Source organism: Streptomyces lonarensis, from assembly GCF_012033735.1.
Classification (GTDB): domain Bacteria; phylum Actinomycetota; class Actinomycetes; order Streptomycetales; family Streptomycetaceae; genus Streptomyces; species Streptomyces lonarensis.
The window spans coordinates 1-41,519 of the sequence record NZ_JAAVJD010000021.1 but is presented as its reverse complement, the minus strand read 5'-3'; the positions used below and the strand labels follow the sequence as shown (position 1 = coordinate 41,519).

39 protein-coding genes and 1 tRNA gene are annotated in these 41,519 nt (G+C 72.8%); 33 read left to right on the top strand and 7 right to left on the bottom strand.

Translation table 11 applies throughout. The features are described 5' to 3' along the window. From HCN56_RS05240 to HCN56_RS05210, 7 genes are all read left to right on the top strand, one after another. A partial coding sequence (locus tag HCN56_RS05240; protein ID WP_167968293.1) for a hypothetical protein occupies window positions 1-197 on the top strand: 197 nt, incomplete at its 5' end. Window positions 198-241: 44 nt separating this feature from the next. Beyond that, the gene (locus HCN56_RS05235) at window positions 242-1,762 is read left to right on the top strand and encodes a coproporphyrinogen-III oxidase family protein (protein ID WP_167968292.1); all 1,521 of its coding nucleotides are present in this window, start codon (window positions 242-244) and stop codon (window positions 1,760-1,762) included. After that, complete coding sequence (locus HCN56_RS05230; RefSeq protein ID WP_245245924.1) at window positions 1,752-2,498, top strand: class I SAM-dependent methyltransferase; 747 nt, start codon at window positions 1,752-1,754, stop codon at window positions 2,496-2,498. Before HCN56_RS05235 ends, HCN56_RS05230 begins: the two co-directional genes overlap by 11 nt. 112 nt (window positions 2,499-2,610) lie before the next feature. Beyond that, complete coding sequence (locus tag HCN56_RS05225) at window positions 2,611-3,543, top strand: carbon-nitrogen hydrolase family protein (protein ID WP_167968291.1); 933 nt, start codon at window positions 2,611-2,613, stop codon at window positions 3,541-3,543. A 49-nt stretch (window positions 3,544-3,592) separates the two neighbouring features. After that, window positions 3,593-4,234: a class I SAM-dependent methyltransferase gene (locus HCN56_RS05220; RefSeq protein ID WP_167968290.1), complete on the top strand. Its 642-nt coding sequence runs from the start codon at window positions 3,593-3,595 to the stop codon at window positions 4,232-4,234. Then, window positions 4,231-6,663 carry an MFS transporter gene (locus tag HCN56_RS05215; RefSeq protein WP_167968289.1) on the top strand — a complete coding sequence of 811 codons (2,433 nt, stop codon included), beginning with the start codon at window positions 4,231-4,233 and terminating at the stop codon, window positions 6,661-6,663. The genes HCN56_RS05220 and HCN56_RS05215 overlap by 4 nt, the downstream gene beginning before the upstream one ends. Window positions 6,664-6,817: 154 nt before the next feature. Further along, on the top strand, window positions 6,818-7,423 hold the full coding sequence (locus tag HCN56_RS05210; RefSeq protein WP_167968288.1) for a GyrI-like domain-containing protein: 606 nt from the start codon (window positions 6,818-6,820) through the stop codon (window positions 7,421-7,423). Between the two features lie 94 nt (window positions 7,424-7,517). Here the strand turns inward: HCN56_RS05210 and HCN56_RS05205 are convergent, their stop codons facing one another. From HCN56_RS05205 to HCN56_RS05190, 4 genes are all read right to left on the bottom strand, one after another. Then, on the bottom strand, window positions 7,518-8,363 hold the full coding sequence (locus HCN56_RS05205) for a helix-turn-helix domain-containing protein (protein WP_167968287.1): 846 nt from the start codon (window positions 8,361-8,363) through the stop codon (window positions 7,518-7,520). A gap of 330 nt (window positions 8,364-8,693) precedes the next feature. After that, complete coding sequence (locus HCN56_RS05200; RefSeq protein ID WP_167968286.1) at window positions 8,694-9,254, bottom strand: PIN domain-containing protein; 561 nt, start codon at window positions 9,252-9,254, stop codon at window positions 8,694-8,696. Between the two features lie 3 nt (window positions 9,255-9,257). Further along, entirely contained in the window at window positions 9,258-9,719 is a 462-nt protein-coding gene (locus HCN56_RS05195; RefSeq protein WP_167968285.1) for a helix-turn-helix domain-containing protein, read from the bottom strand. A gap of 516 nt (window positions 9,720-10,235) precedes the next feature. Beyond that, a tRNA-Arg gene (locus tag HCN56_RS05190) sits at window positions 10,236-10,307 on the bottom strand. A 126-nt stretch (window positions 10,308-10,433) separates the two neighbouring features. Here HCN56_RS05190 and HCN56_RS26175 point away from each other — a divergent pair. The 24 genes from HCN56_RS26175 to HCN56_RS05070 all read left to right on the top strand — a co-directional run bounded on the left by HCN56_RS26175 (window position 10,434) and on the right by HCN56_RS05070 (window position 35,669). Continuing rightward, a complete protein-coding gene (locus HCN56_RS26175; protein WP_167968284.1) occupies window positions 10,434-10,841 on the top strand; it encodes a response regulator in 408 nt (135 codons plus the stop codon). A gap of 26 nt (window positions 10,842-10,867) precedes the next feature. Next, window positions 10,868-11,650 (top strand): DALR anticodon-binding domain-containing protein, encoded by a 783-nt coding sequence (locus HCN56_RS05180; protein ID WP_167968283.1) that lies wholly within the window; start codon window positions 10,868-10,870, stop codon window positions 11,648-11,650. Between the two features lie 325 nt (window positions 11,651-11,975). Beyond that, on the top strand, window positions 11,976-13,367 hold the full coding sequence (gene lysA / locus HCN56_RS05175; protein ID WP_167968282.1) for a diaminopimelate decarboxylase: 1,392 nt from the start codon (window positions 11,976-11,978) through the stop codon (window positions 13,365-13,367). Between the two features lie 351 nt (window positions 13,368-13,718). After that, window positions 13,719-15,011, top strand: a complete 1,293-nt coding sequence (locus HCN56_RS05170) for a homoserine dehydrogenase (protein ID WP_167968281.1) — start codon at window positions 13,719-13,721, stop codon at window positions 15,009-15,011. A 98-nt stretch (window positions 15,012-15,109) separates the two neighbouring features. Further along, on the top strand, window positions 15,110-16,204 hold the full coding sequence (gene thrC, locus HCN56_RS05165; RefSeq protein ID WP_167968280.1) for a threonine synthase: 1,095 nt from the start codon (window positions 15,110-15,112) through the stop codon (window positions 16,202-16,204). A gap of 561 nt (window positions 16,205-16,765) precedes the next feature. Then, window positions 16,766-17,704, top strand: coding sequence for a homoserine kinase (gene thrB, locus HCN56_RS05160; RefSeq protein WP_167968279.1), 939 nt, complete (start codon window positions 16,766-16,768; stop codon window positions 17,702-17,704). A 450-nt stretch (window positions 17,705-18,154) separates the two neighbouring features. Then, window positions 18,155-20,140: a transcription termination factor Rho gene (gene rho / locus HCN56_RS05155; protein WP_312871057.1), complete on the top strand. Its 1,986-nt coding sequence runs from the start codon at window positions 18,155-18,157 to the stop codon at window positions 20,138-20,140. A gap of 236 nt (window positions 20,141-20,376) precedes the next feature. Continuing rightward, window positions 20,377-21,480: an LCP family protein gene (locus HCN56_RS05150; RefSeq protein WP_167968297.1), complete on the top strand. Its 1,104-nt coding sequence runs from the start codon at window positions 20,377-20,379 to the stop codon at window positions 21,478-21,480. Between the two features lie 156 nt (window positions 21,481-21,636). Then, entirely contained in the window at window positions 21,637-21,855 is a 219-nt protein-coding gene (rpmE, locus tag HCN56_RS05145) for a 50S ribosomal protein L31 (protein WP_167968278.1), read from the top strand. Between the two features lie 207 nt (window positions 21,856-22,062). Further along, the gene (prfA, locus tag HCN56_RS05140; RefSeq protein ID WP_167968277.1) at window positions 22,063-23,133 is read left to right on the top strand and encodes a peptide chain release factor 1; all 1,071 of its coding nucleotides are present in this window, start codon (window positions 22,063-22,065) and stop codon (window positions 23,131-23,133) included. Window positions 23,134-23,247: 114 nt separating this feature from the next. Continuing rightward, window positions 23,248-24,129 carry a peptide chain release factor N(5)-glutamine methyltransferase gene (gene prmC / locus HCN56_RS05135; RefSeq protein WP_167968276.1) on the top strand — a complete coding sequence of 294 codons (882 nt, stop codon included), beginning with the start codon at window positions 23,248-23,250 and terminating at the stop codon, window positions 24,127-24,129. 29 nt (window positions 24,130-24,158) lie between these two features. Next, complete coding sequence (locus tag HCN56_RS05130; RefSeq protein ID WP_167968275.1) at window positions 24,159-24,806, top strand: L-threonylcarbamoyladenylate synthase; 648 nt, start codon at window positions 24,159-24,161, stop codon at window positions 24,804-24,806. 29 nt (window positions 24,807-24,835) lie between these two features. Then, complete coding sequence (locus HCN56_RS05125) at window positions 24,836-25,471, top strand: arsenate reductase/protein-tyrosine-phosphatase family protein (protein ID WP_167968296.1); 636 nt, start codon at window positions 24,836-24,838, stop codon at window positions 25,469-25,471. 179 nt (window positions 25,472-25,650) lie between these two features. Further along, on the top strand, window positions 25,651-27,090 hold the full coding sequence (locus HCN56_RS05120) for an MraY family glycosyltransferase (protein WP_167968274.1): 1,440 nt from the start codon (window positions 25,651-25,653) through the stop codon (window positions 27,088-27,090). Window positions 27,091-27,320: 230 nt separating this feature from the next. Further along, window positions 27,321-27,764: a Cg1360 family ATP-synthase-associated protein gene (locus HCN56_RS05115; RefSeq protein WP_167968273.1), complete on the top strand. Its 444-nt coding sequence runs from the start codon at window positions 27,321-27,323 to the stop codon at window positions 27,762-27,764. A gap of 255 nt (window positions 27,765-28,019) precedes the next feature. Then, the gene (atpB, locus tag HCN56_RS05110; protein ID WP_167968272.1) at window positions 28,020-28,847 is read left to right on the top strand and encodes a F0F1 ATP synthase subunit A; all 828 of its coding nucleotides are present in this window, start codon (window positions 28,020-28,022) and stop codon (window positions 28,845-28,847) included. Window positions 28,848-28,950: 103 nt separating this feature from the next. Continuing rightward, window positions 28,951-29,187, top strand: a complete 237-nt coding sequence (gene atpE, locus HCN56_RS05105) for an ATP synthase F0 subunit C (protein ID WP_167968271.1) — start codon at window positions 28,951-28,953, stop codon at window positions 29,185-29,187. A 43-nt stretch (window positions 29,188-29,230) separates the two neighbouring features. Continuing rightward, complete coding sequence (locus HCN56_RS05100) at window positions 29,231-29,767, top strand: F0F1 ATP synthase subunit B (protein ID WP_167968295.1); 537 nt, start codon at window positions 29,231-29,233, stop codon at window positions 29,765-29,767. Further along, on the top strand, window positions 29,764-30,591 hold the full coding sequence (locus HCN56_RS05095; protein WP_167968270.1) for a F0F1 ATP synthase subunit delta: 828 nt from the start codon (window positions 29,764-29,766) through the stop codon (window positions 30,589-30,591). Before HCN56_RS05100 ends, HCN56_RS05095 begins: the two co-directional genes overlap by 4 nt. Window positions 30,592-30,723: 132 nt before the next feature. Beyond that, window positions 30,724-32,295, top strand: coding sequence for a F0F1 ATP synthase subunit alpha (gene atpA, locus HCN56_RS05090; protein WP_167968269.1), 1,572 nt, complete (start codon window positions 30,724-30,726; stop codon window positions 32,293-32,295). Window positions 32,296-32,297: 2 nt separating this feature from the next. Continuing rightward, on the top strand, window positions 32,298-33,230 hold the full coding sequence (locus HCN56_RS05085; RefSeq protein WP_167968268.1) for a F0F1 ATP synthase subunit gamma: 933 nt from the start codon (window positions 32,298-32,300) through the stop codon (window positions 33,228-33,230). Window positions 33,231-33,232: 2 nt separating this feature from the next. After that, window positions 33,233-34,669 carry a F0F1 ATP synthase subunit beta gene (gene atpD / locus HCN56_RS05080; protein ID WP_167968267.1) on the top strand — a complete coding sequence of 479 codons (1,437 nt, stop codon included), beginning with the start codon at window positions 33,233-33,235 and terminating at the stop codon, window positions 34,667-34,669. A 124-nt stretch (window positions 34,670-34,793) separates the two neighbouring features. Further along, window positions 34,794-35,177 carry a F0F1 ATP synthase subunit epsilon gene (locus HCN56_RS05075; RefSeq protein WP_167968266.1) on the top strand — a complete coding sequence of 128 codons (384 nt, stop codon included), beginning with the start codon at window positions 34,794-34,796 and terminating at the stop codon, window positions 35,175-35,177. A 45-nt stretch (window positions 35,178-35,222) separates the two neighbouring features. Continuing rightward, window positions 35,223-35,669: a DUF2550 domain-containing protein gene (locus HCN56_RS05070; protein WP_167932491.1), complete on the top strand. Its 447-nt coding sequence runs from the start codon at window positions 35,223-35,225 to the stop codon at window positions 35,667-35,669. A gap of 321 nt (window positions 35,670-35,990) precedes the next feature. On the opposite strand, the gene HCN56_RS05065 is transcribed toward HCN56_RS05070, so the two are convergent. The 3 genes from HCN56_RS05065 to HCN56_RS26925 form a co-directional block, all read right to left on the bottom strand. Then, window positions 35,991-37,670 carry a glycosyl hydrolase family 18 protein gene (locus HCN56_RS05065; protein ID WP_167968294.1) on the bottom strand — a complete coding sequence of 560 codons (1,680 nt, stop codon included), beginning with the start codon at window positions 37,668-37,670 and terminating at the stop codon, window positions 35,991-35,993. A gap of 177 nt (window positions 37,671-37,847) precedes the next feature. Continuing rightward, window positions 37,848-38,567 (bottom strand): response regulator, encoded by a 720-nt coding sequence (locus HCN56_RS05060; protein ID WP_167968265.1) that lies wholly within the window; start codon window positions 38,565-38,567, stop codon window positions 37,848-37,850. Continuing rightward, window positions 38,564-39,862, bottom strand: coding sequence for a sensor histidine kinase (locus HCN56_RS26925; RefSeq protein WP_167968264.1), 1,299 nt, complete (start codon window positions 39,860-39,862; stop codon window positions 38,564-38,566). The genes HCN56_RS05060 and HCN56_RS26925 overlap by 4 nt, the downstream gene beginning before the upstream one ends. A 155-nt stretch (window positions 39,863-40,017) precedes the next feature. Between HCN56_RS26925 and HCN56_RS05050 the strand changes: the two genes are divergently transcribed. Both HCN56_RS05050 and HCN56_RS05045 read left to right on the top strand, forming a co-directional pair. Then, a complete protein-coding gene (locus HCN56_RS05050; RefSeq protein ID WP_167968263.1) occupies window positions 40,018-40,791 on the top strand; it encodes a GIDE domain-containing protein in 774 nt (257 codons plus the stop codon). Between the two features lie 150 nt (window positions 40,792-40,941). Further along, a partial coding sequence (locus HCN56_RS05045; RefSeq protein ID WP_167968262.1) for a hypothetical protein occupies window positions 40,942-41,519 on the top strand: 578 nt, incomplete at its 3' end.

The window sequence follows — 41,519 nt, the reverse complement described above, 5'->3', positions numbered from 1 at the left end:
AACGCGAGCTGCGGCGCGGCACCGCCGGCAGCCTGCGCCGCGCCGCCGACCTCACCGCCCGCCTGCCGGAGCTGCGCGCCGCCACCGCCGCCGAGCTCGGACCCCACCGCGACCGACTCGCCGAACGGACCGCCACCGCGTTCCGCCGGCTGCTGCGCACCGAACACACCCTGGCGCGGGCGCTGTCCCGCGTCTGAACCACGGCGACCCCATCAGCCCCACCCACGAGAAGAGGGCAGCGATGACCGACCAGACCGGCGCCGCCGCGTCGCAGGAGACCATCACCCGCAACTTCCTGGACACGCCCAGCTTCTGGCGCCAGTACCCCGACCGCGACATCGAGTTCGTCCGCTGGTACCCCTGCAACATCGGGCCGCTGACCCCGGACCAGATGTTCGCGACGGTCGAGACCCGCCCGCGGACCGTCTCGTTCTACCTGCACATCCCCTTCTGCAACCAGGTCTGCACCAGCTGCCCCTACAACAAGCTCCACACCCGGAACACCCTGGTCACCGACTACATCGAGGCGCTCAAGGCGGAGGTCCTGCTCTACTCCCGCCTCGGCTACCTCGACGGCGTCACGTTCTCCTCCGGCTACCTCGGCGGCGGCACCCCCACCACGCTCCGCGCCGAGCAGCTGGACGACCTCCTCGGCTTCCTCCGCCGCCACCTGACCTTCACCGACGACTACACCGTCACCATCGAGAGCACCCCCGTCGACATCGACCAGCGCAAGATCGACGCGCTGCTCGCCAACGGCGTCAACCGCGTCAGCATGGGCGTGCAGACCTTCCACGACCCGCTGCTGCGCTACCTCGGCCGGGCCCGCGCCCACACCGGCGAGTCCGCACTGCGCACCATCGAACTGCTCGACCGCAACGGCATGGAGAACATCTGCATCGACTACATGATCGGCATCCCCGGGCAGACCCCCGAGCTGTGGGCCGCCGACATCGAGACCCTCACCAGCATCCCGGTGACCTCGTTCTCCGTGTACAACTACGCGGTCCTCCCCGGCTCGGAGGCCTTCTTCGCGGTGCAGAGCGGCATCACGCCGCCCTGCCCGAGCACCAAGGAGGCCGACGCGATGTACCACTACATGCACGAGGAGCTGCTCTCCCGGAACTACCTCGCGCTGACGTACAACGACTTCGCCGAGCCGATGCGGCCCGAGTGGGAGGCGAAGGGCGCGCAGACCTTCCCGGTCCTGCCCGACGGCTCCAAGCCGTACCGGGGGCTGCGGGCCGAGACCCTCTCGCTCACCGACCACCTCGCGCAGGTCTGGGGGCGCTGCGGCGACATGGTCGCCTTCGGCTCCGGCGCCTACGGCTACCTCAACAACCACCTGTACTGCACCGAACCGGACATCGGCCGCTACATCGAGACCGTCCGCGCCGGCCGCATCCCCGCCGTCATGGGCGCGTACACCGACGAGCACGAACGGCGCTGCCGCAGCCTCGTCCTGGGGCTGAAGCTGCTGCGCGTCAGCCGCTCCGAGTACCGCGCCCGACACGGCGTCGACCCCTACGCGTACTTCACCGAGAAGATCGACGACCTCGTCGCCAAGGGGCTGCTGACCGTCACCGAGGACACCCTGCAGGTGACGTACCCCAAGGGCTGGCACTACATCGACAACATCTCCAAGACGTTCTACTCCGAGGCCAACCACCGGCTGCCCCAGCCGTCGTCGGCCAGCACCGAGATCCTCAACTGGCAGGTCCGGCCTGAGAACGGAAGGCGGTCGCTGAACATTGTCCAGTGAACCCACCCGCATCTTCGACCTCGAACACCGGGTCAGCGGCCCGGACCCGTTCACCGAGGTCGAGAAGTGCCGGGACTTCGACCGCACCATGCGGACCCAGCTGATCATCCCGATGCAGCACCTGATGAAGCTGCTCGCCCCCTATGTCGCGGAGGCCGAGCAGGTCCTGGAGGTCGGCTGCGGCCCGGGCCTGGTCTCGCTGCGGCTGGCCGCCCTCCACAAGCAGGCCGAGTTCACCGCGGTGGACGCCAACGACCGGTTCCTGGAGGTGGCCCGCGAGAACGCGGTCTTCGCCAACCTCGTCAACTACGGCGGCCGCTTCACCTGCGACTGGTCCCACAGCACCCGGCTGCCGTTCGAGGACGACTCCTTCGACGTCGTCTTCAGCTTCTGCGCCGTGCCCCGCTGGTCGCGGCCGGCGATGACCATCGCCGAGTGCGCCCGCGTCTGCCGGCCCGGCGGCACCGTGATCGTCTACGACCTCGCCCGCGACGCCGACGAGGGCATGATCTCCTTCGTCCTCCAGTACTCCGCCGGCGAGGCCGACCAGTTCATGCGGTCGCTGCGCAGCGGCTACACCGTCCCCGAGATGCGGGAACTCCTCGCCGGACTCGGCCTCGACGACTGGTCCGTCGCCCGCGAAGGCATCAACCTCGTCGTCTCCTCCCGCCCGCTCGGCGTCGACTACGCGGTGGGCGACCCCGGCATCTACGAGGACATCTTCACCGAGCGGTGACCCCGACCGGGGCGCCGCCGGGCGGCCCTCCCGCCCCCGCCCGGCGGCGTGCCCGCCACCGACTGCGCACCTGCGCCCGTCCGCCCACGCCGAACCCGACAGGGGAGAACGCATGGAACCGACACGCCGGCCCCGGGTCGCCCTGCTCCAGACCCGCTGGCGCGACGACCCCGAGGCCAACCTCCGGCAGGCCGTCGCGATGCTCGAAGCACTCCCGGACGGCACCCACCTCGCGGTCCTCCCCGAGTTCTTCCTCGGTCCGCCCTTCTACTTCCCCGGACGCCAGCACCTGCGCGGCGTCATCGACCACCCGATCCCCGACCCCGTCTTCGACCTGCTGGGTGACGTCGCCCGCCGCAAGGGCTGCTGGATCATCTGCGGCTCCGTCATCGAGCGCACCCCGGAGGGCACCTACCACAACACCGCGGTGGTGCTCGACGACACCGGCGCCGTCGTCGCCGCGGTCCGCAAGGTCCACCTGTTCTCCGCCGAGTTCGTCGCCCTCGCCCCCGGCGACGAGGCCGTCGTCCTCGACACCCCCTTCGGCCGGCTGGGCATCTGCGTCTGCTCCGACTTCTGGATTCAGGAGATGCCGCGCCTGCTGGCGCTCCAGGGCGCCGAGATCATCGCGGTGCCGGCCGCCGCGCTGCGCGGCAACCTCCCCGCCACCAAGCCGTGCGTGCTGGCCACCGCGGTCTTCAACGCCGCCGCCGTGCTCTACGTCGGCAGCGTCGGCACGGCCTCCGGCGAGCGCGGCGGCCGGACCGTCACCATCGACCTCGCCGGCCACTCCACCGTCGCCACCCCCGACGGCATCCTCGCCGAACTCGACGAGGAGGAAGCCGCCCTCCACGCCGAGGTCGACCTCGACCGGCTCGCGGAACTGCGCCGGATCGACCTCTCCTTCCAGGAGACCGCCTACTTCGGCCTGCACGGCCGCCGCCCCGAGCTGTACACGCCGCTGACCGCACACGCCGAGGGCGTCACCGGCCTCGGCCCGGTCCTCACCGACCACTTCGAGCGGCGGCTCAAGGAGACCTTCTGACGCCCGCCCCGACGCACCCCCGAACCGACCGGACCGTGAGGAGAGAGCCGTGCAGCTGCTCGGCACCACCGGCATCGACTGGAACCGGACCTACGAGACCGGGCAGTACGCCCACTTCTGGGAGATCGCCCACCCCTCCCAGGAACTGGTGGGCTTCCTGACCGCCCGCCCGCCGGGCGACGGCCGGACCGCCGTCGACCTCGGCTGCGGCACCGGCAGCGACGTCGCCGAGCTGGCCCGCCAGGGATACCGGGCCATCGGCTTCGACCTCAGCCCCGCCGCCGTCCGCATCGCCGGGGAACGTGCCCGCGAGGCGGACGTCGAGGCCGAGTACCGCGTCGGCGACGTCCTCGCGCTGCCCCTTCCCGACGGCAGCGTCGACCTCCTCCTGGACCGCGGCTGCTTCCACCACCTCGGCGACGAGGACCGCGGCCGGTACGCGGCCGAGGTCGGCCGGGTGCTGCGCCCCGGCGGTGAACTGCTGCTGCGCGGCGTGCGGTACACGACCTTCCCGTTCAAGGCGGTGACCGCCGAGGCGCTGGCGGCCGTCTTCCCGGCGGCCGGGCTGGTGGTGGACCGCGTCGTCCCGGCGCTGCTCACCACCGACGCCACCTCGCTGGAGAAGAACGTCTGCCTGCTGCACAAGGCCGGGGCCGCCGTCCCCGCAACCGGGCCCGGGAGCGCCGCATGACACCGGGCGGGGCGCCCGGCCCCGCGCCCGCGGACCCGGCGGGGACAGGGGAGACGGCGGAGACGGCGGAGACGAGGGAGGCAGGGGAGGCAGGGGAGGCAGGGGAGCGCAACCCCTGGCCGATCCTCGGGGTGCTCACCATCGGCCTCTTCATGACCCTCCTCGACCTCACCATCGTCAACATCGCCTTCCCCAGCGTCATCACCGACCTGGGGGCGACCCTCGACGAGGGGCTGTGGGTGTTCAGCGCCTACATCCTCGTCTTCGCGACGCTGCTGATCCTCGGCGGCAGACTGGGCGACACCTTCGGACCCCGGCGCGTCTACCTCGTCGGGCTGGTCGTCTTCGTCCTGGCCTCCCTCGCCTGCGGCCTCGCCGACGACGCCGCCGTCCTCATCGCCGCCCGCGCCGTGCAGGGGCTGGGCGGCGCACTGATCGCGCCGCAACTGCTGCCGATCACCGCCGCCGTCTTCCCGCCGTCGAAGTGGGGCGCCGCCTTCGGGCTCTCCGCCGCCCTCTCCGGCCTCGCCATCCTCGCCGGCCCCACCCTCGGCGGCGTCATCGTCAACTACCTCAGCTGGCGCTGGATCTTCCTCATCAACCTGCCCGTCGGCCTGCTGACGCTCGTCCTGGTGCTCCGCGTCGTCCCCGACCTGCGACCCGGCCGACGGCACTCCTTCGGCCTCGGCTCGACCGCGCTCCTCATCGCCGGGCTCGGCGCCTGCTGCTTCGCGCTGATCGAGGGCGAACGCCTGGACTGGTCCCCGCTGGTCTGGACGCTGCTCGCGGCGGGCGCGGCGCTGCTGGCGCTCTTCGGCCTCGTGCAGCACCGCAGCCAGGGCCGCGGCGCGCTGGTCCCCTTCGCACTGTTCCGCAGCCGCAACTTCGCCTCGATGACCGCCGTGCTCGCCGTCACCGGCTTCGGGATGCTCGGCGCCTTCCTGCCGCTGACCATCTACCTCCAGGCGATCCTCCAGATGAGCCCGCTGCGCGCCGGACTCACCATCGCGGCGATGCCGCTCACCTCGACCCTGGTCGCCGGGATCGCCGGGCGGCTGGCCGACCGGTACGGCGGCCGCAGGTTCCTCCTCGCCGGTCTCGGCTCCTTCGTCGCGGGCATCCTCCTGCTGGCCGCGGTCTCCACCCCCGACGCCACCACCTGGCGGCTGGTCGGCCCGCTGGCCCTGATGGGGCTGGGCACCGGGCTGATCTTCGCCCCGCTCTTCGCCGTCGCCTTCACCGACCTCGACCCGGGCCTCTCCGGCGCCGCCTCCGGGGTCATCAACACCGCGCAGGAACTCGGCGGCCTGATCGCGACGGCGGTCGTCGGCGCGATCCTCCAGGCGCGGCTGGTGGCCGGCATGCGCGCCTGGGTCGACGAACAGGCCCTGGCCGTCCCCGAGGCGGGCCGCGAGGAGTTCCGCGCCGCCTTCGACCCCCTCGTCTCCGGCGGCGTCGACCTCACCACCTCCGGCCCGGCCGCCGTGCCGGAGGGGACCGACCCCGAGCAGATGCAGGCCACCATGGCCGCCTTCGCCGAGGCTTTCGTCTCCGCCATGCGCGAGGCGTACGCCGCCCCCGTCGTGGTGCTGCTGGCCGGCATCGCCATCGTCCTGCTCGTCCGCCTCACCCCCGCGGCGGCCGCCGCCCCACCCGCCGGACCGGGCACGCCGCCCGGCACCGGGCCCCGCACCGCGGTACGCCGCGACCAGGAAAGGACAGCCGTGCAGCAGCAGAACGCCTCCGCGACCACCGTCATCGGCCTCTACCAGATCGCACCCGGCAAGGAGGCGGAGATCCTTGCCGCGATCGGCCGCCACTGGCCCGCCCTCGACCGACACGGCCTGGTCACCGGTGCACCCGCGGCCGTCTACACGGGCGACTGGGGCGACGGCCGGTTCGCCCTGGAGATCGCCACCTGGAAGAGCGACGAGGCGCTGCACTCGGCGTTCTCCCAGCCGGAGATCACCGCGATCTGGCAGGAGATCAAGGAACTCACCGTGGACCGCAACGGCAGGGACGGCGTGGAGTACCCCGCCGTCACCGCGCTGCCGGCCTTCGCCGACCTGCCGGACGAGCGCCACGACGGGCCGTACGCCACCGGCGTCGCCGTCCACCAGATCCGCCCCGAGCACGTCGACGCCATGCGGGAGTTGCTGGCGGAGGAGTACCAGGTGCTGCTCGCCGAGGGGTTCGTGCCGCGCCACCGCCCGCAGGCCTACCTCGGCAAGGACAAGCACGGCCCGTTCTCGGTCTCCGTCGTCGACTGGTACGAGCCCACCGGCCCCGGAAAGGCCTTCATGAACGGCAGCGTCAACGCGCTCTGGCGCCGCACCCAGGCGTACACCACGGGCCGCGCCGGACGGCCGGCCAGTGAATACCTCTGGGCCGAGCGCGTCGAATCCGCGGAGAATGCCGCGGGCGACTGAGGCGTGCGGGGCGCGCAAATGTGCCGTACGGAAGCACCGCGCGCCCCACGATCGGATGCACGCCCGGTGGAGTTCACCCCGATCGGGGCAGCCGCCGACAGCCGGTCTGGAATGGTGTGACCGTCACCATTCCGCACCGACGAGGATCAGCGACATGCCCGGTTCCACCAAGAAGATCGACTACAAGCGTGAATTCAAGGAGGTCTACTCCGCACGGAAGAACCCGGCGATCATCGACGTCCCGCCGCTCAGCTATCTCGCTCTCGACGGCGAGGGCGGCCCCTACTCGGAGGCCTACCGCGACGCCGTCTCGGCCCTCTTCGCCATTTCGTACAAGGCGAAGTTCCTCGTCCGCGGCGACACCGGCGTCGACTACGGCGTCATGCCGCTGGAGACGCTCTGGCACACCGACGGCGCCGACACCGGCAAGGGCTCCTGGCGCTGGTCGGCCATGATCATGCAGCCGGAGCCGGTCGACGAGGATGTGCTCGGCCGCGCACGGGACACCGTCCTGGCCAAGGGCGAGCACCCGGCCGCCGGCGGCGCCGCCCGCCGCGAGCTCGCCGAGGGCACCGCGGCCCAGGTGCTGTACGTCGGGCCCTACGAGGAGGAGGACCCCGTCATCGACGCGCTCCACGCCTTCATCCTGGACAGCGGCGCCCGCTCGGCCGGCACCCACCACGAGATCTACCTCAACTCCCCGGACCGCACCGCCCCCGAGCGCCTCCGCACCATCATCCGCCAGCCCGTCCGGCGCTGACCCCGGCCCCGGCCCCGGCCCCGGGCCGCCCCGCGCCGCCTCGGTGCCCGCTCGGCCCGGCCCGGTGCGGTCGCCGAGGCGGAGGGGGGCCCGCTCACCGCAGCGGGATGCCGACCTCGGCGACCAGCCGCGGCCCGTCGGGCGCGGGGCAGCCGTCCGGATAGGCGAAGAACGGCAGCCCCGCGGCCGGCCCCGCGAGGCCGGTCATCACCGCCGCCACCGCGAGATGCATGTAACTGAAGGGAAGGAAGGCGAGCGGGCCGGCGTGCCGCGACAGCAGCAGCCGCTGCTCGCCGACCACCTGCACCCCCACCCCGTTGCCGGGCCGGACCCCCTCCTCCAGCACCAGCCCCAGGTCGCAGCGGACGGGCTCGCCGAGGAACCGCCCCGGGTCGTCGTGGCAGAGCAGCACCGGCCGCCGCTGCGCCGCGGCGTCCCCCGGCCGCCCGGACCAGCGGCCGAGCCGCCGCCACAGGTGGTGGGCGTCGTCGAGCGGCCCGAAGTGCCGGAAGAACGCGATGGTCTGCGGCGGCTGGTGCACGGTCTTCAGCCCGTCGCAGCAGACCCCGGACTCCGGCCAGGGGCTCTCGGCCCGCCGGGAACGGGCGCTGGCCGGACAGCTGCCGTAGCTGTCGCGGAACGCCCGGCTGAACGCCGCCGAAGAGCCGTACCCCGCCGCCAGGGCGATGTCGATGACGGGTTCCTGCGTGAAGACCAGGCGGTAGGCGGCCAGCTGGAGCCGCAACCTGCGCACGAAGCGGAGCAGCGGGTCCCCGGTGGCGTTGCGGAAGATCCGCCGGAAGTGGTGCGGCGCGGTGTTGGTCTCCCGCGCGAGGGCGTCCACGTCGATCTCCGCCCATCCGTCGCGGGCCCAGGCGGACGCCTGCCGCACGGCCCGCATGATGCGTTCGTCATTGCGTGCGACCGTGTCGTGCCGCATGGCATTCCCCCGCCCGTCAACCACCGCCGCGGAATTCGCGATGGGACGGGCCCCACTCACCCGGAAACGCCCGGGATCTCCCGGGCCCGAGGCCCCCACCGGTATCTTCCGTGCTGATTCACGACAGATTCCCCACGGGAGCGTATCCCATCCGCTTCGGCGCGGCGGGGTTTCACGGAATCGTTCTGTTGAACCGGTCAGGGTGGCGCGCGCCGGTGAATTCCGGAATCCTCCGGCGCACCCGCCTGGCAATCACGCCGATTGCACGACGGCGCACGTATGTGGCGCAGGGTGGTGAATTGCGGCGGCGCAGACGGCATACGCCCGGTGTCAGGAGCGGGCGCGCAGCGCTGCTGCCGATGCGACGAGGCCCTCGCGTTCGAGCGCGTCGATCACGTCCGCCACGACCGCGTTGGGCGGTGTCCGCCAGACGTCCGCCATCCGGGTGAGCACCCCGTACACCACCTGGGGTGCGAGGTCGACCTGGGCCTCGATGAAGGCGTCCGGGTGGACAGCCTGGACGTCCCAGGCGGCCAGGGCATCACCGGGGAAGTCCCTCAGGTTGGCCGTGACGATGACCTGCGCCTTCGCCTTGATCGCGGCGGCCAGCACGTGCCGGTCACCGGGGTCGGGAAGGTCGAGTACCTCGATGAGGGGCTCGTACCCCTTGACCAGGACATCCCGGACGGCTCCCGCCATCAGCTCGCGGGTGCGGTCCAGCTTCTTCGCGTCGAGGTCGGGTCGGTTCCGCCCGAGGTTGCGGAAGGTCTCGTCGAGAATCCGGTCGGTCCACTTCGCCTGGACCAGCCCTGCCTGCGCGACGCGGATGAGGACGTCGCGCAGCGTGCTGGGATACAGCACGTTGGCGTCGTAGACGGCGACGAAAGCCATGAACTAGATCGTTCCCATCTCCTGGCCGAGCTCCGTGAGCTCGTCGGCCACAGCGCGCCGGCGGTGATCGTCCCTGCGCTGGTACTCCAGGACGGACGAGGCGGTGATCCTTCGGTGCGAGCCGACGGTTCTGTACTCGATCTCCCCGGCTTCCAGGAGGCCGATGAGGAACGGGCGGGACACGTTGAGCATGTCGGCCGCCTGCTGGGTGGTGAGTTCGGCGTCAGCCGGAACGACGGACACGGCTCGACCGGCGCTGAGGTGGGCCAGGAGCGTTGCGAGCAGTTCGACCGCCTCGCGCGGCAGGGCGAGGGACTCGCGGCCGTCCCCGTCCTCGACCGTGACGGTGACCTGTGAGGCCGTCCGATGGTCGTCGAGGTAGGCCCGGACCTGGGCGAGAGCGTGATTGGCCGACTGCTGCTTGTCGTCCGGAAGTCTCACCGGGCGGGTGTCGATCTTGGTCATGGTGCGCCCCTGGGGTAGTGGGTCGGGCGTCAGGTGGTGTGGTCCTCCACCGCGGCGCCGGTAGGTCGGCACCGGAACCGCCGCTGCGCTCGGGCGGCGTCGGGACGGCGGAGGTGCGGACTGTGACGGTTCCCGGTTGTCGGTCGTTGCTGAGCGATACTCGAAGTATCCGCAATATTCGAAGCAAGTGCAACGCCGACTCCGGGATGGTCCGCGGATGCCGTGACACCGCCGGTGCGGCAGCCGGGTGTCGCCCGTGGGGTCCGGGATTGCGCACCCGAGGCCGTCCGCCGGCGCCGGGGCTGTATCGACGGCCACGAGGCGGTGAACAACCAGAGGCTCGCGCGGACCTGGGACCGGGTTCGGAGTCCGGAGGGGGAGGCACGGGGGGCCACGCGCCACTCACGCGTGAACACCACTGGACAGCGAAAGGGCCGGACTCAGTGAGACTGAGTCCGGCCCTTTTTCGTGGCACTCGCGCTGGTCGGAGGAATCATCCTCGACGCCGTTGCGAAGTGCCCCCGGCAGGATTCGAACCTGCGCACACGGCTCCGGAGGCCGTTGCTCTATCCCCTGAGCTACGGGGGCGTCGTCACCGCTTCTCGCGGCGACGGGAAGAACACTACCAGCTCGCAGGCGGCCTCCCGCACCACGGTTTCACCAGTTGGGGGAAAGCGCGTACAAGGGCCGACCCGCCGCCCTACGCTGAGGGACGTGCCTGGGGCCTGCGGCCGGGTGCTGGTGGTCGACGACAGCCAGGTGATCCGGCAACTCATGAGGGTCGTCCTCGAACTCGACGGGTTCGAGGTCATGACCGCGACCGACGGTGTCGCCTGCCTGGAGAACGTGCGCGGGCTCCGACCCGACCTGATCACCCTCGACGTGGCGATGCCGCGGCTCGACGGCCTGTCCACCGCCGAACGGCTGCGCGAGGACCCCGACACCGGGGACATCCCGCTGATGCTGGTCTCCGCCACCCCGGTCGGCCCCCGCCCGCCCCCCGTGGACGCGGTCGTCCCCAAACCCTTCGACCCGCACGAGCTGCTGCGGCACGCCCGGCGCCTGGCGCGCGGCGCGGCCCGTCCGTCGCCCGTCCGGTGGGCAAGATCCCTCGCCGGCTGAGCCGCGGCGTCTCGTAGGCTGCCCCCATGACCCCGACCCAGCTCGCCGACGCCGTGCTGCGCTCCGTGCGCGCCGCGGTCGCCGACGGCGAGCTGCCCGCCGGGACCGGCGCCGGGGACGCCCTGCTGCGCCGACCGCCGCACGGCGGCGCCGACTGGTCGACCGGTATCGCGCTGCGGCTCGCCGGCCCGGCCGGCAGGCCGCCGCAGGCGGTGGCGGACACGCTGCGGCGGCGGCTGGCGGAGACCCCCGGCATCGCCACGGTGACGGTGGCCGGCCCCGGGTTCCTCGACATCGCCCTGGCCGACGGCGCGGGGGCCGCGCTGCTGGCCGAGCTCCTCGCGCTGCCCGCGCCGCCGGTGCTGCCGGAGGACCCGGCGCGCGACGCCCGGGCCTGGCGGGCAGCCTCCGACGAGCGCCCCCCGGCCGGTCTCGACCTCCTCAGCCAGCGCACCGAGAACCCGCTCTTCCGGGTGCGGTACGCCCACGCCCGCGCCTGCTCCGCCCTGCGCGGCGGGGCGCAGCTCGGGATCGCCCCCGAGGCCGCGGCCGCCGAGGAGCTGCGGCACCCCGCCGAGCGCGCCCTGCTGGCGCTGCTGGGCGAGCGCCACCGCGCCGGCTCGGCCGGCTGGCTGGTCCGGCTCGCCGACGCCCACCTCGACGCGGCGACCGCCGCCCCGGTGCTGCCCCAGGGCCCGGAGAAACCCGGGGCCGTCCACCGCGCGCGGCTGGCCCTCGCCCGGGCCACCGCCACGGTGCTCGCCGACGGCCTGTCCCGCCTGGGCATCGGAGCGCCCGACCACCTCTGAGCCCCGGCCGTCCCATCGCCGGGTGCGCGAACCGCCCCACCGCCGGGCGCACCGAGCACTCCCGCCGCCTTCCGCGCCGCCGACGCCGTCGGCGCGGGAACCGCGCCGCGACGGTGCGCCCCGGGACCGGCGGGCCCCGTCCGACCCGGACCGACGGCCCGGCCGTGACGGCGGACCCCCGGTCCCCGTTCCCCTCCTGACCGCACCGTCCCGAGCGCGGGCACCCTCGTGGGAGTCCGCGCCCCGCACGCACCGCGAACCGTCAACCGCGACCGCGAACCGCCAACCGCGACCGCGAACCAGCAAGAAAGCGACAGCAGCAGCCATGAGTCGTTCCGCGCACCCCGCCGGGCCCCGCCACGCCGATGTCCTCCCCGAGGGCCACCACGGCCCGCCCCCGGCCGATCTCAACGAGCTCGACCCCCGGGTCTGGCCCCGCACCGCCCGCCGCGGGCCCGACGGGGCCCTGACCATCGGCGGCGTCGACGTCCGCGCGCTGGTCGAGGAGTTCGGCACCCCCGCCTACTTCCTGGACGAGGAGGACTTCCGCGCCCGGTGCCGCGCCTGGCGCGACGCCTTCGGGCCGGACGCCGACGTCTTCTACGCGGGCAAGGCGTTCCTGTGCCGTGCCGTGGTGCGGTGGCTCACGGAGGAGGGCCTCAACCTCGACGTCTGCAGCGGCGGCGAGCTGGCCACCGCGCTGGCCGGCGGGATGCCCGCCGACCGCATCGCCCTGCACGGCAACAACAAGTCCGCCGCGGAGATCGAGCGCGCCGTCGAGGCGGGTGTCGGCCGGATCGTGCTGGACTCGCTCCAGGAGATCGAGCGCGTCGCCGCCACCGCGCGGCGGCTCGGCCGGCGCCAGCGGGTGCAGCTGCGGGTCACCGTGGGCGTCGAGGCCCACACCCACGAGTTCATCGCCACCGCCCACGAGGACCAGAAGTTCGGTCTGGCGCTGGCCGGCGGCCAGGCCGCCGACGGCGTGCGGCGCGTCCTCGCCCAGGACAGCCTGGAGCTGGCCGGGGTCCACTCGCACATCGGCTCGCAGATCTTCGACACCGCCGGGTTCGAGGTGGCCGCCCACCGGGTGGTCGGGCTCCTGAAGGCGATCCGCGACGAACACGGCCTGGAACTGCCCGAGATCGACCTCGGCGGCGGCCTCGGCATCGCCTACACCCCGGCCGACGACCCCCGGGAACCACACGAGATCGCGAGGGCGCTGCGGGACATCGTCACCCGTGAGTGTGACGCGGCGGGGCTGGCGCGCCCCCGGCTCTCCGTCGAGCCGGGCCGGGCCGTCGTCGGCCCGACCGCGGTCACCGTCTACGAGGTCGGCACCACCAAGGAACTTCCCGGGCTGCGCACCTACGTGAGCGTCGACGGCGGCATGTCGGACAACATCCGCACCGCTCTCTATGACGCCGAGTACTCGGTGGCGCTGGCCTCCCGCACCTCCGAGGCGCCCCCGATGCTGACGCGGGTGGTGGGCAAGCACTGCGAGAGCGGCGACATCGTCGTCCGCGACGCGCACCTGCCCGCCGACACGGCCGTCGGGGACCTGCTCGCCGTGCCCGCCACCGGCGCCTACTGCCGCTCAATGGCCAGCAACTACAACCACGTCGCCCGGCCCCCGGTGGTCGCCGTCCGCGACGGCCGGGCCCGGGTGCTGCTGCGGCGCGAGACGGAGGAGGACCTGCTCCGCCTCGACGTGGGCTGATCCCCGCGCGGCGGGCCGGGAGCGCGCGGCGCCCCGCGCCCGCCGCCGCTGCTCGCGCCACGGGCGTGCGCCGACGGCGCGCAGCGGTCCGCCGTCCCGACTCGAACTGTCGTGCCTGTTGCGCGGCGCGTCGGACGGGCATGTGCCGCCGCCCGCCGGAGATCGGCCCCGTCCGGCCGATGTCCGGCGGGCGGCCCGCGTATCTCGCATACTGACACCGGCCGTGAAGAGCCGTCCCCGGTGGGCGAGACTTGCGGTGCGGGAGTCGCCGCGCGCCGTACCCCGGCCGCGGCCCGGGCCCGCCGAAGCGGCGGTACGTGCGGTACGAGAGCGGAGAGAGAAGGTCGGGCGATGACGGATGGGCGGCCGCTGAAAGTGGCGCTGCTGGGGTGCGGAGTGGTCGGGTCGCAGGTGGCACGCCTGGTGACGACGCACGCCGCCGACCTGGCCGCCCGGGTCGGCGCGCCCGTGGAACTGGCCGGTGTCGCGGTCCGCCGCCCTGGCCGGCTGCGGGAGGGCGTCCTCTCCGAGCTGATCACCACCGACGCGCAGGGGCTGGTCTCCCGCTCCGACATCGACGTCGTCGTCGAGGTCATCGGCGGGATCGAGCCCGCCCGGTCCCTCATCTCCACCGCCTTCGAGAACGGCGCCAGCGTCGTCACCGCCAACAAGGCGCTGCTGGCCGAGGACGGCCCCTCGCTCTACGCCGCCGCCGACAAGTACGGCGCGGACCTCTACTTCGAGGCCGCCGTCGCCGGTGCCATCCCGCTGCTGCGGCCGCTGCGCGAGTCCCTCGCCGGCGACAGCGTCAACCGGGTGCTGGGCATCGTCAACGGCACCACCAACTTCATCCTCGACCGCATGGACACCAGCGGCGCCGGCTACTACGAGGCGCTGGAGGAGGCGACCGCCCTCGGCTACGCGGAGGCCGACCCGACCGCCGACGTCGAGGGGTTCGACGCCGCCGCCAAGGCGGCGATCCTCGCCGGCATCGCCTTCCACACCCGCGTCCGGCTGGACGACGTGCACCGCGAGGGCATCACCGAGGTCACCGCCTCGGACATCGCCTCCGCCCGCCGCATGGGCTGCACCGTGAAGCTGCTCGCCATCTGCGAGCGCGCCGCCGACGGCCGGTCGGTGACCGCGCGCGTCCACCCCGCGATGATCCCGCTCACCCATCCGCTGGCCTCGGTGCGGGAGGCGTACAACGCGGTGTTCGTGGAGGCCGACTCCGCCGGCAGCCTCATGTTCTACGGCCAGGGCGCCGGCGGCGTCCCGACCGCGTCGGCGATCCTCGGCGACCTGGTCGCCGCCTGCCGCAACAAGGTCAGCGGCGCCCGCGGCCCGGGGGAGTCGGCGTACACCATGCTCCCGGTGAGCCCGATGGGCGACGTCGTCACCCGCTTCCACATCAGCCTCGACGTGGCGGACAAACCGGGTGTGCTGTCCCAGGTGGCGGCGGTCTTCGCCGACCACGGGGTGTCGATCGACACCGTGCGGCAGCAGGGCAAGGACGGCGAGGCGTCGCTGGTCGTGGTCACCCACCGCGCACCGGACGCCGCGCTGACCGCGACGGTGGAGACGCTGCGGGGCCTGGACACCGTCCGCGGCGTCGCCAGCATCATGCGGGTCGAGGGCGAATGACCCGGCGTGCTGCCCGGCCGGGCGGCACGCGGCGAACAAGTACACCGGAGAGTCCGGGGACTCGGGTGAGCCGGAGAGTCAGGGAAGCAGTGGACGTCATGGATGCACAGCAGACCACCACCAGCCGCCAGTGGCGGGGAGTCATCGAGGAGTACCGCGAGCGGCTGCCCGTCTCCGCGACGACGCCCGTGGTGACGCTGCGCGAGGGCGGCACCCCGCTGGTGCCGGCGCAGGTGCTCTCCGAGCGCACCGGCTGCGAGGTGCATCTGAAGGTCGAGGGTGCCAACCCGACCGGTTCCTTCAAGGACCGCGGCATGACGATGGCCATCTCCCGGGCGAAGGAGGAGGGCGCGCAGGCCGTCATCTGCGCCTCGACGGGCAACACCTCCGCCTCGGCCGCCGCCTACGCGGTCCGCGGCGGCATGGTGTGCGCGGTGCTGGTGCCGACCGGGAAGATCGCCCTCGGCAAGATGGGCCAGGCGCTGGTCCACGGCGCTCGCATCCTGGAGGTCGACGGCAACTTCGACGACTGCCTGGACCTCGCCCGGGGGCTGTCGGAGAAGTACCCGGTGGCGCTGGTCAACTCGGTCAACCCGGCGCGGATCGAGGGGCAGAAGACCGGCGCCTTCGAGGTGGTCGACATGCTCGGCGACGCGCCCGACATCCACGTGCTGCCGGTCGGCAACGCCGGGAACATCACCGCCTACTGGCGCGGGTACCGCGAGTACGCCGACACCACCTCGCCGCTGGGGGCGCCCGCGACGCGGACCCCGCGGATGTGGGGCTTCCAGGCGTCGGGCGCCGCTCCGATCGTGCGCGGCGAGCCGGTGCGCAACCCGGCCACCCTGGCGACGGCGATCCGCATCGGCAACCCGGCGTCCTGGACGCAGGCGGAGGCGGCGCGGGACGAGTCCGGCGGGATCATCGACGAGGTGACCGACCGCGAGATCCTCTCCGCGTACCGGCTGCTGGCCGCGCAGGAGGGCGTCTTCGTCGAGCCGGCCTCCGCCGCGTCGGTCGCCGGCCTGCTGAAGGCGGCGGCCCGCGGTGAGGTCGACCCCGGGCAGCGCATCGTCTGCACCGTCACCGGCAACGGCCTGAAGGACCCGGACTGGGCGGTGGCCGGCGCGCCGCCGCCCATCACGGTGCCGGTGAACGCCGACGCGGCCGCCGAGCGGCTCGGCCTCGCCTGACACGGCGTCGGCCCGGCCCCGGCCCCGGTATGCCGGGCGCGTACGGCTTCCCTCCGCAGTGCTGTTGCTGCCCGAAGGGGCGACACGGCAGCGCGCTGGGGCACCCTCTGCGGTCGGACAGCGGGCCTTGGGTAGGCTGGGCCGCGTTCCGGCAGGCCGGAGCGGTACCGCCGCCGGCGGCTCCCGACCAGGAGCGTCGGGGAGGGGCCGCCCCGCCGCCCGCGGGACGGGCTCCGCGGTCTCGCGGGCCGTGCGCCCACCGCACCCAGCGGGCGGGCCGAACCGACCTCCTGCCACGGCGGACCGGTGGCCGGTGCCGACCGGCACCGTACCGAGGCAGCGCGGACCGGCACCTCGGTGCCGCTGGGCGCCGTCGATGACGACGACGGCCCCGGGCGCCCACCGTCCGGACGTGGAGCCGCCCGTCGCGGCGCGACCGTCGGGGAGCGGCGTTCCGCGCGCGACCCGGCCCCGTGTCCCGATCCCCGCAGTCACCACCCTCGGCTGTCCGCCGGCATCCGCCGGAGGACAGCCGGCACCAGCAAGGAGAGTCGTCGAGCGATGGCGCACCCCGCATTCCGTGCCGCGCCCGTCCGGGTCCGCACCCCCGCCACCAGCGCCAACCTGGGCCCCGGCTTCGACGCGCTGGGCCTCGCCCTGGGGCTGTACGACGACGTCGTCGTCCGGGTCGCCGAGTCCGGCCTGCACATCGACATCGCGGGGGAGGGGGCCGACACCCTGCCGCGCGACGAACGGCACCTCATGGTGCGCGCGATGCGCACCGCCTTCGACGTGCTCGGCGGACAGCCGCGCGGTCTGGAGGTGGTGTGCGCCAACCGCGTCCCCCACGGCCGCGGTCTCGGCTCGTCCTCCGCGGCGATCTGCGCCGGCCTGATGGCGGCCAGGGCGGTGACCACCGGCGGTGAGGCCCGTCTGGGGGACCGCGCGCTGCTGGAGCTGGCGTCCGAGATCGAGGGCCACCCCGACAACGTCGCCGCCTGCCTGCTCGGCGGCTTCACCATCGCCTGGACGGACGGAGGCGCCGCACGGGCGGTGCGGCTCGACCCGGCCCCGGGGATCGCCCCCGTGGCCTTCGTCCCCGCGCAGCCGCTGCGGACCGAGACGGCGCGCGGCCTGCTGCCGCGGTCCGTTCCGCACGTCGACGCCGCGTTGAACGCGGGGCGTTCGGCACTCCTGGTCGAGGCCCTGACGCGCCGCCCGGAACTGCTGCTGCCGGCGACCGAGGACCGGCTGCACCAGGAGTACCGGGCCTCGGCCATGCCCGGCAGCGTGCAGTTGGTCGCCCGGCTGCGGGAGGAGGGCGTGCCCGCGGTGGTCTCCGGGGCCGGGCCCACGGTGCTGGCGCTGGTCGGAACCGCGGAGGCGGACCGGGTGGCGCGACTGGCCGGTGACGGCTGGGCCGCCAACCGGCTGGAGCTGGACGCGGCCGGGGCGAGCGTGCTGCCGCTCACCGCGGGGGCCGGCGCCGACGCGGGGTGAGAATCCCCGTTCCCGGTGTGAGCCGGGCGCCCGGGTGGGCATGCATGAAGAGCATGGAGAGGGGGGAATACCGGCAGTATCCGGTAGTGTTAATCTCAGGTCTACACGTACCGTCCCTGCGGATCACTCCGAGGGGTGGCCGTCGCGTCCGCGGTGGCATCGTCCCCGGGGCACCCGGGCGGCACGGTACGCCGGGGTCCCGTCGTCAGGGGCCGCGTCTTCTTCCGGGAGCTCCCTCTGCCTCAGCAGCCTGCCTGGCAGAGCTCGGCACGCTCCGGATCCGGTACGACGGTCCCATCGACCATTCCGTACTTTGTCGAACCGTTCTCACCGCCGCCATGAGCAGGCGGACCACCGCCCCGGCCGGTCCATCAGACGAGACCGCAGCCGGACAGCACGACCGGTCGCCGAGCCAGACAGGCCGACGTCCGCTCCAGGGAAGGACCCTTCGTGAGCGACACCACCGATCTGATGGGCGCGAGTGCCGACAGCGCCGACAAGACTGCCGGTGCTGCCCCCGCGTCCGTGACGGACAGTGCTGCCAAGACGCCGCGTCGCCGGCGTTCCGGCACCGGCCTCGAGGGCATGGTGCTGGCTGAGCTGCAGCAGGTTGCCTCCGGCCTCGGCATCAGGGGCACCGCGCGGATGCGCAAGAGCCAGCTGATCGAGGTCATCAAGGAGAAGCAGGGGTCCGGCGGCGCGCCGGCGGAGCCCGCGCCCGCCGCGGAGGCACCCGCGGCGGAGAAGCCGAAGCGGCGTGCCACCTCCCGCGCCCGCACCGACGCCAAGGCCGCCGCCCAGGCGGAGGCACCGGCGCGCGCCGAGGGCGACGAGGGCGCGAAGGACTCCGTGCCGGACTCCGTCCCGGCCGCCAAGGAGAAGGAGTCCGCCCGGGGCGACGCCGTGCAGCCCGTCAAGTCCGAGAGCGGCAAGGGCGATTCCGCCCGCGCTGACGGGTCGTCCAAGGACGACGGCGGAGAGCGCCAGGGCAAGCGGGAGCGCCGCGGCAAGAACGCCGGTCAGGGCGGTGGCCAGAACCAGCAGGGCGGCGGCCGCGGCAACCGCGACGGTGGCGGCCGGGACGGCAACCGCGACGGCGGCGGGCGCGACGGCAACCGCGACGGCGGTGGCCGCGGGGGCAACCGCGACGGCGGCCGCGACAACCGCGGTGACGACGGCAACCGCGACGACGACTTCGAGGGCGGCCGCCGCGGCCGCCGGGGCCGCTACCGCGACCGCCGCGGACGCCGCAGCGGCGGCCGCGAGGACTTCAGCGAGCCGCAGGTCGCCGACGACGACGTGCTCATCCCCGTCGCCGGCATCCTCGACATCCTGGACAACTACGCCTTCGTGCGGACGTCCGGATACCTGCCGGGGCCGAACGACGTCTACGTCTCCCTCGCCCAGGTCCGAAAGAACGGCCTGCGCAAGGGCGACCACGTCACCGGCGCCGTGCGCCAGCCCCGTGACGGCGAGCGCCGCGAGAAGTTCAACGCCCTGGTGCGGCTGGACTCCGTCAACGGCATGGGCGCCGACTCGGGCCGCGGCCGCGAGGAGTTCAACAAGCTCACCCCGCTGTACCCGCAGGAGCGGCTGCGGCTGGAGTGCGAGCCGGGCTCGCTCACCCCGCGGATCATCGACATGGTCTCGCCGATCGGCAAGGGCCAGCGCGGACTCATCGTCGCGCCGCCCAAGACCGGCAAGACGATGATCATGCAGTCGATCGCCAACTCGATCACCCGCAACAACCCCGAGTGCCACCTGATGGTCGTGCTCGTGGACGAGCGGCCCGAGGAGGTCACCGACATGCAGCGGTCGGTGAAGGGCGAGGTCATCTCCTCGACCTTCGACCGCCCCGCCGAGGACCACACGGTCGTCGCCGAGCTGGCCATCGAGCGCGCCAAGCGCCTGGTGGAGCTGGGTCACGACGTGGTGGTGCTGCTGGACTCCATCACCCGGCTGGGCCGCGCCTACAACCTGGCGGCCCCCGCCTCCGGGCGCATCATGTCCGGTGGTGTGGACTCCACCGCGCTGTACCCGCCGAAGAAGTTCTTCGGCGCGGCGCGGAACATCGAGGACGGCGGTTCGCTGACCATCCTCGCCACCGCCCTGGTCGACACCGGCTCCCGCGCGGACGAGGTGATCTTCGAGGAGTTCAAGGGCACCGGCAACATGGAGCTCAAGCTCGACCGGAAGCTCGCCGACAAGCGGATCTTCCCCGCCGTGGACGTGGACGCCTCCGGTACCCGCAAGGAGGAGATCCTCATGGGTGCCGAGGAGCTGGCCGTCGTCTGGAAGCTCCGCCGGGTGCTGCACGCCCTGGACCAGCAGCAGGCGATCGAGCTGCTGCTGGACAAGATGAAGCAGACCAAGTCCAACGCCGAGTTCCTGATGCAGATCCAGAAGAACACCCCGTCGCCGAGCAGCGGCGACTGACCGCCGCGCCGCGGCGCCCCCTCCGGGCTCCGCGGCGCGCCGGTTACCACGTCCGGGGCCGCCCCACCACCGCTGGTGGGGCGGCCCCGTCGTCGTCCCCCGTTCGCCGTAACGCGGGGGCGCCAGGGGCGGCGGCCGACCCGCGAGCGGGCCACAATCGGGTGATTCGGGCCGCCCCGCGCGGCGCCCCGTCGGCCCCTGCCGGGGCGGGCGTACCCGAGGACGAGGCGGTGACCATGGCGCAGCAGTTCCCCACCTGGGGACCGCGGCCCCCGTCGCACCGCCCGCGGCCCGCCCGGCGGCGGCACGCGGTGTACGCGGTGGCGGGCGCGCTGCTCGCGCTGCTCCTGCTCGCCGGGGGCGGGGCCACCGCGCTCTACCTCCGGTTCGACGGCAACATCTCCGAGATCGACATCGACGCGGCGCTCGGCGCCGACCGCCCCGAGGACGAGCCCGGCGGATCGCTCGACATCCTGGTGCTGGGCTCCGACAGCCGCGAGGGAGAGAACGAGGTGTACGGCCGGCAGCAGGGCGGCCCCCGGGCGGACACCGCGATGGTGGTCCACCTGGCCGAGGACCGCCGCGGCGGCACCGTGGTGTCGATACCGCGGGACACCCTGGTCGACCGGCCCGCCTGCCGGGACGAGGACGGCGGGGAGGTGCCCGCGGCGGAGCGGGTGATGTTCAACGAGGCGTTCGCGGTGGGCGGGCCGGTCTGCGCGGTGAAGACCGCCGAGGCGATGACCGGCGTGCGGATGGACCACTACGTGGAGGTCGACTTCCGCGGCTTCGAGCAGATGATCGACGCGCTCGGCGGTGTCGAGGTCACCCTGGACCGCCCGCTGCGGGACTCCGACAGCCGGCTGGACCTCGCGGCGGGCGACCACCGGTTGGACGGGGAGACGGCGCTGGCGCTGGTGCGGACCCGCAAGAGCCTGGGCGACGGCAGCGATCTGGAGCGCATCCAGCTCCAGCACTCCTTCCTCCGCGCCCTCGCGGCGGAGGTCCGGGAGGTCGGGGTCCTCGGCGACCCCCGGCAGCTGTACCGGCTGGCGGACACCGCGACCGGCGCGGTCACCACCGACAGCGCGCTCGCCTCCGTCCCGGAGCTGACGGCGCTGGCGCGCCGACTGGGCGACATCCCGCCGGAGCGGCTCCAGACGGTGACACTGCCGGTCGGGTACGACCCGGTCGACCCCAACCGGGTCGTGCCGCTGGAGCCGCAGGCGTCGGGGGTGTGGGACGCGCTGCGGGCGGACGTGCCGGTCCCCGACCGCCTCACCGAGGGGTCCGAGGCCGAGCCGAAGCGTGACGCCGACCCGCCCGCCCTCAGCGGCTGACGCGCGGCGGGGGCACGGGAGCGGGGGGAATAGCGGGCCCCCGGATCACGTTTTGGCTGTCACGACCGGTCCTGGCAGACTGGTGCGTCGGCCCCGGTTCACGCGACGCATTCGGCGGAGCGACCCGGAGCCCTCCCGTGACACCAAGGAGACACCGTGAAGCGCGACATCCACCCGGAGTACGTGGAGACCCAGGTCAGCTGCACCTGCGGCGCCTCGTTCACCACTCGTAGCACCGTCAACAGCGGCAGCATCCGTGCCGACGTCTGCTCCGAGTGCCACCCGTTCTACACCGGCAAGCAGAAGATCCTCGACACCGGTGGCCGGGTGGCCCGCTTCGAGGCGCGGTTCGGCAAGAACGCCGCCAAGAAGTAGCGCACGAACGCCGGCTCGGCCGCTCCCCGCGCGGGGGCGGCCGGACCGGCGTTTTCCGTACGGCGCCGCGGGCCCCCCGGCGGCGCCGCCGGGCCGCCCGCCGCACGACGGCGTGACGCGGCCCCGCCCGCGCCGCCGCGCCGGGCCAGCGACCCACCCAGCGATCCGCGCCAGCGGTCGACACCAGCCTCCCGGGAGCCACCGATCATGTTCGAGGCGGTCGAGGAACTCATCGGCGAGCACGCCGACCTCGAACGGCAGCTCGCAGACCCCGACGTCCACGCGGATCAGGGGCGCGCCCGCGCCATGAGCAAGCGCTACGCCGAGCTGACACCGGTCGTGGCCGTGTACCAGGAGTGGCGCGGTTGCCGGGACGACATCGCCACCGCGCGGGAACTCGCCGCCGAGGACCCGGAGTTCGCGGGTGAGGTCAAGGAGCTGGAAGCGCACGCGGAGGAGCTGACCGAGCGGCTGCGGCTGCTGCTGGTCCCGCGTGACCCCGCGGACGACAAGGACGTGATCCTGGAGATCAAGGCGGGCGCGGGCGGCGACGAGTCCGCCCTGTTCGCCGGCGACCTGCTGCGGATGTACCTGCGCTACGCCGAGCGCACCGGGTGGCGCACGGAGATCATTGACGCCACCGAGTCGGAGCTGGGCGGCTACAAGGACGTCCAGGTCGCGGTGAAGGCGCGCGGCCGCGCGGAGCCCGGACAGGGCGTCTGGGCGCGGTTGAAGTTCGAGGGCGGCGTCCACCGCGTGCAGCGCGTCCCGGCCACCGAGTCGGCGGGCCGTATCCACACCTCCGCCGCCGGCGTGCTGGTCACGCCCGAGGCCGAGGAGGTCGAGGTGGAGATCAACCCCTCCGACCTGCGGATCGACGTCTACCGCTCCTCCGGGCCCGGCGGCCAGTCGGTCAACACCACCGACTCCGCCGTCCGCATCACCCACGTGCCGACGGGCGTCGTGGCCTCCTGCCAGAACGAGAAGAGCCAGCTCCAGAACAAGGAGCAGGCGCTGCGCATCCTCCGCTCCCGGCTGCTGGCGGCCGCCCGCGAGGAGGCCGAGCGGGAGGCGTCCGACGCCCGCCGCAGCCAGGTGCGCACCGTGGACCGCTCGGAGAAGATCCGCACCTACAACTTCCCCGAGAACCGCATCTCCGACCACCGCGTCGGGTTCAAGGCGTACAACCTCGACCAGGTCCTCGACGGCGAGATCGACGCCGTCATCCAGGCGTGCGCGGACGCGGACTCCGCGGCGCGGCTCGCCGAGGACCGCTGACCGCCGACGGCACGACGTCCGGCGCGGTGCCGCACCGCCCGCGCCGGAGCCCGGACCGCCGCCCGCGCGGCGACGTGAGAAACGAAGGGACACGGTGAACGTAGGGTGGGTTCCGTGACTCCGACCTCCCCGCCGCCCCGCTCGCTGCTGCTCGCCGAAGTGGCCCAGGCCACCCAGCGGCTCGCCGCCGCGGGGGTCGCCAGCCCCCGGTTCGACGCCGAGGAGCTGGCGGCGTTCGTGCACGCCACCGACCGCGCCAAGCTGCACCTGGTGGGTGACGCCGACTTCGACGCCCGCTACTGGGAGGCGGTCGCCCGGCGGGAGGCCCGCGAGCCGCTGCAGCACATCACCGGCCGCGCCTTCTTCCGCTACCTCGAACTCCAGGTCGGTGCCGGGGTCTTCGTGCCGCGGCCCGAGACCGAGTCCGTCGTCGGCTGGGCGATAGACGCGGTCCGGGCGATGGACGTGGCCGAGCCGCTGATCGTCGATCTGTGCACCGGTTCGGGCGCCATCGCGCTCGCCCTGGCGCAGGAGGTCCCGCGTTCGCGCGTCCACGCCGTGGAGCTCGACGAGGACGCGCTCGGCTGGGCCCGCCGCAACGTGGCGAACACCGCCGAGGGGTCCCGCGTCACCCTGCACCACGGGGACGCCCTCACCGCCCTGCCCGAACTCGACGGGCAGGTCGACCTCGTCGTCTCCAACCCGCCCTACATCCCGCTCACCGAGTGGGAGTACGTCGCCCCCGAGGCCCGCGACCACGACCCGGAGCTGGCGCTCTTCTCGGGCGAGGACGGCCTGGAGACCATCAGGGGCCTGGAACGCACCGCGCGCCGGCTGCTGCGCCCCGGCGGCATCGTCGTCGTCGAGCACGCCGACACCCAGGGCGGACAGGTGCCCTGGATCTTCACCGAGGACCGCGGCTGGGCCGACGCGGCGGACCACCCCGATCTCAACAACCGACCCCGGTTCGCCACGGCTCGCCGGGTCACCCGCTGACGCGGGGCGCATCGAAGGAGCACGCACCGATGCCACGGCGCTATGACTGCACCGACGCGGCGGACCGCAAGCACGGCCTGCGGGAGGCCGTCTCCGCCATCCGCCGCGGGGACCTGGTCGTCCTGCCCACCGACACCCTGTACGGGGTCGGGGCGGACGCCTTCAACAAGCGTGCCGTCGGGGACCTGCTGGAGGCCAAGGGGCGCGGCCGCAACATGCCCTCCCCGGTCCTGGTCGGCTCGCCGAACACGCTGCACGGCCTGGTCACCGGCATGACCGACAGCGCCTGGGAGCTGGTGGACGCCTTCTGGCCCGGCGGGCTGACCCTTGTCGCGCGGCACCAGCCGTCCCTCACCTGGGACCTGGGGGAGACCCGCGGCACCGTCGCCGTCCGGATGCCGCTGCACCCGGTGGCGCTGGAGGTCCTGAAGGACTTCGGGCCGATCGCCGTCTCCAGCGCCAACCTCACCGGCGAGGCGGCCCCGCAGGACTGCGACGCCGCGCAGCGCATGCTCGGCGACTCGGTCGCGGTCTACCTCGACGGCGGCCCCACCCCCAGCGACGTTCCCTCCTCCATCGTCGACATCACCGGGGACGTGCCGGTGCTGCTGCGGCCCGGGGCGGTGAGCGAGGAGGAGCTGCGCTCGGTGGTACCCGATCTGGAGACCCCCCATTGACCGCGGCTGCCAGTGACGCGGACGCCGGCATAGCCGCGTTCCGGCCTCCCGAGGCCGACCAGGTCTTCCGCATCCTGCACGTCTCCACCGGGAACGTGTGCCGCTCGCCCATCACGGAGCGGCTCACCCGGCTCGCGGTCGTCGAACGGCTCGGCTCCGACGCCGGCCTGGTGGTGGAGAGCGCGGGGACGTGGGGCCATGTCGGTGCGCCCATGGAGGCCCACGCGGCGCAGGTGCTCGGCGAGTTCGGGGCCGACACCGACGGCTTCACCGGGCGGGAGCTGCTGGACGAGCACGTCATCCGCGCCGACCTGGTGCTCACCGCCACCCGGGACCACCGCGCCCAGGTGATCTCGATGGGGCACTCGGCCGGGCTGCGCACCTTCACTCTCAAGGAGTTCACCCGCCTGGTGCGGGTGATCGACATGGGGAAGTTGCCGGACGCCCGGGAGCCCGGCGGTCTCGTCATCCGGGCCCGGGCCCTCAGCCGGGCCGCGGCGGCGCTGCGCGGCTGGCTGGCCGCGCCGACGGCGGAGGCGGACGAGGTGCAGGACCCGTACGGTGCACCGATCCCGTACTTCCGCAGCGTCGGCGAGGAGATCCGGGCGGCGCTGGACCCGGTGGTCACCGCCATCACCGGGGTGCCGGGGACGCCGGGGGAGTGATCCGCCCCGCCCGCGGCGCCGCGGGCGGGCCGCGGGTGTTCCTCACCCGCGGTGACCGCACGGCGGCGCGGTGCACCGGGCGACCCGGCCGGCCGTCCGCGGCAGGTGGGAGCGTTCGGGAGGCCCGCGGTCGAGAGCTAGGGTGTGGGCCCTGAGGTCCGAATCACACAGGGGAGCCCGTGCGCGAATACCTGCTGACGCTCTGCGTGACAGCGGCCGTGACGTATCTGCTGACCGGCCCGGTGCGGAAGTTCGCGATCGCCGTCGGTGCCGTGCCGCAGATCCGCGCACGGGACGTGCACCGCGAGCCGACCCCGCGACTGGGCGGCATCGCGATGTTCGGCGGGCTCTGCGCGGGCCTGCTCGTCGCCTCGCAGCTGAGCAAGATCGGTGAGGTCTTCACCTCCTCCAGCGAACCGCGGGCCCTGCTCGCCGGCGCCGGTCTCATCTGGCTGCTGGGTGTGCTGGACGACAAGTGGGGCGTCGACGCCCTGGTCAAGCTCGGCTGCCAGATGATCGCGGCCGGCGTCATGGTGATGCAGGGGCTGGCGATCCTCTGGCTGCCGATCCCCGGGGTGGGGGTGGTGGCGCTGACGCCGGTGCAGTCGACCCTGCTGACGGTCGCGCTGGTCGTCGTCACGATCAACGCGGTGAACTTCGTCGACGGCCTGGACGGGCTCGCCGCCGGCATGGTCTGCATCGCCGCGGCCGCGTTCTTCCTCTACACCTACCGGCTCTGGTACGGCCACGGTGTGGAGGCGGCCGCGCCCGCCACGCTGTTCTCCGCCGTGCTGATCGGCATGTGCCTGGGATTCCTGCCGCACAACATGCACCCCGCGCGGATCTTCATGGGCGACTCGGGGTCGATGCTGCTCGGGCTCGTGATGGCCGCCTCCGCGGCGTCGGTGACCGGCCAGGTCGACCCGGACCGGTTGAACCTCTTCCCGGGCTCGGTGCGGCAGACCGTCCACGAGATGGTGCCGGTGTACATCCCGCTGCTGCTGCCGCTGACCATCATCGCCGTCCCCGTCGCGGACCTGCTGCTGGCGGTGGTGCGCCGGACCTGGAACGGGCAGTCCCCGTTCGCCGCCGACCGCGGGCACCTGCACCACCGGCTGCTGGAGATCGGCCACAGCCACAGCCGCGCCGTGCTGCTCATGTACTTCTGGTCGGCGCTGATCGCCTTCGGCACCATCGGCTTCACCGTGCAGGGCGAAAGCGTGCTGGTGGTCTCGATCATCGTGCTGCTGAGCGCGGTGGGCCTGGTCCTGCTGCTGCTGCCGCGGTTCACCCCGCGGGTGCCGCTCTGGGCGCAGCGGCTGGTGCCGCCGCGGTACCGCAGGCCGGAGGCGACCGTCTCGGCGGACCGTGAGGAGGCGGTGGGCCAGGGGCTCAGTGGCGCCACGGCGGTGGGGGAGCGGCGTCGCTTCGCCCGCCGGCCGTCGGCCCGCCGCCGGAGCGCGCCGGCCACCGCCGCGCGCCCGGCGCACCCCGACGGCGCGGAGAAGCATTCCGGTGCCGACGACGTGGCTGCGGAGGAGCGCCACGAGGGGGCCGGGAAGGGCTCCCAGGACGGTCACCGCAGCGTGGCGGGCGGCTCCGCCCGGCGGGGCTCGTGACCGCTCTGGCCTGCGCCTGCGGGCCCGTCGGGCGCACGGCCGGGGTCCCCCGGACGGCCGTCAACCAGTGGTGCCCCTGTTACCCCGCCCGTGTGAGTTCCTGCACACGAACTAGGTAAAGACCTCATCAAATAGTTTGTGATAGCGTTCACGTAGTCCCGATGGAGCGCGTCTCGCTCTTGGGACTCCCCGTCAACGAAGACCCCTGACGCCTGCCGGAGAGCCACTTCATGCAGCCCAACGACGCCCGGATCATCCGCGGCGCCGCGCTCTTCACTGCCGTGGCCGGTGTGATCGCCCTCGTGGCGGCCACCGTGCTGCGCGGGTCCGAGGGGGCGGTGAGCGTCGGCCTCGGCGTGCTCGTCGGAGGACTCTTCTTCGCATCCGGGCAGTTCGCCCTGGCCAAGGTGGTCCACCACCGGCCCGATCTGCTCATGGCGGCAGCGGTCTTCGTCTACACGACGAAGATCCTCCTCCTCCTGGTCCTGCTGGTCGTCCTCCGTGACGCCTCGTTCCTGGACGGCCAACTCTTCGCCGCGGGAGTCTTCGTGGCGATGGTGTCCTGGCTCGCGGGTCAGATCCAGGGAAACCTGAAGGTCAAGACCCCCTACGTGGTGACCGACCAGAACACCGACACCACCGCCCGCGGCACCGACGACAAGGCCACCGACTGATGTCGGGCGCCGTCGGCGCCGCCCTTACGGGGGGCGGCATACGCGGGTCCACCCCGGGCTGCTATCGTCCGTCGCCGGAGCCTCGGCCGATGTCGGCACGCGCGCTGTACGGGACAGCCGCGCGTTCCCCCCGGACTCCCTTGGGGCGGCGTGGCGTTGCAGCCGGCCGGCTCCTCATCCCGTCACCCACCCAGTCCAGTGCCGTTCCGTGGCACGCCGCCACGCCCACACGCGAGGTAGCCGTATCCATGCGTCATGCCGAAGGAGCTCGCGGTGAATAGCGACCAGACGCTCGCCTTCGAGACCGACTGCCATCTCTTCCAGGACTGCGGCTACCCCGCTCCTTCGCTCTGGTCGTTCCAGTTCGAGCCGATCTTCAGCATCGGCGGCTTCGAATTCAACAAGCCGGCGCTGCTCGCGATCCTCGGCTCGCTGCTGGTCGTCGGCTTCTTCTGGGCGGCGTTCGGCAAGGCGAAGGTCGTCCCGGGCAAGCTGCAGATGGTCGCCGAGGTCCTCTACGACTTCGTGCGCACCGGGATCGGCCGCGCGGTCATCGGCAAGCAGGCCGAGTCCTTCGTGCCGCTGCTGGTCACGCTGTTCTTCACGGTCTGGATGTTCAACCTCTGGGCCGTCGTCCCGGTCGCCCAGCTGCCGGCCTCGTCGATCATCGCCTACCCCATCGCGCTCGCGCTGGTGGTCTGGGTCACCTACATGACGGTGACCTTCAAGACGAACGGCTTCGTCGGCGGTATCCGCAACCTCTGCGTGCCGGGTGGGCTGCCGAAGCCGATCTACGTGATCGTCACGCCGATCGAGCTGCTGTCGAACGTCTTCCTGCGGCCCTTCACGCTGGCCGTGCGTCTGTTCGCCAACATGTTCGCCGGCCACGTGCTGATCCTGGTCTTCCTCATCGGCGCCTGGTACATGCTCGGCACCGTCGTCGGCACCTTCTTCGCCTTCGGCTCGCTGTTCATGACCCTGGTGATCACGGTCTTCGAGCTCTTCATCCAGGCGCTCCAGGCCTACGTCTTCACGATCCTCACCGCGACCTACATCTCGGGCGCGCTGGAAGAGCCGCACTGACCCGCTTCTTCCGACCCACCCGACGGGGACCTCGCGGTCCCCGGCCGCCAGACGACCGGTGGACACATGTCCACCGGCCTACCACAGAGAAGGAACCACGGACATGTCCGCTGCTTTCGAGACCCTCGCCGCCGTCAACGGCAACATCGGCACCATCGGCTACGGCATCGGTGTCATCGGCGCCGGTATCGGTGTCGGTTACATCTTCGGCAACGGCGTGCAGGCCATCGCCCGCCAGCCCGAGGCCGCCGGCCTCATCCGTCAGAACATGCTCCTCGGTGCCGCCCTCGTCGAGGCGCTGGCCCTGATCGGCTTCGTCACCCCGTTCATCTTCTCCTGACGGGCCCTCCCCCCGAGCCGTTCACGACGAAAGGTCCACCATGATGATTCAGCTGGCCGCCGACGGGCCGCAGAGTCCGCTGCTGCCCGTCTGGCCTGAGATCGTCATCGGTCTGATCTGCATCGGTGTCGTCTACCTCGCCTTCCACAAGAAGCTCCTCCCGGCCATCAACAAGGCGCTGGACGAGCGGCGGGAAGCCATCGAGGGCGGCATGGAGAAGGCTGAGGCCGTCCAGGCCGAAGCGCGGCAGACCCTTGAGGAGTACCGCGCGCAGCTCGACGACGCCCGGCGGGACGCCTCCCGACTGCGTCAGGAGGCCCAGGAGCAGGGCGCCACGCTGATCGCCGAGATGCGGGAGGAGGGCCAGCGCCAGCGCGAGGAGATCATCGCCGCCGGCCACGCCCAGATCTCCGCGGAGCGTCAGCAGGCGGCCGAGGCCTTGCGCCAGGACGTCGGCAAGATCGCCATCGACCTCGCCGGTCGGCTCGTCGGGGAGTCCCTGGAGGACCACGCCCGTCAGAGCCGCACCATCGACCGTTTCCTCGATGACCTCGAGGAGAAGGCCGAGGCGGGCCGATGACCGGTGGAGTGAGCCGCGAGGCGCTGGTCGCCGCGCGGGGACGGCTGAACACCCTGGTGGACTCCACCGGTGTGGACGCCACCTCCCTGGCCGACGACCTGGCGCAGGTCACGGCGCTGCTGGACCGCGAGGTCTCGCTGCGCCGTGTCCTGACCGACCCCTCCCAGCCGGGTGAGGCCAAGGCCGACCTGGTCGGCCGCCTCCTCGGCGGCCAGATCAGCGGCGAGGCCGTCGACCTGGTGTCCGGCATGGTGCGTGCCCGCTGGTCCACCTCGCGTGACCTGGTCGACGCGACGGAGGAGCTGGCGGACACCGCCGACCTGATCGCGGCCGAGGGTGCCGGGACGCTGGACTCGGTGGAGGACGAACTCTTCCGGTTCGGCCGCATCCTCGCCGGTGCCCCGGAGCTGCGCTCCACGCTCAGCGGCAAGGACTCCGGCGAGGCGCTGCGCTCCGCGCGCAACAACCTCGTCGAGCGGCTGCTCGGCGGCCGCGTGGCACCCACCACCCAGCGGCTCATCGCCCGGCTCGTCCTCCGCCCGCGGGGACGTAGCCTGGAGGCGGGCCTGGAATCGCTGTCCCGACTGGCAGCGGAGCGGCGCAACCGCTCGGTCGCCGTCGTGGTCTCCGCGGTTCCGCTCAGCGACGGGCAGAAGAGCCGGCTCGCCGGTGCGCTCGGCCGCATGTACGGCCGGGACATCCAGCTGAACCTGGATGTGGACCCCTCGGTCCTCGGCGGGATCTCGGTCCGGATCGGGGACGAGGTCATCCACGGCACCGTCGCCGACCGCCTCGACGAGGTCCGGCGCCGGATGGCGGGCTGAGCGCGAACGTCCGGCCGGCCCGTGCGCGGGCCGGCGGATAGCGCGCCCTACCAACTCAAGAAGCAGTGTTCAGCGGCCCGAGTTGGGCCGTACGAAGACTTACGGTCCCAACAAGGAGAGCAGGGAACCCAGATGGCGGAGCTCACGATCCGGCCGGATGAGATCCGGGACGCGCTGGAGAATTTCGTCCAGTCGTACACGCCGGACGCCGCCTCGCGCGAAGAGGTCGGCACGGTCAGCGCTGCCGGTGACGGCATCGCGAAGGTCGAGGGTCTTCCCTCGGCGATGGCGAACGAACTTCTGAAGTTCGAGGACGGCACCCTCGGCCTCGCCCTCAACCTCGAGGAGCGCGAGATCGGTGCCGTCGTGCTCGGCGAGTTCAGCGGCATCGAGGAGGGCCAGCCGGTGCAGCGCACCGGTGAGGTGCTCTCGGTCGGTGTCGGCGAGGGCTACCTCGGCCGGGTCGTCGACCCGCTGGGCGCCCCCATCGACGGTCTCGGCGACATCGAGACCTCGGGCCGCCGCGCGCTGGAACTGCAGGCGCCCACGGTCATGCAGCGCAAGTCGGTGCACGAGCCGATGGAGACCGGCTACAAGGCCGTCGACACGATGACCCCGATCGGCCGCGGTCAGCGTCAGCTGATCATCGGCGACCGGCAGACCGGCAAGACCGCCCTCGCGGTCGACACCATCATCAACCAGCGCGCCAACTGGCGCACCGGCGACCCGAAGAAGCAGGTCCGCTGCATCTACGTCGCCATCGGCCAGAAGGGCTCCACCATCGCCTCGGTGCGCGGTGCCCTGGAGGAGGCCGGCGCGCTGGAGTACACCACCATCGTGGCCGCCCCCGCCTCCGACCCGGCGGGCTTCAAGTACCTCGCCCCCTACACCGGCTCGGCCATCGGCCAGCAGTGGATGTACGAGGGCAAGCACGTCCTGATCATCTTCGACGACCTGTCGAAGCAGGCCGACGCCTACCGCGCCGTCTCCCTCCTGCTCCGTCGCCCGCCGGGGCGCGAGGCCTACCCGGGCGACGTCTTCTACCTGCACTCCCGTCTGCTGGAGCGCTGCGCCAAGCTCTCCGACGAGATGGGCTCCGGTTCGATGACCGGTCTGCCGATCGTCGAGACCAAGGCCAACGACGTCTCGGCGTTCATCCCGACCAACGTCATCTCCATCACCGACGGCCAGTGCTTCCTGGAGTCCGACCTCTTCAACGCGGGCGTCCGTCCCGCGCTGAACGTGGGTATCTCGGTCTCCCGTGTCGGTGGCTCCGCGCAGCACCCGGCGGTCAAGCAGATCACCGGTTCGCTCCGTGTCGACCTGGCCCAGTATCGCGAGCTGGAGGCGTTCGCCGCCTTCGGTTCCGACCTGGACGCCGCCTCGAAGTCCGCGCTGGAGCGCGGCAAGCGGATGGTGGAGCTGCTCAAGCAGGAGCAGTACAACCCCTTCCCGACCGAGAACCAGGTCGTCTCCGTCTGGGCCGGCACCAACGGTCTGATGGACGACATCCCGGTCGGCGACATCCGCCGCTTCGAGCGGGAGCTCCTGGACCACCTGGGCCGCGAGGAGAAGGACCTTCTCACCTCCATCCGCGAGGGCAAGAAGATGTCCAAGGACACCGTCGCCGCCATCGGTGTCGCGGTGAACAAGTTCAAGCAGCAGTTCGAGACCTCGGACGGCCAGCTCCTGGGCGAGGGCTGAGCATGGGAGCCCAGGTCAAGGTCTACAAGCGGCGGATCAAATCCGTCACTGCGACCAAGAAGATCACCAAGGCGATGGAGATGATCGCCGCCTCGCGCATCATCAAGGCCCAGCGCAAGGTGGACGCCTCCTCCCCGTACGCCGAGGAGCTGACCAACGCGGTCACGTCGGTGGCCTACGCGGCCACCGACGTGAAGCACCCGCTGACCACGGAGGCCCCCCGGCCGACGCGGGCGGCGCTGCTGCTGATCACCAGCGACCGCGGGCTCGCCGGCGGGTACTCCAGCAACGCCCTCAAGGCGTCGGAGCACCTCACCGCGCAGCTGGTCGCCGAGGGCAAGCAGGTCGACCACTACGTGGTCGGACGGAAGGGCGTCAGCTATTACACCTTCCGTGAGCGTCCGATCTCCGACTCCTGGACCGGCTTCACCGACAGCCCGGAGTACTCCGACGCCAAGGCCGTCGCCGCGCCGCTCATCGAGGCGATAGAGCGCGACACGGCCGACGGCGGGGTGGACGAGCTGCACATCGTCTTCACCGAGTTCCGCTCGATGATGACGCAGACCCCGGTCGAGCGCCGGATGCTGCCGCTGACGTTCTCCCGGAGCGCCGAGGACTCCGCGGCCGTGTTCGCGCAGGGTGTCGAGGCCCGTCCGCTCTACGAGTTCGAGCCGGGCCCCGAGCAGGTGCTGGACGCGCTGCTGCCGCGCTACGTGGAGAGCAGGATCTACAACGCGCTGCTGCAGTCGGCCGCCTCCGAGCACGCGGCCCGCCGCCGGGCGATGAAGTCGGCCACCGACAACGCCCAGGACCTCATCAAGTCGCTCACGCGGCTTGCGAACGCGGCCCGCCAGGCCGACATCACCCAGGAAATCAGCGAGATCGTCGGCGGTGCGTCCGCCCTGGCCGACGCGACCGCGGGGAGTGACAGGTAATCATGACTACTGCTGCTGAGACGGCGACGGGCCGCGTCGCACGGGTCATCGGCCCGGTCGTCGACGTGGAGTTCCCCGTCGACGCCATGCCGGAGATCTACAACGCGCTGACGGCGGAGGTGCTGGACCCCACCGCCGCGGGTGCCACCAAGACCCTGACGCTGGAGGTGGCGCAGCACCTCGGTGAGGGTCTGGTCCGCGCGATCTCCATGGAGCCCACCGACGGTCTGGTCCGCCAGGCCACGGTGACCGACACCGGCACCGGGATCACCGTCCCCGTCGGTGACGTCACCAAGGGCCGGGTGTTCAACACCCTGGGCAAGATCCTCAACGACCCCGAGGCCGAGGCCGAGGTCACCGAGCGCTGGCCGATCCACCGCAAGGCCCCGGACTTCGACCAGCTCGAGTCCAAGACCGAGATGTTCGAGACCGGCCTGAAGGTCGTCGACCTGCTGACCCCGTACGTCAAGGGCGGCAAGATCGGTCTGTTCGGTGGTGCGGGCGTCGGCAAGACCGTCCTCATCCAGGAAATGATCATGCGTGTGGCCAAGCTGCACGAGGGCGTTTCCGTGTTCGCCGGCGTCGGCGAGCGCACTCGTGAGGGCAACGACCTCATCGAGGAGATGGCCGAGTCCGGCGTGCTCCCGCAGACCGCGCTGGTCTTCGGCCAGATGGACGAGCCCCCGGGGACCCGTCTGCGCGTCGCCCTGGCCGGTCTGACCATGGCGGAGTACTTCCGCGATGTGCAGAAGCAGGACGTGCTGTTCTTCATCGACAACATCTTCCGCTTCACCCAGGCCGGTTCCGAGGTCTCCACCCTGCTGGGCCGCATGCCCTCCGCGGTGGGCTACCAGCCGAACCTGGCGGACGAGATGGGTCTGCTCCAGGAGCGGATCACCTCGACGCGTGGTCACTCGATCACCTCGATGCAGGCGATCTACGTCCCCGCGGACGACCTGACCGACCCGGCGCCGGCGACCACGTTCGCGCACCTCGACGCCACCACGGTGCTCTCCCGTCCGATCTCGGAGAAGGGCATCTACCCGGCGGTGGACCCGCTGGACTCCACCTCGCGCATCCTGGACCCGCGCTTCATCACGCAGGCCCACTACGACACGGCCTCCCGTGTCAAGGGAATCCTGCAGAAGTACAAGGACCTCCAGGACATCATCGCCATTCTCGGTATCGACGAGCTGGGCGAGGAGGACAAGCTCACCGTCCACCGCGCCCGCCGCATCGAGCGCTTCCTGTCGCAGAACACCCACGCGGCGAAGCAGTTCACCGGCATGGACGGTTCGGACGTCTCCCTGGACGAGTCGATCACGGCGTTCAACGCGATCGCCGACGGTGACTTCGACCACTACCCGGAGCAGGCGTTCTTCATGTGCGGTGGCCTGGACGACCTCCACGCCAAGGCCAAGGAGCTGGGCGTCTCCTGACACCCGGATCGTTCCCGAGGGGGGCGGGGTGCCGCCCCGCCCCCCCTCGGGACACTCCCGGAGCCGTTCGCGGAAGACGGCCCCACTTCCCAACTCATCAGCTTTCCATCGTTAAGGAGCCATCGTGGCTGAGCTGGACGTCGAGCTGGTCGCGGCGGACCGCAGTGTCTGGTCGGGCAAGGCCGACATGGTCATCGCCCGCACCACGTCGGGTGACATCGGCATCATGCCCAACCACCAGCCGCTGCTGGGCGTGCTGCAGACGGGTCCCGTGACGATCCGCACCACCGGCGAGAGCGGGCAGGGCACGGTCGTCGCGGCGGTGCACGGCGGATTCCTCTCCTACGCTGACGGTAAGCTGTCGGTGCTCGCGGAGATCGCCGAGCTGGCCGACGAGATCGACGTCGAGCGCGCCGAGCGTGCGTTGGAGAAGGCGAAGGCCGACACCGACTCCCACGCGGAGCGTCGCGCCCACGTACGTCTCGCGGCAGCGGCCAGGAAGAACTGACCGCGGTCCCGACGAATCACCGGAGTTCGAGGAGGTCGCTCGTAGATGGTCCTCGTACTCGTGGTGTGCGCGGTCCTGCTGGCACTGGTGCCGGTGGGACTGCTCGCGTTCGGCGTCCGCCGGCGGCTGATCCAGCGTCCCGGCGGCACGTTCGACTGCAGTGCCCGGTGGACCCCCCCGGCGGCGGGTACGTCGCCCGGCAAGGGGTGGGTCTACGGGGTCGCCCGGTACAACGGTGACCACATCGAGTGGTTCCGTGTCTTCTCCTACGCGCCCCGCCCGCGGATGACGCTGCGGCGCGACAGCATCCAGGTGCGCGACCGCCGCAGGCCCCACGGCGAGGAGGAGCTGGCGCTCCTCTCCGGTGCCGTCGTCCTGGCGTGTCGCCACGAGTCGATGGACCTGGAGCTGGCGATGAGCGAGGACGCCCTCACGGGGTTCCTCGCCTGGCTGGAGGCGGCACCGCCCGGCCAGCGCGTCAACGTCGCCTGAGCCCCGTCCGGCTCCACCGGTCGCAGCCCCGCGCGGCGCGCCCGTGTCCGAACCCGCCCCGCGGCAGCCCCGCACCCCGCACCCCGCAGTTCCCGAGCCGCAGGTCTCCCGCCTGCGGCTGTGTCGTCTCCGCGCGTCTCCGCGGGCGTCCGACGTCGATCCCACGGGGGCGCCGAGCGTCGCCGCTCCCGGGGCCCGACCCGGGAGCGGCTGCCGGACGGCGTTCCGTGGCCGGAACGTGTGCCGGCCGGGGAGACGGCGGGCGGACCGTCTCCCCGGCCGGTGCCGGGTGGGGCGGGGTGGGCCCGCCCGGGAGTGGGGCTAGCCGTTCAGCCCCTGGTCGATGGCGCGGATCAGCTCGCCGTTGGTGGTGTCACCGCTCAGCTCCCAGAACATCGCGCCGCCGAGGCCCTGCTGGTTCGCCCAGGCCATCTTCGACAGGACGGTGGCCGGGGTGTCGTAGGACCACCACTGGGTGCCGCAGTGGGCGTAGGCGGTCCCGCCGACGGTGCCGGTGGCGGGGCACCGCTCCTTGAGGACCTTGTAGTCCTCGATCCCCGCCTCGTAGCGGCCCGGGGCCGCCCCGGTCGCGCTGCCGCCCGGCGCGGACTGGGTGACCCCGGTCCAGCCCCGGCCGTAGAAGCCGATGCCGAGGGTGAGCTTCTCCGCGGGGACACCCTGCGCCTTCAGCTTGGCGATGGCGTCCGCGCTGTTGAAGCCCTGGGCCGGGATGCCCGGGTAGGAGGTCAGCGGGGAGTGCGGGGCGGTCGGCCCCTGCGCTGCGAACGCCCCGAAGAAGTCGTACGTCATGACGTGGATCAGGTCCGAGTACTCCGCCCCGTAGGCGTAGTCGACGGCGTCGATCTTGCCGCCGGTGGAGGCGTCGGCGGTGATGGCGGCGGTGACCAGCTGGTCGCCGAACTCGGCCCGGAACGCCTTCATCATGTCGCCGAAGATGCGCGGCCCGCTGCTGTCGCAGCTGAGCCCGCAGCCGTTGGGGTACTCCCAGTCCAGGTCGATGCCGTCGAAGACGCCCTCCCAGCGCGGGTCGTTGACCAGCTCGAAGCAGGAGCGGGCGAACGCCTCGGGGTCCTGCATCGCGTCGGGGAAGCCACCGGACCAGGTCCAGCCGCCGAACGACCACACGATCTTGAGGTGGGGGTACTGCTCCTTGAGCTTGAGTAGCTGGTTGAAGTTGCCGCGCAGCGGCTGGTCCCAGGTGTCGGCCACCCCGTCGACGCTCTCGGCGGCGGTGTAGGCGCGGTCGGTCGCCGCGTAGGCGTCGCCCATGGTGCAGCGGCCGTTCTGCACGTTGCCGAAGGCGTAGTTGATGTGGGTGAGCCGCTCGGCCGAGCCGGAGGTGACGATGTTCCGGGCGTGGTAGTTGCGGTCGTAGACGCCCCACTCGGTGAAGTAGCCGGTGACGACCGAGTCACCGGGGTTGCCCGGGTTGCCGGGGTCGGTCGGGTCCGTCGGGTCCGTCGGGTCGGTCGGGTCCGGGTCCGTGGGGTCCGGGTCCGTGGGGTCCGGGTCCGTGGGGTCCGGGTCCGTGGGGTCGGGGTCGGTCGGGTCCGAGCCGCCGTCACAGGGGGAGCCGTTGACCCGGCAGTCGATCGGGTCGCCGGTGCCCCGGGCGCTGAAGCCGAAGGAGGTGCTCGCCCCGGGGGCCAGGGTGCCGTTCCAACCGGCGTTGGTGACGGTGTAGCGGTTGCCGTCCCGGGTGAGGGTCCCGTCCCAGAGGGTGGAGGTGGAGGTGCCCTCGGGGAAGGTCCAGGTGACGGTCCAGCCCTGGAGCGGGGTGCTGCCCGTGTTGGTCACGGTCCAGCGGGCGTCGTAGCCGGATTCCCACTGGGTGGTCCGGGTGAAGGACGCGGTGGCGGTCGCCGCCTGGGCCGGGCTCGCCAGCGCGACGAGCGCGGTGAGCGGCAGGGCGAGGACGACGAGGAGGGTGACCAGCCTGCGACTGAGGCGGGATCTGTGATCTTCCGAGGTCGTTGACAGCAAGGGAACTCCCGGGGGGTCGGTCAGACAGATCGAGGGGGAATCTGCGCCGCCCGCGAGCACGACTTGTCATGAATGCGCTCACAGCAGATGCGATGAGATTAGGACTGGTCCAGACCAGCGGTCAATAGGTCTCGACCCATGCGGAATCCGCCGCACCGCGCCCGCACCGGCCGTTCAGACCAGCCCCAACTCCCGTGCCAACATGGCTGCTTGCACGCGACTGCGCAGGTCGAGCTTGGTGAGCACCCTGCTGAGATGGGTCTTCGCGGTGGCTTCCGCCATGCCGAGACGCCGTCCGATCTCCGCGTTGGACAGCCCCTGCGCCACTTCGACCAGCACCGCCCGCTCCCGCGGCGTCAACGGCGCCAGCCGCGCCTCGCGCTCCCGGGCCGCTGCCGCCGCCGACCCCGCCGGGACCCGCCCGAACTCGGCGATCAACCGGCGGGTCACCGCCGGCGCGATCACCCCCTCGCCCCGCCCCACCGCGCGGACCGCGGTCACCAGCTCCGACGCCTCCGCGTCCTTGAGCAGGAAACCCGCCGCCCCGGCCCGCAGCGCCCCGAAGACGTACTCGTCCAGGTCGAACGTGGTCAGCACCAGCACGTCCGCCAGCCCCTCCCGGGCGATCAGGCGGGTCGCCGCCACGCCGTCCAGCCGCGGCATCTGCACGTCCATCAGCACCACGTCCGGCCGGAACTCCCGGGCGGCGGCCACCGCCCGCTCGCCGTCCGGCACCTCGGCGACCACCTCGATGTCCGGCGCTCCCGTGAGGATCAGCACCAGCCCCGCGCGCACCGCGGACTGGTCCTCGGCCACCACCACGCGCAGCGCGCTCTCCGGCCGATCCGCCCCGTGCCCGCCGTCCGCCCCGCGCTCGCTGTCCGCCGCGTTCATCCGTCCGCCTCTCCGGCCCCACCGGGGCTCTCCGACTCCGCAGTCCGCTCCGTGCCGCCGGGGCGCCGGCCGTCCACGGGCAGCGAGACCCGCACCCACCACCACGCGCCCGGCCCGCCGGCCCTCGCCGGCTCCGGCCCGGCCGTGAATGTGCCGCCGAGCAGCTCGGCCCGCTCCGCCATCCCCACCAGCCCCGCCCCCGCGCTCGCCACCCGCGGTGAGCGGCTCTCGCCCAGCGGACTCGCCACCGCCACCAGCAGCGCCCCGCCCTCGATCCGCAGCTCCACCCGCACCGTTCCCGGCGCCGCGTGCCGCACGGCGTTGGCCAGCGCCTCCTGGACGACCCGGTACGCGGCCAGCTCCACCGGGGCCGGCAGCGGTCCGGCCCCGGCGGCGCCGTTCACCAGCTCGAAGCGCAGCCCCGCCGCCGCACCGCCGCGCCCCGACCGTGCCACCAGGGCGTCGAGCCCGTCGAGGGTCGGCGCGACCGGGTCCGACGACCCCGTCGGACCCGTCGGCCCCGACTCGCCCGGCCCCGGCGCCGCGGCGTCCCCGGCCTCCCGCAGGATGCCGATGAGCCGCCGCATCTCCGCGAGCCCTTGCGTGCTGTTCTCCCGGATCACGCCCAGCGCCCGCTGCCGGGCCTCCGCCTCGTCGCGCGCCAGCGCGGCGGTCGCATGGATCGCGATGGCCGAGAGGTGTCCCGCCACCACGTCGTGGAGTTCCCGCGCCATCCGCGACCGCTCCGCCACCACCGCCTGCGTCCGGTCCATCTCCGCCAGCAGCGCCGTCTGCTCGGCCCGCAGCCGCTCGGCGTCAGCGGCCTCCCGGTGGCCCCGCACCAACAGGCCGCTGGAGGCCGGGGCCAGGGTGACCAGCGCCAGGACCGCCCCCAGCACCAGTGCCTCCGGCCGCCGCACCAGCACCAGCACCCCCACCGTCACCCCCACCGAGCAGGCGACGGAGGCCGGGACCAGCGCCCGCGCGGCACGCCGGGGGCCGTAGCAGGCCGCCGCGTAGACCAGGTCGCTGAACATCACCACCGTCACCAGCAGCGACCCGGTCAACACGTCCGCGACCAGCGCGAGGACACCCACCCCCAGCCCCGTCAGCGGCGCGATGCGCCGCAGCAGCTCCGCCCCGGCCATCACCGCCAGCGGCACCAGCACCAGCGCGCCCCAGCGGGCACCGGCCGTCGGGTCGTTGTACAGCCCCAGCCGCCAGCTGAGGACCCCCGCCGCCAGCCCGGCGACGCAGATCACCAGGTCGTCACGATGCGGTCGGCGCCGGCTCATGGTGCCCATGCTGCCCGATAGGTTGATACGGCCGCACCGGGGACGGGCCGCGGCGCCGGGCTCGCCCGGCGGACGGACGGGACGTGCGGGCCGCTCGGCCCCTGGAACCGGTGGGCGCCCCGGGGGCGTGCTCATCGGTACGACTAGGGGGTTCCATGATCTGGATCGGTCTCATAGCAGCGGTCGCCGCGGTGGTCTGCTTCTTCGCGGCCCGCTCGGCGCAGGGCCGTGCGAAGACGCTGCGCAGGGTGGAGACGTTCACCGCCGACGAGGTGAACCAGCTGCACCGGGCCGCCGGCGACGCGGCCGGACCGGGCCAGTTCCGCTACGCGGTCGAGGTCGTCGGCGCCGTCCAGCCGGACGGGCAGCCGCTCACCTCCCAGCTGGCGCAGCGCGAGTGCGTCTGGCACCGCCACAAGGTCACCCACAAGTACTGGGAGACCGTGCGGGACAACAACGGCAACACCAAGCGGCAGGAACGCAGCCGCGTCGTCTCCGAGCACACCAGCGGGGCGGACTTCCGCGTCCGGGACGCCACCGGCGACGTGCTGGTCAGCCCCGGCAAGGGGGTGGACCAGCCGGAGAAGATCCTCGACAACTTCGAGAAGGGCGGCGGCCGGGGGCAGAACGCGATCACCTTCGGCTCGTTCTCGCTGCCGATCGGGTCCCGCAGCGGAACCGTCGGCTACCGGTACGAGGAGTGGGCGCTGCTGCCGGGCCGGACGGTGTTCGTCCACGGCGAGGCCGACGACTCCACGGGGCGCCTGGTGGTGGGGGCGCCGGCCGACGGCGGCCTCCACCTGGTCTCCACCCGCACCCAGGAGGAGCTGCTGAGCTCCGAGGGGAAGAAGGAGCGCGGCTTCCGTGTCGCGGCCGTCGTCCTCGGCGTGGTAGCGGTGGTGGGACTGCTGGCGGCCCTGCTGGGCTGAGCCCGGGCCCCTGCGGTGCCGCCCCCGCCCCGGCGCGCGGCGCAGGCGTACGCCGAAGGGTGCAGGCCGGCGGGGCACGGTCGTCTCGTCCGACGACGCGCGGGGGCGGGCAGCGGCGGCAGGCTCGTGGGAGACCACGAGGAGGTCGCTGTGATCATTGCGCTGATCGTCGCCGCGGAGATCGGCTTCTGGCTCGTCCTGGGCGCCGGCCTGGCGCTGCGCTACCTGCTGCACCGGCCCCGGGCCGGCGCGGTCCTGCTGCTGTGCGTCCCGCTCATCGACGTGCTGCTGCTGACGGCCACCGCCGTCGATCTGGCGCGGGGAGCCGAACCCGGGACGCGCCACGTCCTGGCCGCGCTCTACCTGGGATTCACGGTGTCCTACGGCCATCGGCTGGTGCGCTGGGCCGACGCGCACGCCGCCCACCGCACCGGCCGGGGCCCGAAACCGCCGAAGCCGCCCGCCCGCGGCCGGGAGCGCATCCGGGCGGAGTTCGCGCTGTGGCGGCAGACCCTGGTGGCGGTCGTCATCGCCGCCGCCGTCCTCCAGCTGCTCCGCATCCTCGCGGCGGACGCTGCGGCGGCCGACCGCGTCCTCGGCGACGGCCAGGCGCTGGGGCTGCGGATCGCGCTGATCCACGGCCTGGTGGCGCTCTCCGCGCTGTGGTGGGCACGCCCCCGGGCGGGGGAGGGCCCCGACGGCCCGGCGGGCGGCGGGCAGCCCGGGGC

Excerpts from the sequence above, each read along its gene's own strand:
- prfA (WP_167968277.1), top strand. The coding sequence starts at position 22,063 with ATGTTCGAGGCGGTCGAGGAACTCATCGGCGAGCACGCCGACCTCGAA.
- HCN56_RS05115 (WP_167968273.1), top strand. The coding sequence starts at position 27,321 with ATGCAGCCCAACGACGCCCGGATCATCCGCGGCGCCGCGCTCTTCACT.
- HCN56_RS05095 (WP_167968270.1), top strand. The coding sequence starts at position 29,764 with ATGACCGGTGGAGTGAGCCGCGAGGCGCTGGTCGCCGCGCGGGGACGG.
- atpA (WP_167968269.1), top strand. The coding sequence starts at position 30,724 with ATGGCGGAGCTCACGATCCGGCCGGATGAGATCCGGGACGCGCTGGAG.
- HCN56_RS05205 (WP_167968287.1), bottom strand. The coding sequence starts at position 8,363 with ATGCGGCACGACACGGTCGCACGCAATGACGAACGCATCATGCGGGCC.
- thrB (WP_167968279.1), top strand. The coding sequence starts at position 16,766 with ATGGCGCACCCCGCATTCCGTGCCGCGCCCGTCCGGGTCCGCACCCCC.
- HCN56_RS05060 (WP_167968265.1), bottom strand. The coding sequence starts at position 38,567 with ATGAACGCGGCGGACAGCGAGCGCGGGGCGGACGGCGGGCACGGGGCG.
- lysA (WP_167968282.1), top strand. The coding sequence starts at position 11,976 with ATGAGTCGTTCCGCGCACCCCGCCGGGCCCCGCCACGCCGATGTCCTC.
- HCN56_RS05070 (WP_167932491.1), top strand. The coding sequence starts at position 35,223 with ATGGTCCTCGTACTCGTGGTGTGCGCGGTCCTGCTGGCACTGGTGCCG.
- atpD (WP_167968267.1), top strand. The coding sequence starts at position 33,233 with ATGACTACTGCTGCTGAGACGGCGACGGGCCGCGTCGCACGGGTCATC.
- HCN56_RS05210 (WP_167968288.1), top strand. The coding sequence starts at position 6,818 with ATGCCCGGTTCCACCAAGAAGATCGACTACAAGCGTGAATTCAAGGAG.
- HCN56_RS05100 (WP_167968295.1), top strand. The coding sequence starts at position 29,231 with ATGATTCAGCTGGCCGCCGACGGGCCGCAGAGTCCGCTGCTGCCCGTC.
- HCN56_RS05130 (WP_167968275.1), top strand. The coding sequence starts at position 24,159 with ATGCCACGGCGCTATGACTGCACCGACGCGGCGGACCGCAAGCACGGC.
- HCN56_RS05170 (WP_167968281.1), top strand. The coding sequence starts at position 13,719 with ATGACGGATGGGCGGCCGCTGAAAGTGGCGCTGCTGGGGTGCGGAGTG.
- atpE (WP_167968271.1), top strand. The coding sequence starts at position 28,951 with ATGTCCGCTGCTTTCGAGACCCTCGCCGCCGTCAACGGCAACATCGGC.
- HCN56_RS05085 (WP_167968268.1), top strand. The coding sequence starts at position 32,298 with ATGGGAGCCCAGGTCAAGGTCTACAAGCGGCGGATCAAATCCGTCACT.
- HCN56_RS05215 (WP_167968289.1), top strand. The coding sequence starts at position 4,231 with ATGACACCGGGCGGGGCGCCCGGCCCCGCGCCCGCGGACCCGGCGGGG.
- HCN56_RS05225 (WP_167968291.1), top strand. The coding sequence starts at position 2,611 with ATGGAACCGACACGCCGGCCCCGGGTCGCCCTGCTCCAGACCCGCTGG.
- HCN56_RS26925 (WP_167968264.1), bottom strand. The coding sequence starts at position 39,862 with ATGAGCCGGCGCCGACCGCATCGTGACGACCTGGTGATCTGCGTCGCC.
- HCN56_RS05200 (WP_167968286.1), bottom strand. The coding sequence starts at position 9,254 with ATGGCTTTCGTCGCCGTCTACGACGCCAACGTGCTGTATCCCAGCACG.
- thrC (WP_167968280.1), top strand. The coding sequence starts at position 15,110 with ATGGATGCACAGCAGACCACCACCAGCCGCCAGTGGCGGGGAGTCATC.
- HCN56_RS05235 (WP_167968292.1), top strand. The coding sequence starts at position 242 with ATGACCGACCAGACCGGCGCCGCCGCGTCGCAGGAGACCATCACCCGC.
- HCN56_RS05180 (WP_167968283.1), top strand. The coding sequence starts at position 10,868 with ATGACCCCGACCCAGCTCGCCGACGCCGTGCTGCGCTCCGTGCGCGCC.
- atpB (WP_167968272.1), top strand. The coding sequence starts at position 28,020 with ATGCCGAAGGAGCTCGCGGTGAATAGCGACCAGACGCTCGCCTTCGAG.
- HCN56_RS05195 (WP_167968285.1), bottom strand. The coding sequence starts at position 9,719 with ATGACCAAGATCGACACCCGCCCGGTGAGACTTCCGGACGACAAGCAG.
- HCN56_RS05150 (WP_167968297.1), top strand. The coding sequence starts at position 20,377 with ATGGCGCAGCAGTTCCCCACCTGGGGACCGCGGCCCCCGTCGCACCGC.
- HCN56_RS05050 (WP_167968263.1), top strand. The coding sequence starts at position 40,018 with ATGATCTGGATCGGTCTCATAGCAGCGGTCGCCGCGGTGGTCTGCTTC.